Raw genomic sequence first — 56,081 nt, 5'->3', positions numbered from 1 at the left:
TGCTGGGCATACGCACGCTGGTGCCGCCCGACGAGGGCCGCTACGCCGAGATGGCGCGCGAGATGTGGGCCAGCGGCGACTGGATCACCACCCGCCTGAACGGCATCAAGTACTTCGAGAAGCCGCCGCTGCAAACCTGGATGAACGCGCTGTCCTTTGCCGCCTTCGGCCTGGGCGAGTGGCAGGCGCGCCTGTGGACCGGCTTGTGCGGCCTGGGCGGCGTGCTGTTCACCGGCTACGCGGCCGCCCGCGTGTTCGGCCAGCGCGCCGGCTTCTACGCCGCGCTGGCGCTGGGCTCCAGCCTGTTCTGGGTGGCCTGCGGCCAGATCGACTCGCTGGACATGAGCCTGTCGGCCATGATGGCCATCGCCCTGTGCGCCATGTTGATCGCCCAGCGCGACGACGCCACGCCGGCCGAACAGCGCAACTGGATGCTGGTCTGCTGGGCCGGCATGGCGCTGGCGGTGCTGGCCAAGGGCCTGATCGGCCTGGTGCTGCCAGGCGCGGTGCTGGTGCTGTACACCGCGCTGGCGCGGGACCTTGCCATCTGGAAACGCCTGCACCTGGGCAAGGGCCTGCTGCTGTTCTTCGCCGTCGCCACGCCGTGGTTCGTGCTGGTGGCGCTGAAGAACCCGGAGCAGCCGCACTTCTTCTTCATCCACGAGCACTGGGAACGCTTCTTCCTCAAGACCCACCACCGCGAAGGCGCCTGGTACTACTTCCTGATCCTGCTGGTGCCCGGCCTGCTGCCGTGGCTGGGCCTGGTGCCGCAGGCGCTGGCGCACGGGGTGCGGCGCGCGCCGGGCACCTTCCAGCCGCGGCTGCTGCTGGTGATCTGGGCGGTGTTCATCACCTTCTTCTTCAGCTATTCCAGCTCCAAGCTGCCGGGCTACATCCTGCCGGTGTTCCCGGCGCTGGCGATGCTGATCGCCACCTACCTGGAAAACGCCACGCGCCTGCACCGCATGCTCGCCGCCGGCCTGCTGCTGCTGGTGGGCGTGGCCGGCATCGCCGCCATGCCGCTGATGACGCAGATGGCGGTGCGCCATCCGGCCGAGCGCGCCATGCTGGAAGCCCACCAGCCGTGGGTGCTGGCGGCCGCCATCGTGGCTGCCGCCGGCGGCGCGCTGGCGCTGCTGCATGCGCGCCAGCTGCGCCGCGACCTGACCGTGCTGACCCTGGCCATCGCCGGCTTCATCTCGGTGCAGCTGATCCTGACCGGCTTCGAACCCTACGGCAAAATGCGCGCCGGCAAGGACCTGGCGCTGAAGATGCTGCCGGAGCTCAAGGCCGACACGCCCATCTATTCGGTGGCCACCTACGAGCAGTCGATGACCTTCTACCTGCAACGCACGGTCACGCTGGTCAATTACTGGGACGAGTTCACCTTCGGCCTGCAACAGCAGCCCGAGCTGTCGATTCCGACGCTGGACGGCTTTGTCGCCCGCTGGCGCCAGCACACGGCCGACGGCGTCAAGGCGCTGGCCATCCTCAGCGACGAGGCCTACGCCGAACTCAAAGCCAAGGGCGTGGCCATGCGCGTGGTGGCGCAAGACACCCGCCGCATGGTCATTACCAATCTGTAATGAATAAAACCATAAATGAATATTGCAACTTTTAGCTTCATCGTCACCGGCGTGCTGCTCAATGCGGTGGCCCAGCTGCTGCTCAAGGCCGGCGCCCGCAACGTCGGCGAAATCCACCTGACGCTGAACAATCTGTTCAGCGTCGGCTGGCGCGTCGCCACCCAGTTGCCCATTATTGGCGGGCTTACCTGCTACGTGCTGTCGGTGGTGCTGTGGATTATCGCGCTGTCGCGGGTCGACGTGTCGGTGGCTTATCCGATGCTGTCGCTGGGCTATGTGGTGACCGCGGTCGGCGCCTGGTACCTGTTCGGCGAGGCGCTGTCGCTGCAGCGCCTGCTTGCCATTTTTGTCATTCTGGTCGGTGTGGCGTGGCTGGCGCGCACCTGACGAACAATTTAGAATGCCGCCATACGTCTTAAATAAATAATACGAAACCACCTCATGAGCGCTGATTTGCCCTTTCTGCCTTTTTCCAAGCCTACGATAGACGAGGCCACCATTACCGCCGTGGGCGACGTGTTGCGCTCGGGCTGGATCACCAGCGGCCCCAAAGTGGCGGCGTTCGAAGCCGAGATGTCGGCCTACTTCGGCGGCCGCCCGGTGCGCACCTTCAACTCCGGCACCTGCACGATGGAAATCGCGCTGCGCATCGCCGGCATCGGTCCCGGCGATGAAGTCATCACCACGCCGATTTCGTGGGTCGCCACCGCCAACGTCATCATCGAAGTGGGCGCCACGCCGGTGTTCGCCGACATCGATCCGCTCACCCGCAATATCGACCTCGACAAGGTCGAGGCCGCCATCACGCCGCGCACCAAGGCCATCATCCCGGTCTACCTGTCCGGCCTGCCGGTCGACATGGACCGCCTGTACGCCATCGCCGCCAGGCACCATCTGCGCGTGATCGAGGACGCGGCGCAGGCCTTCGGCTCCGAGTGGAAAGGCAAGCGCATCGGCGCCTTTGGCGATTTCGTCTCGTTCAGCTTCCAGGCCAACAAGAACATCACCACCGGCGAGGGCGGCGCGCTGGTGCTGAACAACGAGGCCGAGGCCAAGCTGGCCGAGAAGTACCGCCTGCAGGGCGTGACCCGCAGCGGCGTCGACGGCATCGACGTCGACGTCCTCGGCGGCAAGTACAACATGAGCGACATCATGGCCGCCATCGGCCTGGGCCAGTTTGCCAACATCGAACAGATCACCGCCCACCGCCGCGCGCTGGCCAGGCGCTACTACGAGGCCTTCGGCCCCGACTTCGAGGCGCAGTCCGGCGCGCAACTGCCGCTGCAAGCCTTCGATAGCAGCAACTACCACCTGTTCCAGATCATCCTGCCGGACCACGGCCCGAGCACCCGCGCCGACTTCATGAACGCCATGAAGGACCGCTTCAACATCGGCACCGGCTACCACTACTCGCCGATCCACCTGTTCAGCCTGTACCGCGAGCGCGGCTTCAAGGAAGGCATGTTCCCGGTGGCCGAGAAACTGGGCTACCTGACCGTGACGCTGCCGATGTTCTACGCCATGACCTTTGCCGACGTCGACCGCGCAGTAGCTGCCGTGAAAGCGATCCTGATCAAATGAGCGTCTCGCCGAACCAACCGGAAATCTCCGTCGTCATCCCGATCTACAACGAGCAGGCCGGCCTGGCCGCGCTGTTCGCGCGCCTGTACCCGGCGCTGGACGCGCTCGGCGCCCGCTACGAGATCGTGTTCGTCAACGACGGCAGCCGCGACAACTCGGTGTCCATCCTGGCCGAGCAGTTCCGCAAGCGCCCGGACGTCACCCGCGTGGTGCTGTTCAACGGCAACTACGGCCAGCACATGGCCATCCTGGCCGGCTTCGAGGCGGCGCGCGGCGACATCATGGTGACGCTGGACGCCGACCTGCAAAATCCGCCGGAGGAAATCGGCAACCTGGTGGCCAAGATGCGCGAGGGCTACGACTACGTCGGCTCGATCCGCCGCAAGCGCCAGGACGTGGCGTGGCGCACCTACGCCTCCAAGGCCATGAACCGGCTGCGCGAGCGCATCACCAACATCAAGATCACCGACCAGGGCAATATGCTGCGCGCCTACGGCCGCAACATCGTCGACCTGATGAACCAGTGCGCCGAGGTCAACACCTTCGTGCCGGCGCTGGCCTACCGCTTCGCCCGCAACCCGACCGAAATCGTGGTCGAACACGAGGAGCGCGCGGCCGGCGAATCGAAGTATTCGCTGTACAGCCTGATCCGCCTGAACTTCGACCTGGTCACCGGCTTCTCGCTGGTGCCGCTGCAGTTCTACTCGATGATGGGCATGCTGATGTCGCTGATCTCCGGCCTGCTGGTGGCGGTGCTGGTGGTGCGCCGGCTGTTCCTGGGCGCCGAGGCCGAGGGCGTGTTCACGCTGTTCGCCATCACCTTCTTCTTCATGGGCGTGATCCTGTTCGGCATTGGTTTGCTGGGCGAGTACGTCGGCCGCATCTTCCAGCAGGTGCGGGCGCGGCCGCGCTACGTGGTGCAGACCATTCTGCAGCAAAAGGACGAGAGCCAGCCGGCGCCGCCGCCCGGCGTCGAGAAACGCACCGTGGGCCGCCATCATGACTGAGTTCTCCGCGCGCCAGCGCGCCGTCGTCTTCGGCTACCACAATGTGGGCGTGCGCTGCCTCAAGGTCTTGCTGGCCGGCGGCGTCGACGTCGCGCTGGTGGTCACCCACGAGGATAGCGCCAGCGAAAACATCTGGTTCGAATCGGTGATCTCGCTGTGCCAGGCCGAGGGCATCCCCTACATCACGCCGGCCGACGCCAAGTCGCCCGAACTGCTGGCCCAGGTGCAGGCGCTGAAGCCGGACCTGATGTTCAGCTTCTACTACCGCCACATGCTGCCGGCCGCACTGCTGGCGGTGGCGCCGGCGTTCAACATGCACGGCTCGCTGCTGCCGGAATACCGCGGCCGCGCGCCGGTCAACTGGGCGGTGCTGCACGGCGCCACCGTCACCGGCGCCACGCTGCACGAGATGACCGTCAAGCCGGACGCCGGCGCCATCGTCGCGCAAATGGACGTGCCGATCCTGCCGGACGACACCGCGCACGAGGTGTTCGGCAAGGTCCAGGTGGCGGCCGAGCAGGCGCTGTGGCGCGTGCTGCCGTCGCTGCTGGACGGCACGGCGCCGCGCCTGCCCAACGACCTCAGCAAGGGCGGTTATTTTGGCGGCCGCAAGCCCGAGGACGGCCGCATCGACTGGTTCATGCCGGCCCAGGATGTGTACAACCTGCACCGCGCCGTCGCCCCGCCCTACCCCGGCGCCTTCACCGACATCGACGGCGTGCGCTACGTCATCCAGCGCGCGCGCCTGAATGGCAATTTTGGCAACGTTATTTCGCTCAGTTTGCCACCGGGCTTGACAGTAGTAGATAATTGCATCTTTGGCGTTTGCGGCGATGGCCGCATGCTGACGATTTCCTCCCTGACCGCCGATGGCCAACCCATCACGGCAGAGCAGCTGCAAATTCGCCTGGCCGCGCGCGCATGAAGCGCCGGCAGCTTTGAACATTACCTGGACACACACAACATGAAAAAAGTACTCATTCTCGGCGTTAATGGCTTCATCGGCCATCACCTGTCGAAGCGCATTCTGGAAACCACCGACTGGCACGTCTACGGCATGGACATGAACACCGACCGTATCACCGACCTGCTGGAGAATGAGTCCTTCAAGTCGCGCATGCACTTTTTCGAGGGCGACATCACCATCAACAAGGAATGGGTCGAGTACCACGTCAAGAAGTGCGACGTGATCCTGCCGCTGGTCGCCATCGCCACGCCGTCGACCTACGTCAAGGCGCCGCTGCGCGTGTTCGAACTGGACTTCGAGGCCAACCTGCCGATCGTGCGCTCGGCCGCCAAGTACGGCAAGCACCTGGTGTTCCCGTCGACCTCGGAAGTGTACGGCATGTGCCACGACGAGGAATTCGACCCGGAGAACTCGGAACTGATCTGCGGCCCGATCAACAAGCCGCGCTGGATCTACTCCAACGCCAAGCAGCTGATGGACCGCGTGATCTGGGGCTACGGCATGGAAGGCCTGAACTTCACGCTGTTCCGTCCGTTCAACTGGATCGGCGCCGGCCTGGATTCGATCCACACGCCAAAAGAAGGCTCGTCGCGCGTGGTGACGCAGTTCTTCGGGCACATCGTGCGCGGCGAGAACATCTCGCTGGTCGACGGCGGCCACCAGAAGCGCGCCTTCACCGACATCGACGACGGCATCGACGCGCTGATGAAGATCATCGAAAACAAGAACGGCGCCGCCACCGGCAAGATCTACAACATCGGCAACCCGACCAACAACTTCTCGATCCGCGAACTGGCCGACATGATGCTGAAGCTGGCGCCGCAATACCCCGAGTACGCCGACGGCGCGGCCAAGGTGCAGATCGTCGAGACCACCTCGGGCGCCTACTACGGCGAAGGCTACCAGGACGTCAAGAACCGCGTGCCGAAGATCACCAACACCTGCGAAGAGCTGGACTGGAAGCCGACCACCACCATGGCCGACGCGCTGAAGAAAATCTTCGACGCCTACCGCGGCCAGGTGGCCGAGGCACAGAAGCTGGTGGACTAAGCATTGACTAGCAAACCCCTGATGGTGTTGAAGATCGACGTCGACACCTACCGCGGCACCCGCGAGGGCGTACCCAACCTGGTCCGCACGCTGAAGGCGCACAACGCCGGCGCCACCTTCCTGTTCTCGCTCGGCCCGGACCACACCGGCTGGGCGATGCGGCGCGCGCTGCGGCCGGGTTTCTTCAGCAAGGTGTCGCGCACCTCGGTGGTCGAACACTATGGCTTCAAAACCCTGATGTACGGCGTGCTGCTGCCGGGCCCGGACATCGGCAGGGAATGCGCCGCCGAACTGCGCGCGGTGCGCGACGCCGGCTTCGAATGCGGCATCCACACCTGGGACCACGTGCTGTGGCAGGACAACGTCGCCAAGCGCGACGCCGGCTGGACCACCACCATGATGCGCAAGGCCGCCGCCCGCTACACGCAGGTGTTCGGCGAGGCGCCGCGCACCCATGGCGCCGCCGGCTGGCAGATGAACGACGCCGCCTTCCACGAGCACGACAGCGCCGGTTACGGCTACGCCTCGGACGGCCGCTGCGTGCTGAAGGCAAACGGCCAGCTGGCCCATCCTGCCGACGGCCCGCACCGCCTGTCCGACGGCGCGCAGGTGCTGCAGCACATCCAGATGCCGACCACGCTGCCGACGCTGGACGAAATCCTCGGCTGCGAGATCGATGGCGTGACCATCACGACCGGCAATATCGCCGCCTTCCTGCTCCAGCTGACCGAGGGCGCCACGCGCGACCACGTCTATACTTTGCACGCCGAGCTTGAAGGACAGAAACTCGCCCCCATATTCGAGCAGCTATTGGCAGGATGGCAAGCACAAGGATACCAACTGGCGTCCATGGCCGACTACTATCACAAGATAAAAGACCTGCCGATGCCGGTTTGCCCCATCACCTGGGGCGAGCTGCCGGGACGTTCGGGCCAGCTGATCATTCAGGGCCCGGCGCGCGCCGACTAACCTCTCCAGGAGACGCCTGTGGCTGATGTAGTAACCGATTTCTCCGCGCCGATGACCAGCGGCCAGACCTTCCAGTTGTCCGGCCGTCCGGCGCGCTTTACCGTGCTGTTCTTCTACCCCAAGGACAACACCCCAGGCTGCACCACCGAGAACGTGGCCTTCCGCGACCTGTACCCGCAATTCCAGGCCGCCAATACCGAGATCTACGGCATCAGCCGCGATTCGCTGCGCTCGCACGAAAGCTTCAAGGCCAAGCTTGGCCTGCCGTTCGAACTGATCTCCGACCCGGACGAAAAAGTCTGCGAGCAGTTCGGCGTCATGAAGATGAAGCAAATGTACGGCAAGACGGTGCGCGGCATCGAGCGCAGTACGTTTGTGATTGACGCTACCGGCCAAATAGTGAAAGAATGGAGAGGCGTGAAGGTAGCAGGTCACGTCGATGAAGTGCTGGAATTTGTGGCGCATCAGGCTTGAGTTTTTGGATGCGCGCTCTTCCGGTGTGCTTAACCTGTAGCGAGCGACATCAACATTTTGAGTCATCACTGTAATTCCTACCCTCCTCGGTGGCCAGCCGGCCACCTTGCGGTACTTTCACCGGGCCGGAGTCGCGCCCGTCGGCAGTCTACTTTTCCCTTTTACCCAGCATCCACCCCATCGGGGCGTTTCCCCATGGGCGGATTCCTCCAGATATCTTTCGATTGAGATCCTGATGCCACTGCCAAAAATACCAAGTAAGCCAGCGACTATACTGTTGGCAAAAGATTACCCCCAGGCCACCGGCCGCGTGACGCCCGCCCTCGCGGCGGTGGCGGACATCGCGCCCGCGCCGGCACCAGCGCCGAAGAAAGCGGCGACCGTCAAGGCAGTTCCCGCAGCAAAGAAACCGGCCGTGGCCAAGACCCCGGCCCCGGGCAAATCCAAGGCCGTGGCCGCCGTGCTGAAAGCCGCGCCAGCCGTCCTGCAGGCCGCCGCCGACGCGGTCGAGGCCAAGGGCAAGCCGTCGCCGCGCAACAAGGTCACGCCGATCGTGGCCGAGGCGCCGCATCCGGCCAAGCACAAGACCAACGAGGTGACAATCAAGTCGTCCACCAGCCGCCACGCCGACCAGACCGGCGCCACCAAGATGTTTGTGCTGGACACCAACGTGCTGATGCACGATCCCTCGTCGCTGTTCCGCTTCGAGGAGCACGACGTCTACCTGCCGATGATGACGCTGGAGGAGCTGGACAACCACAAGAAAGGCATGACCGAGGTGGCCCGCAACGCGCGCCAGGTCTCGCGCACGCTGGACGCGCTGGTCTCCAACACCGACGACGACGCCATCGAGAACGGCATCCCGCTGTCCAAGCTGGGCAACAAGGACGCCAAGGGCCGCCTGTACTTCCAGACGCGCCTGCAAACCGCCGAGCTGCCGGTCGGCCTGCCGTCGGGCAAGGCCGACAACCAGATCCTGTCGGTGGTGCGTTCGCTGGAAGCCGAACAGGAAGGCCGCGCCATCGTGCTGGTGTCGAAAGACATCAACATGCGCATCAAGGCGCGCGCGCTGGGCCTGCCGGCGGAAGACTACTTCAACGACCACGTGCTGGAAGACACCGACCTGCTGTACTCGGGCATCGTCCAGCTGCCGGACGATTTCTGGAACAAGCACGGCAAGGACCTGGAATCGTGGCAGGAAAATAAAAACGGCCAGAGCGCGACGTTCTACCGCGTGACCGGGCCGTTCGTGCCGTCGATGCTGGTCAACCAGTTCGTGTTCCTGGAGCCGAAGAATGGCGAGGCGCCGTTCTATGGCCAGGTCAAGCAGATCAACGGCAAGACCGCCGTGCTGCAGACGCTGCGCGATTTCAGCCACAACAAGAACAATGTCTGGGGCGTCACCGCGCGCAACCGCGAGCAGAACTTCGCGCTCAACCTGCTGATGAATCCGGAATGCGACTTCGTCACGCTGCTGGGGCAGGCCGGCACCGGCAAGACCCTGCTGGCCCTGGCCGCCGGCCTGGCGCAGGTGCTGGAAACCAAGCTCTACAACGAAATCATCGTCACCCGCGTGACGGTGCCGGTCGGCGAAGACATCGGTTTCCTGCCGGGCACCGAGGAAGAGAAAATGTCGCCGTGGATGGGTGCGTTTGACGACAACCTGGAAGTGCTCAACAAGTCCGATTCGGACGGCGGCGAATGGGGCCGCGCGGCGACGCAGGACCTGATTCGTTCGCGCATCAAGATCAAGTCGCTGAACTTCATGCGGGGCCGCACCTTCGTCAACAAGTTCCTGATCATCGACGAGGCGCAGAACCTGACGCCGAAGCAGGTCAAGACGCTGGTGACGCGTGCCGGCCCGGGCACCAAGATCATCTGCCTGGGCAACATCGCGCAGATCGACACGCCGTACCTGACCGAAGGTTCGAGCGGCCTGACCTACGTGGTGGACCGCTTCAAGGGCTGGTCGCACAGCGGCCACGTGACGCTGGCACGCGGCGAACGCTCGCGCCTGGCGGACCACGCCAGCGAGGTGCTGTAACGGTATAAATCGTTTAGTTCGGCCCCCTCAGCCCCGCCCGCAGCAATGCCGGCGGGGCTGATTTTTTAGGGCGCGGATGGCACCGTCAAAACCCGCAAACCGCTACGCCAGGGTCTGACCCCGTACGGGGTCAGACCCTTTCGTTTGGGGGGTAAAGCAAGCATCAAACCTTCTTACGCCGACGGGCGACAGCGCCCACCACCCCCAAGCCACCCAACATCAACGCATACGTCTCCGGCTCCGGCACCGGCGCCATCTGCAGCGTACTCGCGTTAAAGCTCTGGAACGCCCCGCCATTGGCCGCATACTGCACCTGCTGGCCGCCATCGCAGCAGCCCTCCAGCCCATAAATGGTCAGCGTATGGTTGCCCGCCGTCAGCGCCTTGTTGTTCACACTGAACACCGACCCCGTGTTGGCATAATCATGCGCCCACCACATATCGTTGGTCCTGAAATCGACCGCCTGCCCATCCAGGAACACCGCGCCGCCGTTGCCGAAGTCAACGCCCGCGCGGAACGAATACGTCCCCGCCGCAGCCAGGCCAAAATTGATGGTCGATTTAAACGCAATATTGGTCGCCCCCGCGCCAAACAGCGACTGGTTCGACACGATGTCGTAGTTGTTCAGCACGGTGGTATGCGACGAATTGGCAACAGCCGCATCCACCACCGCACGGTAATCGTTAGCGCTGACCTGCGCGCCCGCGTTCGAATAGCCGGTCTGGAAAGTGATGACGGCCGCCTCGGCGGTGCCATAAACGAGAGCGACAGCGAGAGCGGCGAGTTTGACGTATTTCATGATGGTCCCTGTAGGTGAAATGGTTAAAAAGCGGCGAAAGCCTAACCAGGTACGGGGATGTGGGACCGTGGCGATGATGTTTCTTTTGTGTATTTTTAAATGCTTAATAGCATGTTTCGAATGTTATCCGAGGCAATGTACGATGTCAATCGCGCAAAAACCACGAACAGCGGGGTGAACACCAGCCTGTAAAAGTGCTTGAAACCGGCGGCATCCTGTATGACACTAGGCATCCAAGTTATTGATTTTGCCCGGATTTCATGCCCTAGCAGAGGTCAGTCATCATGGACATTCCTATCCTGATCCAGAAAACGATAGGCGCCAAAAAATATGGCGTCACGGTGCCGGACATCCCGGGCTGCGTGACCACAGGCGAAACGGTGGACAAAGCCATGAGCAATGCCACCAAGGCCATCTACGGCCATGTCGGCCAGCTGGTCGAAGCCGGCAAATCGTTCGAAATCAAGCCATCGGAACTGGAAACGCTCTCGCAGGAACCGGACTATGCCGGCGGCATCTGGGCCCTGGTCAGCCTCGACCTGGCCCGGCTGGACGACCCGCCGCAGGACTAATTGGCCGGCTTGGGCTGGGCATCCGCCATCGCTTCCGCCAACGATGGCACATGCAGCGCGGCGCGGTCGGCGTCGGTGACGGCGTTGGGGTCAACCGGGTAAAGCGAGCGCACACCATCCTTGGAGACCTGGTACTGGGTGCCGTACCACTGTGGCAGCTTCTTCCACATCAGATAGCGGTCCCAGGAAGCCGCGATCAGCCACTTGGGCGCCGGCTGGCCGGGCTCCAGCCGGGAGGCGATAACGGCAAACGCGTGCGCCAGCTGGAAATCCTTCGGCTTCTCCCCATGCTGGTAAATCATGGCGGCGTGATAGTAATCCTCCGCCGTGCGGATCTCGCCGCGCGCCAGCATCTCGGATACGCGCTGGCGCCGTTGCGCATCGTTGGCGTTGACTACGGTCCAGTCGATCTTGTCCGGCGCGCGGTCCGCCGTATCCGCCTTGTTCATCGTCCTGAGCTCGGCGTTGGACGCCAAATCAGACGCGGCACACACGGCACACGCCATCGCCAACGTAGCGAGCACCATCCTTCTCATCGACCGGTTGACGCCCTGCGCCTTGCCGGCCCATGCGCGGCCGGGAGAAGTCCGGGCCTCCCTCGCCCTTGTGGTTGTAGACCACCTCACGCCGGCCCCCGCAAATGAATCAGGGGATAGGCGCGCCCTTGGCCATCCAGCGCGGAACGGCCGGTGCGGACAAAGCCGATGCGTTCATAGAACGCCGCAGCCTGTCCGTTCTGCTCGTTGACATCGGTGGTCAGCACCGGATGCAGCGTCCACGCATGCGCCACCAGCGCCTGGCCGATCCCTTGTCCATGATGCGCGGGATCGACAAACAACGCCTCCATGTGCGCATCGCTCAGCAGCATGAAGCCAAGCGGCACATCCTGCTCATCGACGGCCAGCCATAGCGGCGCGGACGGCAAAAAGCCGCGCACCTCCTCATCAATGGCCGCACGGTCCGCCGCCGTCAAAAAATCATGCGTCGCATCGACAGCCCTGCGCCAGATGCCCACCACACGCTCCCCATCGCCAACACGCGATGCCCTGATACTGATCATTTCCTGAAACCCCTTCTCCAAAACACACGCACCAGCCACACGGCCAGCGCCAACGCAAACAGCCACGGCAACAGGTAAGCAAGACCAGTCACCAGTCGAGCAATGCCTCTGGCGCCCTGCCGCGCCAGATTACCTTGCCGCCCCGCGTCCAGCTAAGACGTCAGCAAGGCGCAGCGCTTTTCGCAGTCCGCCTCGCTGGCCGCCAACAGCCTCGCGCACATCCCCAGCAGAAATCTGTTCATCGATCATTCCGGCGAGTTAAGGATTTGGCAATCATACAGTAACGCTTGACCTTCCCACGGCAGGAAGGATTAAAGTACGGGTATCGACACTGATTGAGGAGTATGCGATGTACCAGCTTCAAGTAGAAAACATGAGCTGCGGCCACTGCGTGGGCGCCGTCACCAAGGCCGTGCAAGCCATCGACGCCAGCGCCAAAGTGGAAGTCGACCTGGCCACCAAATCGGTCAGGATCGACAGCGCCACGCCGCTGGCCCCACTGAAATCCGCCATCGCCGACGCCGGCTACCCGGTCACCAGCGCCGCCTGATCGCGCGCACAAACGGCGTCCTCCTTGACGCCGTGAATTTAACGGCCCGCAGTAAGCTCTGCGGTCGTTTTGATCTCCACCATCATCCAAAAACCATCCTGGAAGCGCGCATCATCAAGCCACGATTCAATGGTGGATGGTGGAGGCAAAGCGCTGTCACCATCCTCATACATCGTCCAAGCTGCCTCCTGGGCCATCGCAGGCAGATCGATCAGCTCATCAGCTGCGGTGTGCACACCCGGAAAATCGGGAAAACTAGCACCGTAAGCGCTGCCGTCATCTTTCCATACATACAAAGGGTAAAGCATATCCAAACCTCACTTCCGTCTGCGCCGTACCAAATCTTCCGGCAACGCGAGCGCCCGCTACTCCAGCTCCGGATAATGACGGAAGATATCCGTCTCGTTGTTCGCAATCCGCCGCGTCGAGTTGAGGTAGGCTGCGATGTTGGGCCGCTGCGCCACTTTCGCGTGCAGCGCATGCAGGCGCGGATAGGATGGCGCCAGTTTGGCCATCGTCTTGGGGAAGGCGTACATCAGCCCATCGAGCAGCTGGAACAGCGACAGGTCCACGTACGACAGCCGCGATCCCACCGCGTAACCGCCCCGCCCCGGATTGCGCTCCATGATGCCTTCAAAATAATCGAGGAACTTCGGAATCCGCTGCGCGCGGAAATCCTTCGACCGCGCCTTGGCTTCCTTTTTCTGATCCTCGTAGTAGGCGTTGGTGGAAATCGGATGGTGCGTATCATGCGCCTCCGCCACCATATCGGCGATCGTCAGCTGCAGCTGATTGGTCCACAAGCGCCCTTCCTGCGAACGTGGCGCCAGCCCATGCCGCGCGCCGAGAAACTGCAGGATATTGGCGGTCTGCCCGATCAGCAATTCGCCCGCGCGCAGCACCGGCGGCGCGAACGACGGATGATCGACCTTGCCGCCATCCAGGCTGGCCTTCAGTGCCGCCATGCCCCCCTTCCCGCGCGCCACGTCCACATACGGCACGCCGGCTTCCTCCAGCGCCAGCCGCACAAATTCGCCACGGCCCTGCAAGCCGTCCCAGTAATAGAGTTGGTATGGAGTCGTCATGCGGCCATGGTAGCACCGGCACCGCGATGACGGAGCCCGATTCAGCGCGCTTTTTGGCCGCCGCCGCTCTCAATCGGCCAGGCGTTGCAGGATCGGACAGTCGGGACGCTGGTCGCCGTGGCAGCAACTGGCCATGGTCTGCAGCGTGTCGCGCATCTCGGTCAGTTCGGCGATGCGCTGATTGAGTTCGGCCACGTGGCCCATGGCGATGGTCTTGACGTCGGCGCTGGCGCGCTCCTTGTTCTGCCATAGCGACAGCAGGTCGCGGATCTGCTCCAGCGAGAAGCCCAACAAGCGCGCGCGCTTGACGAAGCGCAGCGTGTGCAGGTCGTTGTCGCCGTAGATGCGGTAGCCGGCGTCGCTGCGCTTGCCGGGCGGGATCAGGGCGATGCTTTCGTAGTAACGGATCATTTTGGCCGAGATGCCGGTGGCCGTTGCGGCTTGTCCGATGTTCATGACTGGTTCTCCGGTTTCCAGCGGCGCAGCAGCAGCGCGTTACTGATCACGCTGACCGAGCTGAGGGCCATCGCGCCGCCGGCCACTATGGGGTTGAGCAGGCCGAAGGCAGCCAGCGGGATGCCGATCAGGTTGTAGATAAAGGCCCAGAACAGGTTCTGGCGGATCTTGCCGTAGGTGCGGCGCGAGATCGAGATGGCCGCCGCCACCAGCGCCGGGTCGCCGCGCATCAGCGTGACGCCGGCGGCGTGCATGGCGACGTCGGTGCCGCTGGACATGGCAATGCCGACGTCGGCGGCGGCCAGCGCCGGCGCGTCGTTGATGCCGTCGCCGACCATGGCGATGGTGCCGCCGTCCTGTTTGAGCGCGGCGATGGTGCCGGCTTTATCGGCCGGCAGCATGTTGGCGACGATGCGCCGCACGCCAAGCTGCTGGCCGACGGCGTTGGCGCTGCCCTGGTTGTCGCCGGTCAGGAGCACGGTGTGGATGCCCATGGCGTGGAGTGCGGCGATGGCGGCTTGGGCTTGCGGTTTGAGGCGGTCGCCGAAGGCCAGCAGGCCAAGGAGCTGGCTGTTGCCGGCGTCTGCCAGCCAGGAGATGGTGTGGCCGGATTGCTCCAGCGCTGCGGCGCGCTGCGATAGCGCTTGCAGTGCGATGCCCTGCTCCTGCATCAAGCGCGTGCTGCCCAGCAGCAGCCGCATGCCGTTCACCGTGGCCGAGACGCCGCGGCCGGGCAAGGCGCTGATGTCGGATGCCAGCAGCGGGCCGGCGGCGGGGGACGATGGCGCGGCGATACCGTCGGCTGCAACTGCGGCGGCTTGCTGGACGGCGCGGGCCAGCGCGTGCTCGCTGCCGCGCTGCACGGCGGCGGCCAGTTGCAGCAGGCGCGCGTCGGCGACGCCCGGCGCCGGCACCAGCGCGGCCAGCGATGGCTGCCCCTCGGTCAGGGTGCCGGTTTTGTCGAAGGCCACGGTGGTGATGCGGTGCGCCAGTTCCAGCGCCTCGGCGTCCTTGATCAGGATACCGTAGCGCGCCGCCACGCCAGTGCCGGCCATGATGGCGGCCGGGGTGGCCAGCCCCAGCGCGCACGGACAGGCAATCACCAGCACCGCTACCGCGTTGATGATGGCCCGCTCCACATCGCCGCCGGCCATCCACCAGCCGGCGAAGGTCAGCAGCGCCAGCACCAGCACCACCGGCACGAAGATCGCGCTGACGCGGTCCACCAGGTGCTGCACCGGCGCCTTGGCCGCCTGCGCGTCCTCCACCAGGCGGATGATGCGCGACAGTGTGCTTTCCGCGCCCACCGCCGTCACGCGCACCAGCAGCAGGCCTTCGCCATTGATCGCGCCCCCGGTCACGCGCTCGCCCGCGTGCCGCGCCACCGGCAGGCTCTCGCCGGTGATCAGCGCCTCGTCCACATGGCTGGCGCCTTCGGTCACCACGCCGTCGGCGGCAATGCGTTCCCCGGGACGCGCGACGATGATGTCGCCCACCTTGACCTCGTGAATGGCGACATCCACATCCTCCCCGCCGCGCCGCACGCGCGCCGACTCAGGACGCAGCGTTTGCAGCGCGCGGATGGCCTGCGCGGTCTGGCGCTTGGCGCGCGCCTCCAGCCACTTGCCCAGCAGGACCAGCGTGATGACCACTGCCGACGCTTCAAAATACAGGTGCGGCATGGCGCCCGCCATCAGCAGCTGATAGACACTCAGGCCGTATGCCGCACTGGTGCCCAGCGCCACCAGCAGATCCATATTGCCGCTGCGCGCCTTGGCGGCCAGCCAGCCGGCGCGATAGAAACGCGCGCCGAGCCAGAACTGCACCGGCGTCGCCAGCAGCCATTGCAGCCGGCCGTCCAGCATCCAGTGGACGCCGGCCAGTTCCAGCAGCATGGGCACAATCAGGGGAAGGGAAAACAGCGCCGACAGCGCCACGGCGGCACCGCCGGTGGGCGCCAGCAGCGGCGCCGCAGCCGCGCGGCCAGCTTGCGCGGCTGCGGCTGCGCCTGCGCCTGCGCCCGTGCCCGTGCCTGCGGCCGACGACGACACTGGCGTGGGCGCGCTGCCCGGCTCGGGCGGCGGCAACGAGGCCTGGTAGCCGGCCTTGTCGATGGCTTGCGCCAGCACGGCAAAGTCGACCGGCTCGGCCGATTCGACGCGCGCCATCTCGGTTGCCAGATTGACACTGACTTTGTCGACGCCCGGCACCGCCGCCAGCACCCGCTCCACCCTGCCCACGCAGGAGGCGCAGCTCATGCCGTCAATTTTGATCGCTTGCTGATTCATGGGACACCCGATGCTGTATTTTCATACCTACAGCATCAAGTATCCCACGATTGGAAGGTCAAGGTTTTTTTAGCGGACTTCGCAATCGACCGTATTGGGCTTCGTCGTTGCGCCGCTGTTGCCGGGCTCGCCGATGTTGGTGTTGAAGATAGGCGGCGGCGTGAACTTCAAGCCGGGATTCTGCGGCAGCACGATGGGCGGCACGGTGAAATTGGGTGTAAAGCCAAACTGGCCGGCATTGAACAATTGCGAACCGCCCTGGTTGCTCAGCAAGACTATCCCATCCAGTACCTGGAGGTAGAGGCCTGGCGCCACGCCCTGCGTGCCGCTCGATGGCACTGGCGGCACGGCGCCAAGCGGGACGATGTCGGCGATGAAGGTGGTGCCGCGGATGCCGATGGTGGCGCTGGGCGTCTTCATCGCGAACTTTTCCTTGTTGCGCTTGCCGAGCAGACCGGTTACCGAGCGCAGCCCGCCTTTGACCAGGTTGAAGGAGGCGTTGTCGCCGTCCGGGTTGCCGGCGTCGTAGGCGAAGTTCTCGACCTTGAAGGTGGTCGAGGGCTTCAGCGTGATTTCGCTGTTGTCGATGAATTTGACCATGGCGTAGGTGTTTTTCTCGGTCACCAGGGTGTCGCCGCTTTCCACCTCCGACTTCATGGACAGCACCCGCACGGCGCCATCGGCCTTGCGCGCCATCAGTGGACCGCTCAGCTGCACAATGGTGCCCGCCACCTGCGCGGCCCAGCTCAGGCTGGCCACGCAGAACAACATCAGCGCCAGCCAGGCTTTAATTGCAGTAGAGTTTTGGAGTTGTTTCATTTTTGGTTCCGGTGGTGTCTTTGGTGGTTGCCAGTTTGTCGGCTTTGTCTTCAGGTGTGGACGAGTTGCCGCTGCCGCCCGAGCCGCCTCTGCCCGATTCGCCTTTCTCCACCGCGGTGCTGCTGTTGACGATGGTGATCACCTGGTTGGAGGCTTGCTGCACTGGCTTGTAAGGCTCGGATGCCGACGGCGGCGACAGCACCTGGCACAGCGCCGAGTTCGGCGCGATGGTGCAGATGTCGGCCGACGGTGGCGGCGTTGGCACAGGCGTTGGCGTTGGCGTCGGCGTCGGCGTCGGGGTTGGCGTTGGCGTCGGGGTTGGCGTTGGCGTTGGCGTCGGCGTTGGCGTCGGCGTTGGCGTCGGCGTTGGCGTTGGCGTTGGCGTTGGCGTTGGCGTTGGCGTTGGCGTTGGCGTCGGGGTTGGCGTTGGCGTTGGCGTTGGCGTTGGCGTTGGCGTCGGCGTTGGCGTTGGCGTTGGCGTTGGCGTTGGCGTTGGCGTTGGCGTTGGCGTTGGCGTTGGCGTTGGCGTTGGCGTTGGCGTTGGCGTCGGCGTTGGCGTCGGCGTTGGCGTTGGCGTTGGCGTTGGCGTTGGCGTTGGCGTTGGTGTTGGCGTCGGTGTTGGCGTCGGTGTTGGCGTTGGCGTTGGCGTTGGCGTCGGTGTCGGTGCTGGCACCAGCGTCACCGTCACCGCACCATTCCCGGCCGTCACCGAGCCGGTCGAGGCATAGCTGGTTGCCGTGATGGCCACCTGCCCGCTGGCCGACGACACCACACCGGTACTCCCCACGGTAATCGTATTGCTCGGGTCATAGCCAGTCCCCGCCGCCAGCGTGATGTTGCCGCTGTCCGACGTCACCGCACCATCGATCACCAGCGGACTATGCGTCTGCAGCGTGATCGCGCCACTGGTGGTGGCCACCGTGCTGCCATTGATCACCTTCATGCCGCCGGTATTGTCGATGCTGATCGCGCCGCCATTGCCGCCGCCGGCGTCGATCTGCTTGACGTTATGCACCGTCAGCATCTCGGTATTGTTATTGGTATTGGCGATATAAATCCCGGCATTGCCGCCGCTGCCGGCGGTATTGGTCACGGTCAGCTCGGCCACGCGGGTCACCAGCGGACTGCCGCTGGCGCCCACGCCGCTCTGCGTGTTCAGCGTCAGCGCATTGGCCTTCAGCGTGCCGCCCGTCGCCGAGCCGCTGCCGCGCACCACGCCGCCGCTCAACACGTCGAGTACCACGTTGCCGTTGCTGGTCACGCCATTGACGCCATCCACCTGCGCGATCGCCAGCGTGCCGGTATTGGCAAAACTCAGATTGCCGACCACTGGCTGCGTCACGACAAAGCTGCTGAAGCTGGAAGCGCCACCCGACCCGGTCTGATCCGCCGCCAGATTGGTGACGGTATTGCCCGCGTTGGTCAGCGTGATATTCCCGCTGGTTTTCAGCGCCAGATCGCGCGCGTTGATCGCGCCGGTCTGGGTGATGTCGCCGCTGTGGCCGAGCAGTGCCACCGTGTTGGTCTTGGCATTCAGGCTGCCGGCCAACTGGCCACCGCCGGCAACGATGCCGGCCACCGAAATGGTGCCCAGATTGAGCACACCATCGGTCGAGCCGAATGCCACGGTGGACGCCGCCAGGTGCCAGAAATTGCTGACCGCCATACAAGTGGCGCCACAAGCGCTGCCGCTGCCAACCACCATGCTGTAGCCGTTGCTGTACGGATGGACTGCAGCATAATCCGCATTCAGGTCCGCCGCCAGCGTCAGCGCGTTGGCGCCAATGTCGAAACTGCCCGCCGAGCCGGCGTGATTGACCACCACCGTATTGCCCGACAACGCCACGTTCTGCGCCCGGCCATTCAGCGTGCCGCTGACCGTGATGCCGGTGGCCTCAACGTCGATGTTGCCGGTGGCGGCCGAAGCGAGCGACACATCGCCCAGCGTCAGCGCCTGGCTGTTCTTGAACGACAGCGATCCCACATTGGTCGCGCTCAGCGCCGTGATGGTGTTATCGCCCAGCAGACTGACCGCGCCCGGCGTGGTCACGCTCAGCGACAGCGCATTCAGCACGCCATCGCCGGCCGCCTGCGCAATGGCGCCGGTGCCGGTCAGCACAATGCCGCCGCCACCGCTGATGCTGCCGACGCTGTAGTCGCCATAGCCGTTGTAGCTGAAACTGCCGTTGGCGCTGGCGCCGCTGACACGGGCCGCCAGGTTGGCACCGCTCAGCGCAACGTTGCCGCCGGCGCTGACATTCAGATTGGCGGCGGTGATCACACCGCCGCCGGTCACGTTGGCGCCATTTAGCGTCACGCTCTGCCCGGCCGCGCTCAACGCGCCGCCCACCGCCAGGTCGCCCACGGTGTAGACGGTGATGGTGCCGTCCGGGTTACTGCCGTTCAGCGTGATGGCGCCCAGCGTCACCGTCTGGCCGCTGGTATCGTTCAGCGACAGCGACCCCACGCTGGTGGCGCTGAGCGCGGCGATCTGGTTCGAGGTGCCGTTCAGGCGCACGGCGCCGCCCGCCGTCAGCGACACCGAAGTGGCGTCCAGCGAACCATCCATCCCCTGATCGATGCCGCCAACCGCGTTCAGCGTAACGCCGTCGGTCCAGCCGGTGACGTGGCCGATGCTGATGTCGCCCGCGCTGCTGTAACTGAAGCCCTTGGTGGCGTAGCCGGAGAGGGTGCCGACCACATTGGCGCCGGTCAGCGTGACGCGACCACCCTGCGCATACAGGCTGTCGGCGGTGATGACGCCGGTGCCGATGATATCGTTGACCGCGGTCAGGTTCAGCGATTGCTTGACGCTGAGCGCCTCGTTGACCGCAATCGCGCCGCCGCCGAGATTGAGCTGGCCCACCGTGCTGGTGCTCAGGTCGACCGGGCCGGCCACGGTCAAGGTGCCGGTGTAGTCGGCCTTGGTGCCGATGTCCAGCGTGGCCGCGTTCAGCGTCTTCAGTTCGTCGGTCGTCAGGCTCAACTTGTCGGTCTGCTCGGCGCCGAGGCTGATGCCGGTGGTGGCATCGTAGACGTTGACGGATATGCCCTCGCCGCTGATGCTGCCGCCCAGGCTCATCTTGTTGCCGGTCAGCGCCACCGAACTGGCCTGGATGGTGGCGTTGGCGCCGGTGGTCAGCGTGCCGCTGCCATCGACGCTGACAGCCAGCTGCGTCACGCCGCTCAGCGCGTGGTTCAGCGTAATGTCACCGGCGCTTTCCAGTTGCAGGTGGCTGATGCCGCTCAGCGTGACGTCGCCGCCGCTGCTTATGCTGCCAGAGCCGCTGTCGCCGATCAGCAGCGTGTCGGCGGCCACCTTGTCCAGCGCGGCCTGCGTCAGGTTCAGCGTACCGGTGCCGGTGCCGCCGAAGACGATGCCCCGGCTGGCCGTGAACGGCTTGAACGACACCGTCTTGCCGGCAATGGTGCCGCTGCCGCCATTCAAATTCATGTTATCGGAGACGAAAGACAACACCGGATAGCCGTCGCCGGTGACCACCATGCTGTTGGCGCCGAGCGTGATGTAGCCGCCGGCCACGTTGGCGATGGCGTCCAGGCTGCCGCCGCCGAGATCCACCGCGCCGTTGATGGTGAGGTAGCTACCGCGCAGCGTCAGGTTGCTGCCGGCAGTGTTGATGACATCCGAGCTTCCGAGCGAGGCCAGTGTCACGCCGCCCATGCCGGAGGCGCTGCCGCTGGCGGCGTCGTTGGCGCTCAGCGTGACGGCGCCGTACATGTAGATGGGCGCATTGACCTTGATGTCATTGCCCGCCTGCGCCGTCAGGCCGGCCGTGGTGTCGCTATAAATGGCGGCGCTGAAGGTGATGTCGTGCTTGGCCTGCAGCACCACGTTGGTGCTGGATTCGGAAATCAGATCGGCCCCGATCGACGTGGTGCCGGTCGATGCGCCGGCGCCGAAGGTGGCCGCATCGCCCAACACGCCGCCGCGGCCGCTCACCACTTCGATGTCATACGGGTCGAGCAGCCAGCTGCCGGTCTTGCCCCTGGCCGCGCTGGTGGTCACGCGCGCGCCGGCCACGTCCAGATAATCGCCGGAGGTTTCCACCCTGCCGCCATTGCCGCCCAAGGCGCCGCCGCGCGCCGACAGCGCGCCGTGCATGCGGGTCGCCTGCTGGCTCCACACCACCACGGTGCCGCCGTTGCCGCGCTGCGTGGCGTCGGCGCTGATCACCGCGTCCTTGCCCACGTAGGTGGACTGCGCGTTCGTCACCGCCGCGTTCTTGCCCTGGTAGTCGCCGCCGACCAGCACGCTGCCGCCGCCGGCCGCGCCGCTGGCGTCCACCAGCGCGTTGCCGGTCACGCCCACCTGCTGGCCCAGCAGCAGGATGTCGCCGCCGGTGTTGAGGTTGCTGCCGGTGGCGGTGGTCGTGCTGCCCGCCTCCACCAGCGTGGTGCCGCTGGCCTTGAGCACGATCTTGCCGTTCTCGCCGCGCACCGCGCTATTGGCGTTGATGGCGCCACGCTGGTTGACCAGCGCGCCGTATACACCCACGCGCCCGCCCTGCGCCACGATGCTGCCCAGGTTCAGCGCCTGATCGGCCGGCGCCGACACCACCACCTGCACGTTCGGATCGGCCGAGTCGAACAACTGCACGCTGCGGCCGGCCGCCAGCACCACGTCGCCGTTTGGCGCCGAGATGATGCCGCTGTTTTCCACCGCTGGCGCGATCAGGAAGATCTGCCCGCCGCGGGGCGTGGTGATCGTGCCCTGGTTGACAACCTTGCCAGCCACGTCGCCGGCGGTGAAGTTGTTTTTGCCGGCCAGGAAATCGGCGTTCGAGATAGTCAGGCTGGAGGCCACCAGGCCGTTGACGTCCACGCGCGCGCCGGCGCCGAACAGCACGCCGTTGGGATTGATCAGGAACACCTTGCCGTTCGATTGCAGCGAACCGAGGATCTGGCTCGGGTCGACGCCGGTCACGCGGTTCAGCACCTTGCTGTCGCCGCTCTGCTGGAGAAAGCGGGTGATCTCGCCCGGCGCAATCGAGAAGCTGCGCCAGTCGATGATGGTGTTGGGCGTGTTGGTGATGGTGTACACGCCGCCCTGCTGATTGAACGTCGCCATGCCGTGCACCACGGTCGGCGACACCGGATTGGCCTGGGCCACGTTGAAGGCGGCGGCCACCACCACGGCCAGGGCTTTACGACGCAAGTTAAAACGGGGCTGCGGTTTCATCTTGTTCTCCGGGTCAGTAGGCCAGTCCCAGACGCAGGTGCAGACGATTGGCGTTGGCGCGGGCGGTGGCGCCGGCTTTGGTCACGTGGCCATAATCCAGTTGCAGGTTGACATAGGTGGACAGCACGAAGCGCGCGCCGAGGCCGGCGCTGGCGATGGTGGTGGTGTCCAGGTCGCCCGGCTGCGCCTTGTTGCGGCTGACGTAGGCGGTATCGTAGAAGCCCAGCAGGCGGCAGTTCCAGCCGGTGCGCGTGCACAGATTGGGCGTGTACGCCTCGAGGTTGACGCTAACGCCGGAATCGTTGGAAATCTCGCGCTCGATGAAGCCGCGCACCGAGGTGGCGCCGCCGGCGCCGAACTGCTCGCCCGGAATCAGCGCGTCGCGGGTGTACTGGCCGTTGACGATGGCGCGCAACTGCCACTGGCTTTGCAGCGCGCGCGTGATGCTGCCGCCGAAGCGCAGCAAGGTGTAGTCTGGCTTGGCATACAGCCGCGCCGCCGTGAAGGCGCGCTGGTCGCCATTGCTGCCGCCGGAGATGTTGCGCACCAGCGTGATCTGGCCGCCGACGTCGCCTTGGGCGATCGGCGCGCTGGCCTGATAGCCGAGGCTGAGCGGGCGCACCGTGACGTTGTTGCCCAGTTCGGCCGTCTCGAACAGCACGCTGTTCTTGAAGGCCTTGACGTCCACGCCGTACGACAGCTTCGATTCGATCTCGCCGCGCTTGGCCAGCGCCTGGTTGTAGCGCGCGCCATACACCGCGCCCTTGCCGCTGACCGCCAGGCTGAGCGCGCCAGCGCTGATCACGCCGGAATCGACGTTGGAATAGCTGGCGTAGAAGTCCAGCGAATCGCCCGAGGCGTACAGCGGAATGTGGTAGCCCAGGCCATACACCTTGACGCGGCCGGGTTCCTCGGCCGAGGTGGTGTACTGCAGCGAGGCCAGATGGTCGCGCCCGAACAGGTTGGCGTTTTGCAGGATGACGCCGACGTGGGTCTTGCCGCTGGCTTCGGTGCCGGTGTTGTCGACGTTGCCCATCACCTTCCACGGCGACTCGTCCTTGACGTCCAGCACCGCGTCCACCTCGTCCGGCAGCTCGCTGCTCTGCAGCTTCATGGTCACCTGCTTGGACGGGCTCTCGTTGCCCTGCTTCAGGTTGGCCGACACCGCCTTCAGATCGGGCGAGCGGCCCGGCTGCAACGCCGGCAGGCTGCGGCGGATGTTGGCCTCGTCGAAGTACTGGTTGTTCTTGACCGTCACGCGGCCAATTTTGGTCTCCACCACGCGCAGCGTGACCACGCCGCCGTTCAGCTCCTGTTCCGGCAGTTCGACGGTCACCACGTTGTAGCCGTGCTGGTGGTAGCGCGCCTCCAACGCCTCCAGCGCACGCTGCACGTCGCCGAAGTCGCGCTGCTTGCCGCTGAAGGAGGACAGCACGGCGTCGATCTCCGATTGCGGCAGCAAGGTGTTGCCCTTGACGTCAAAACGGGAAATCTCAAAGCGGACGACGCCGTCGTCCACCGTGTCCGCGCCCCACGCCGACGCCACCGCCACAGCCAGAAGGGAAGCTGCGAGCAGGCGCGTGATTTTATATGTCATGTTGTGGCCCATGGATTAATTGCAGTACATTTTCTTGGTCTGTTCCTTGGCGCTGGCAAGGTCGGTGTTGCTGGTGGCAGCGCGCTTGTCCTCTGGCGTCTTGTTGTCCGGCGCGCTGTTGCCGCCGCTGGCCGTGCTGCCCGACGCCTGGCTGCCGGCGTTGCTGCTGTTGATGATGTTGACCGTCGAATTGATCGCCTGCGCCACCGGCTGGCCGCTCTGGCCCTGCGCTGCTGCTGCGGCGGCCGCGTCGGCGGCGGCCTTGGCGGCGGCGGCGTCGGCGGCGGCCTTGGCGGCGGCGTCGGCGGCGGCTTTGGCGGCCGCATCGGCGGCGGCTTTGGCGGCCGCATCAGCGGCGGCCTGCGCGGCGGCATCGGCCGCAGCCTTGGCGGCCGCGTCGGCGGCGGCCTTGGCGGCAGCGGCGTCGGCGGCGGCCTTGGCAGCGGCGGCATCGGCAGCCGCTTTGGCGGCAGCGTCAGCGGCGGCCTTGGCAGCGGCATCGGCGGCTGCTTTGGCGGCGGCAGCGTCGGCCGCGGCCTTGGCGGCGGCGGCATCGGCGGCCGCCTTGGCAGCTGCCGCGGCCGCTGCGGCAGCGGCGCCATCGTTGACAGTCAGCGCGGTGCCGCCGGCAATCGAGCCGCCCACGGTGCTGATGGAACCGTTGGGCGCGGACAGCGAGACGGCCGCGCCGCTGCTGTTGATCAGCGTGCCGCCGAGGGTGGAAATGCTGCCGCTGGTGGCCACCGCGTTGATACTGCCGCCCGGCTGCACCGTCAGCACGCCGCCCAGCTGGATGTTGGTGCCGGCCGTCAGGCCGATGGAATTGACGGCCAGCAGCTGCGAGCCGCCGTTCAGCGTGATGTCGGTGCTGGCGGACAGCGTGATGTCGCCGCCGGACACCGTGTCGTTGATGGTGACCGGGCTGTGCGCGGTGATCGACACCGAACGGTCGCCGGTAATGCTGCCGGCCGTGTGGATGCCGCCGTGGTTGTCGATGATCACGCTGCCCTGGGTGTTCAACACGCCCAGCGCCAGCTCGCCGCTCGACACCGTGTTGGTCAGCGCGATATCGCCCTGCCCGGCGACCACGGCGGCAAACGCGCCCACGTGGTTGTTGGCGTTGGTCAGCGCGATATCGTGCATGGCGGTGGCGCTGACGCTGTCTGCCACCAGCTGGCCGCCGCTGTTCTGCGTGATGCTGCCGCCCTCGCCGGCGTTCAGCGTCAGGCTCTGCGCGCGGATATTGCCCAGCGCGATGTTGCCGCCGTTGCCGATGGTCACCGCGCCGTTGCTGTCGATGATGCCGCCGCTCTGGCTCAGGCCACCGATCACGATCTCGCTGCCGCTGGCGCCACTCAAGGCGCCGCTGATCAGCGCCGCGTTGCTCGCATACAGGCGGCCCTGCACCGCCAGCGCGCCGCCGTTTTGCGTCAGCGTGCCATACACATTGGACGCCAGGTCGCCCTTGCCGGTCAGCGTCAGCTTGCCGCCGGTCAGCGTCAATGGCGCGCCGCTGGACGTCAGCGTGGCCAGCGTGGTGTTGCCGGCGCTGGCGTCGTAGGTGATCAGGCCGGCGCTGCTGCCGAGCGAGGCCGCCAGCACGTTGGCGCCGTCCGGGGCGATGCCGTCAGCCCAGTTGCTGGCCGCGCTCCACAAGCCGGGGCCGGTGCCGATCCAGGTCGACAGCGGCCGCGCCGTGATGTCGCCGGTGATGTTGGCGGCGATGACATAGTTGCCGGCATCGGCGCCGCCCAGGCTCAGCGGCGTGCCGCCGACCGTGACCAGCTTGGCCACGCCGACGTTCTTGTCGGCGTAGGTGGCGGTGGCGCCCTCGCTGACCAGCGACACCGCGTCGCTGATGCCCTCCGCACCGCTGAGCACGCCGCCCAGCGTGGCGTTGGCAAAGCTGCCGGCGGTGGAGTTGTTGTATTGCTTGCCGGCCAGCGTCAGCGTCAGCGTGGCCGGCGTGATGTCGGCGCTCAGTGATGGCGCGGCGGCCAGCACGTAATTGCCGGCGTCGGCGCCGCCCAGCGTGAGGCCACTGACGGTGACCGTCTTGCCGGTGCCGACATTCTTGTCGGCGAACAGGCCGCTGGCGCCGGTAATACTGACCTGGTCGTTGCCGATCACGCCCTGCAGGGTGCCGCCAGTGACGGTGGCCTTGCGGCCGTAGGTGCCGGAGATGGCGTCGTAGTCGAGGTTGTAGACGCGGCTGGCGGCGCTCAGTCCGGTGATGCTCAGCTGCGCCGGCGTGATGTCGGCGCTCAGCGTCGGCAGCACGTAGTTGCCGGCGTCCGCGCCGCTCAGGGTGAAGCCGCTCAGCGTGACCAGCTTGCCCTCGCCGACGTTCTTGTTGCTGAAGCTGGCCGTGCCGCTGCCGCCCAGCGTCACCACGTCCGAGCCGAAGGCGCTGATGATCGGCGTGCCGCTCAGCGTGGCCACCGTGGTGCCGTCGTAGGTGCGCGAGTTGGCGCTCAGGCCGCTGATCAGCAGCGCGGCCGGCGTGATGCTGCCGCTGCCGCTGACGCCGCCGCTCAGCACATAGTTGCCGTAGTCGTTGTTGGTCAACACCGCATCGACCACCGTCAGCGGCTTGTTGGTGCCGACGTTCTTGTCATTGAAGCTCACCGAGCCGCGCACGCCCAGCGTGTCGCCGGTCACCAGATTGCTGAAGGTGTAGTTGGCCGGCGCTTCCAGGTAGGCCACGCCGTCGTAGGTCTTGGTGGCGCTGACGGTGGCCGTGACGGTGCGCGGCGTGATGGTCAGCTGGGCGCTGCTACCGGTGTAGCTGATGTCGTACTGGGTTGACCACAGGCCGCCCACCGCATAGGTGCCGGCATTGACCGCGCCGTCGAAGCCCAGCGTGCCATTGACGCCGGACTGCGGCACGCCGCTGGCGCTGCCGCTGAACGCGGCCGACTGGCCGTCGTAGACCTTGGTCACGCTGTCGCCGCCGCTCACGTTCACCGTCACCGGCGTCAGGAAGGCTTTCAGCAATGGCGTGGTGTGGCCGCTGTAGATGCGCCAGGCGCTGCCGAAGCCAAAGCCGTCGTAGCTGCTCTGCTGCTGCATCTGTGCCGCGGTCAGGCCGATGCCGCCGGCGGCGTCGGACCAGGTGGCCGTGGTCTGGGCGAAGTAGCCGTTGCTCAGCGTGCCCGACTCGACCGAGCCGACCAGGCCGTAGACATGGTAGAAGCCGCTCCCGCTCACCGTGCCGGTGCTGTACACATTGCTGATGCTGCCGTCGAACAGGTCGCCGGCCAGGCCGCCGATGTTGGCGTGGCTGACGCTGTAGTCATCGGTATTGCCGCTGACATTGCCGCTGGCGTAGGCATTGCTGATGGTGCTGCCATTGGTGTTGCGGCCGACCAGCCCGCCCACATTGCGGCCGCCGTCAACGTTGCCGGTGGCATAGGAGTTGCTCAGCGTACCGCCGTTGTTGTCGCCGATCAGGCCGCCGACGATCTCGCCCGAGCTGTACACGGCGCCGCTGGCGAACGAGGTCGTCACCGAGCCGATGGCGCTGCCGTTCTTGGTGTTGCTGCCTACCAGGCCGCCGGTATAGCCCTGGCCGCCGCCGCGCACCGCCGCGCTGGACGACGACAGGCTGATGGCGCCGGTATTCACGCCAACCAGGCCGCCGATATTGGAGGCATTGTAGCCACCGTCGCCGGTCACCGTGCCGGCGCTGACGGCGTTGCTGATGACGCCGGCGTTATTGCCCACCAGCGCGCCCACATTGCCCACGCCCTCGACATCGCCGCTGACGGTGACGCCGCTGATGCTGGCCGCGGCGTTGCTCACCGAGCCGGCCAGTCCGCCAACATTGCTGTGGCCGGTCACAGTGAGGCCGCTCAGCCTCAGGTTGCTGATGGTGCCAGTCGACACCGCGGAGAACATGCCGACGTTGTCGACGCCCGCGCGGCTGATGTTCAGGCCGGAGATCAGATGGCCGGCGCCGTCAAAGGTGCCGGTATAGGCGCTGCCGCTGGCGATCGGCACAAAGCCGCCGCTCCAGGCGGCGCTGGCGCTGGCATCGATGTCGTTGGCCAGCACATACGCGCTCGATAACAGCTGCGAGGCCACGCCCTGCAAGCCGTAAATGTCGGCCAGCTGGTACGGCGACTGCAGCGTGCCAGTGCCACCCACCGCGCGCAGGAAGCTGCCGCCGCTGAGCTGGAAGTCGCCCGCGCTGAAGCCCGGCAGCGACGCCGCGTTCTGGACCCAACTGCCGCTCTGCAGCTTGAAGGTGCCGCCGACCGAGACGTTGCCGCTGGCGTTGATGGTGCCGCTGGCGTCCAGCGTCAGGCCGCCGGCCGCGACCGTGTTGCCCAGCGTGTAGCTGGTGCCCTGCAGCTTGATGTCGCCGCCGTTCGAGGTCAGCGTGGTCAGCCCGCTGATGGCGTTGCCGCTGTTTTGCAGCGTGATGCTGCCGGCCGACAGCGCGGTCAGACTGGTCACGGCCAGGCCATCGATCGGGCTGGTGGTCTGGACGATGGCGCCGCCGGAAATCATGTTCAGCGCGCCGCCGATGCCGCTGATCGACGCCTTCAGCGCGATATCGCCGTCGGCGTGCAGGTTGAGCGCGTGGTTGCCGGTCCACAGCAAGGGGCTGATCACGTTGATGTTGCCGCTGCCAATGCCGTTGCTGTTGGCCGTGCTGACGGTGACGTCGGTGGTCGCCAGCGCCGACTGCAACACGCCGGTCAGCAGCAGCGAATCCTGCACGTGGCCGCTTTCGAGGAACAGGCCGCCGTTGGAGGTCAGGGTATTACAGCACAGCATACCGAAGCCGGTGGCGGTGGACAGGCTGTCGGCGATATAGACGTCGCTCGGGTCCAGCAGCAGCGAACCGTTGGCGCCCTTGGGCGCGCGCGTATCGACCGTGCCGCGCATGTCGAGATAATGGCCGGAGGTTTCCACCTGGCCGCCATGGCCGCCCTGCGCGCCGCCGCGCGCGGAAATCGCGCCCAGCATCTGCGTCGCCTGGTCGCTCCACACCACCACCTTGCCGCCGTTGCCGCTGTCGGTAGCGTCGGCGCGCAGCAGCGCATCCTTGCCGACATAAGCCTGCTGGGCGTTCATCACCGCCGCGTTCTTGCCCTGGTAGTCGCCGCCGACCAGCACGCTGCCGCCGCCGGCCGCGCCGCTGGCGTCCACCAGCGCGTTGCCGGTCACGCCCACCTGCTGTCCCAGCAGCAGGATGTCGCCGCCGGTGTTGAGGTTGCTGCCAGTGGCGGTGGTCGTGCTGCCCGCCTCCACCAGCGTGGTGCCGCTGGCCTTGAGCACGATCTTGCCGTTCTCGCCGCGCACCGCGCTATTGGCGTTGATGGCGCCGCGCTGGTTGACCAGCGCGCCGTACACGCCCACGCGCCCGCCCTGCGCCACGATGCTGCCCAGGTTCAGCGCCTGGTCGGCCGGCGAGGACACCACCACCTGCACATTCGGATCCCTGGAGTCGAACAGCTGCACGCTGTGACCGGCCGCCAGCACCACGTCGCCATTCGGCGCGGAAATGATGCCGCTGTTTTCCACCGCCGGCGCGATCAGGAAGATCTGGCCGCCGCTGGGCGTGGTGATCGTGCCCTGGTTGGCAACCTTTCCAGCCACGTCGCCGGCGGTGAAGTTGTTTTTGCCGGCCAGGAAATCCGCGTTCGAGATAGTCAGGCTGGAAGCCACCAGGCCGTTGACGTCCACGCGCGCGCCGGCGCCGAACAGCACGCCGTTGGGATTGATCAGGAATACCTTGCCGTTCGATTGCAGCGAGCCGAGGATCTGGCTCGGGTCCTGCCCAATCACGCGGTTCAACACCTTGCTGTCGCTGCTTTGCTGGATGAAGCGGGTAATCTCGTCGGCGCCGATGGAGAAGCCCTGCCAGTTGATGATGGCGTTGGGCGTGTTGGTGATGGTGAAGGTCTTGCCTTGCTGGTTGAAGGTGGCCTGTCCCGCCACCACCGTCGGATTGACGGGCGCGGCGTGCGCGCCGGCATAGCAGGCAGCCACCAGGACGGCAAGGGCTTTACGGCGCAGGTTGTAGGGACGATAGGCTTGCATAACGACATCCTCGGACTGGGGCGGACTTCAACGTGCCGCCGTGCTCGATTCGTCGTCGCGGACGGCGGACTCTACCTGATTGTTATTGGGGGTGCTCGGGCTGGGTGTGGGCTGAAAATCTAGCCGTCAGGAAATTTTTTATTGAAGTGTAAACTGCCTTGGCTCAGCCCGCTATGAAATTTTGTTTTTTATTACTTTTTATTTACTATTTTGTCTCGAACGTGGTAACACCGTCCCAGTTCTGGCCCGGCGGATGGGCGCGGTAGTAGGCGATGCGCTCGGTGTACAAGCGGTACAGGCCGCGCTCCGGCGACAGCGCTTGCAGTTCCGCCAACATTGCCTCGGCCTCGTCCCAGCGTTGCGCGCGCACGGCGGCCAGCGCGTCGTGCCAGCGCTGCAGTTCGGCGCGGGTGGCGCCGTCCACGTCCTGGTCCAGCGCCACCGGCTCGAAGATGGCCACCGGCTCGTTCTTGCCCTTGACCCGCACCAGGTCCAGCTCGCGGTAGCAGAATTCCGGCGCCGCCGCGCGCGTCGCCTCGCCCACCGCGATGCCGACGCCGTACACCTTGGTGATGCCCTCCAGCCGCGAACCGAGGTTGACGGCGTCGCCCATCACCGTGTACGCGCGGCGGATGTTGGAGCCCATGTCGCCCACGTGCATCAGGCCGGAATTGAGGCCGATGCCGATCTTCAGTTCCGGCCAGCCGCGCGCGAGGAAGTCGTCGTTGAGCCGGCGCGCGCTGGCCTGCATCAGCAGCGAGGTGGCCACCGCGCGGCTGGCGTGGTCGTCGAACGCCACCGGCGCGCCCCAGAAGGCCATGACGGCGTCGCCGATGTACTTGTCCAGCGTGCCCTGGTGGGCGCTGCGGATGTCCTCCGACATCGCCGTCAGGTACAGGTTGATGTACTCGCGCAGCTGCTTCGGCGTCAGCCCCTCGGAGATGGTGGTGAAGCCGCGCACGTCGACGAACATCACGGTCAGCTCGCGGCTTTCGCCGTCCATGTTGTAGGCCGCCGGATTTTCGGCCATCTGCGCCACCAGCTCCGGCGCCACGTATTCGCCAAAGCGCGACACCAGCGCCGCGCCCTTGCGCACCTCGAAGAAATAGCCCCACACCACGTTCAGCACGAACACGCTGACGATGACGATGACCAGCATGGCCAGGTTGAAAATCAGGTCCAGCTCGCGGTACAGGTAGTAGTTGGCGCCAAAGGCGGCCGCCAGCGCCAGCGCGCCGGCCAGCGTGGCGCGCAACGGCGACAGCGCGGCCAGGCCAAAACTCAGCGCCAGGCCCAGCAGCAAGATGGTCAGCGCCTCGGCCGGCCACGCCCAGTCGGGCCGCAGCTTGAAGCTGTTGTCGAGGATGGAGCGGATAATATTGGCGTGGATTTCCACGCCCGGATATTCGGGGTTGACCGGCGTGGCGCGCAGGTCGACCAGGCCGGGCGCGGTGGTGCCGATCAGCACGGCCGTGCCCTTGAGCACGTCCGCCGGCGCGCGGCCCGTCAGCACGTCGGCCGCCGACACGTAGCGGAACGACCCGCCATGCGGGCCGCCGGGGCCGTGGTACTGGATCACCGTGCTCATCCCTTCGCCCACCGGGATCGGACGCTGCTTGCGCCCCGGCAGCAGCATGGTCAGGTAATCGTAGCCGCCGCTGTCACGCTGCAGCTGCGATAACTGGTCGGCGGTGTCGGTCAGCAGCGGCTTGACCGCCAGCGCATCCAGGTACAGCGAGGCGGTGGCCAGCGCCAGCGACGGATAGTAGTTGTCGCCCACCTGCTGGATCAGGTAAGCGGTGCGGACGATGCCGTCCGGATCGGTGACCACCGAGAAGCTGCCGGCGCCAGCGGCGGCCTGTGTCAGCACCGGCACATTGGCCTCGAAGCCGGGGGCGTTGTAGGCGGTCAGTTCGCGCCCGTTCAGATCGGCCTCGGAAAACAGCGGCTTGGGCAGCGCGCCCTTGATCTGGTCGGGCGACAGGTTGAAGCCGAGGATCACCGGCTTGTCCTTCAGCGCGGCGGCGAACACGCCGTCGTAGTCCATCACCGGTTTCAGTTCTGCCAGCCGCTGGCGCAGCGCCGGCACGTCCTTCAGCGCGGTGTTGGACAGCTTTTCCAGCACGTTGTAGCCGGACGAGGTGTCCGGCTCGGGGAAGGAAATATCGTAGCCGACTGCCTTCACCTGGTAGCGGTCGGTCAGCTGCGAAATCAGGCTGGCCTGGACGTTGCGGCTCCACGGGAAGCGGCCGAACTCGGTCAGCGACTTGCCGTCGATGTCGACGATGACGATGCGCTTGTCCAGCACCGGCCGCTCCAGCTTCATGCGCTCGCCGGCCCACAGGTTGTCCAGCCGCGCCACGGTATCGTTGCTGAACCAGTCCAGCGTGTAGAACACGCCGGCCAGCGTGATGAGGATGCCCAGCAGCCAGCGCGGGCCATACTTGAGCAGCGACCTGGTAAATGTACGCACGCGCGGTCCTTACGGCGTGTAGCCGGGAATCTGCGACTCGTCGATCTGATCGATCTGTTTCTCGTCCATGTTCTTGTGGGCGAACTCCAGGTAGATCTTGTTGCGGATGAAGATGTCGAACAGGTCCGGGTCGATGTGGCCGTTGAGCGAGAAGTGGCCGAGGATGCGCAGCGATTCGGACAGCATCTTGCCCTTCTTGTACGGCCGGTCCTTGGCCGTCAGCGCCTCGAAGATGTCGGCGATCGCCATCACCCGCGCCTGCACCGACATCTGGTCCTTGGTCAGCCCGCGCGGATAGCCCTTGCCGTCCATGCGCTCGTGGTGGCCGCCGGCGTACTCGGGCACGTTCTTCAGGTGCTTGGGCCACGGCAGCGCTTCCAGCATCCTGATGGTCATCGAGATGTGGTTGTTGATCTCCTTGCGCTCCGGCTCGGTGAGCGTGCCGAACTTGATGGTCAGGTTGAGCAGCTCGTCGTCGCTGAGGAAAGCCTGCTCGCTGCCGTCCGGGCCGATCCAGCGGCGCTGGCCGATCTGGCGCACCCGCTCCTGGTCCTCCGGCCGCATGCCCTCGCCGCCAACGTTGGCGCCGCGCAGGAAGTCGCGCTCCTCGCGCAGCGCGGCCTGCTGTTGCGCCAGTTCCGCATCGATGGCGGCGTGGTCGGCGCCGGCCTCCAGCTTGCGCTTGAGCGCGGCGATTTCGGCGTCGCGCAGCAGCACTTCGAAGCGGGTGTCGACCATGGCGATGCGGTCGAAGATGGTTTCCAGCTTGGTGGCCTTGTCGACCACGTGCACCGGCGTGGTGATCTTGCCGCAGTCGTGCAGCAGGCCGGCCAGCCACAGCTCCTTGCGGTCGGCGTCGGTCATGCGGAACGCCGCCAGCGGGCCGCTGTCGGTGTTGTGCACCGCCTCGGCCAGCATCATGGTCAGCTCCGGCACGAACTGGCAGTGGCGGCCGGTGTACGGCGATTTCTCGTCGATGCCGATGTTGATCAGGTTGACCAGCGACTCCAGCAGCTCTTCCAACTGGGCGATCAGGCGCTGGTGGGTCAGCGCCACCGCCGCCTGCGCCGCCAGCGCCTCGATGAAGCGCTGGTCGGTCTGGGTGAAGGCGCGGATCTCGCCGGTGTCGGTGTCCTTGGAGTTGATCAGTTGCAGCACGCCCACCAGCTCGCCCTCGTGGTCGCTCATCGGCACCGTCAGGAACGATTGCGAGTGGTAGTTGCGCATCTGGTCGAACTTGACCATGCCGGAGAAGTTGAACACGTCGGCCTTGTACACGTCCTCGATGTTGACCGACAGGCCGAAGTGCGCGGCGTAGGCGGCCACGGCCGACAGATTCTTGTCGCCGTCGTCGTTGTACAGCGGCACGCTGCCGGCGGTCACCGGCTGGCCGCTGGAGCCGCCCTGGTGGATCTGCAGCGTGTCGTTGATGAGGATGTGGAAATTCAGCTGCCGCTTGTCCTCGCTCGGGCGGTACAGCGTGCCGCCGTCGGCGTTGGTCATGCGCTTGGCGACCATCAGTATGCGTTCCAGCAACGAGTCGGTATCGTGACTGCTGCCCAGCCGGACGCTGAGTTCGGTCAGCTGGTCCAGGCGCTCGGCGATTTGCGTTTGATTCAACTCTTGCATGGTTGTTTTTTAGATACCTGATGGGAAGGTGGCTGCGGCCGCACAACTTGCAAGCTCAAGGTGCAAGTGTATCTCTAGTGCAAGCTGTTGTACATCGTGAAATGGTGCAATGCGACGATTTTGCATCGCCGTGTTCCCTGTCGCTGAAAAAAAAAGCTATCATCGCCTGTAGGCAATGCGGCAACACACCTATAAGCAAGAACAAAAAAGCACACCAGGGATTTGCGTATGAAATTCAAATTTTGGGGAGTCCGTGGTTCCATCCCCTCCCCCGGACCGCGCACCGCGCGCTACGGCGGCAACACCACTTGTATCGAAGTACGCACCGACGACAACACCCTGATCATCCTGGATGGCGGCACCGGCCTGTTCTCGCTGGCGCAGTCGCTGATCCAGCAAACAGCCCGCCCTATCCACGCCAACATTTTTATTACCCATAGTCACTGGGACCACATCCACGGCCTGCCCTTCTTCACGCCGCTGTTCATCCGCGACAGCCGCGTGCGGCTGCATGGCGTGACCGATCCCGACACCGGCAACGGCATCGAGCACGTGATGGGAGTGCAGTTGCAGAACAGTTATTTCCCGGTCAGCGAAACGCAGATGGACGCCACCATCGAATACCAGACCTTGCAAGTGGACCAGCCGATCCAGGTGGGCGACGCCACCGTCAGCAACGTGGTGATGAACCATCCGGTGACCGATCTGGGCTACCGCGTGGAATGCAATGGCCGCTCGCTGTTCTTCACCGGCGACCACGAGCCGCATTACAACATCCATCCGCCGGGTCATCCCGAGCACGCGGCCTACGCGGCGTGGATGGCCGAGCGCAACGCCGCCATCGACGCCACCGTGCGCGGCGTCGATGCGCTGATCGTCGATTGTTCGTACACGCGGGAAGAGTATCCGGCCAAGCAGGGCTGGGGCCATGGGACGTTTGATTCGGCGCTGGCGCTGGCCTTGCGCACCGGCGCCAAGGCGCTGTACTGCACCCACCACGAACCAACGCGCGGCGACGATGAGCTGGAGGCGGTGTTTGCCGAGGTCATGGCGCGCCACGCGCCGCTGCTGGGCGAGCTGAAGGTGTTGCTGGCCTACGAGGGCATGGAGATCGAACTAGCCTAGGCGTGGCGCCAGCCACGGCATGGCGAAGCGGCGCTGGGGAATGACCGACATCAGCAGCGTGCGCGCGCTTTGCATCAGCGAGCCGCGCGGCTTGCGGCGGCGGTCGGCCAGCGCGCGCAGCCGCGCCAGCCCGGCCTTGACGTTGAACGAGCGGCCGGCCAGCATGGCGTTGACCAACTGGGTGGCCATGGCCAGCGCCGGCGCGGCGGCGCTCTGTGCGCTGTACGGCAGCACCAGGCGGTAGCGGCCCGGCATGCGCGGCACCACGCCGACGAAACCGACAGTCACTTCATTCAGCGCCAGCCGGCGCAATTCGATGGCGGTCTGCTGCACCAGTTCCACCACCGGCGGCACGGTGTCGGCGCGCTTGCCGACCAGGCCGCGCAGGCGGCGCAGGCCCGGCAAGGCGGCGTACAGGCGTTCTTGCAATTTCTCGGTGGCCTCCTCGTTGAGCGGTTCCAGTTCCAGGATGCTCAACAGGCAGGGTTGGGTGGAGTAACGGTTATCGCTCTCCAGATAGCGTTGATCGATGATTTTCATGACACGTATTGTGCCGGGCGCGGCGCGCGCACGGTAGCAGCATCCGCCGCAGCCGCTTGTAAGACCAGACTGACATCACGGCCGGGTGGCGAAAGCAGCGTCCAATCCGGCAAGGAAAGTTTCCACAGCGTCAGTATAAGGACCTGGCTGGCCAAGCGTGGCGTTGATCTCCAGGTGGCTCAGGTTCTGCGGCAGCACCTGCACCCGCACGCCCAGCGTGTGCGCCTGCGCCGCGTAGGCGTCGGCCTGGGCACAGGCATCCTGCCGGCGCGAGGAACAGACCGCCAGCAGCGGCGCCGCGCCGGGCCGCAGCCGCGCCACCGGCGAAAGCTTGCGCCAGTCCTCGGCGTCGCCGCCGAAGGCGCGGTCGTACAGCGGAAAATGGCGGCGCGCCATCAGGGCCGGCAGGTCCATGGCCGCGCTGTCCAGCGCCACCGCGCCCAGCCACGGCGTGACGCCCGCTGGCGGCGGCGCCGAGGCCAGCAACGCCACCAGGTGCGCGCCGGCCGAATGCCCCATCAGCACGAATTTGCCGCGGTCGCCGCCCCAGCTGGCGGCCTGGGCCTGGGCCGCCGCCAGCGCGGCCGCCACGTCGGCCGCCTGCGTGGCGACGCTGGCGCCGGGCAGCAGGCGGTAATTGACCGACACCACGATGATGCCGCGCGCGGTCCAGCGCCCCACCTTGTTCTGCACCACCCGCGCGTTGGCCTTGTCGCCGCTGCGCCAGGCGCCGCCGTGCACCATGAAGATCACCGGCGCCTGCGCGGCATTGCGCGGCAGGTAGACGTCGTAGCGCTGCCGGGCGTCGGCGCCGTAGGGCTGGTCGGCCAGCAGGCGCGCGCCGGCCGGTAGCGCGAACGGCGCGCTGGCGCCGCCCTCGTCCATTTCAAGCCGCAACTGGGCGGACGCCGGCGCGGACAGCGCCAATAGCAACATCAGCAACAGCAGGGCCGGTGCGCGGCGGCCGCTCATGCCAGTTGCTTTTCAAAACAAACGGCCAGCGGGTTGCCGATGTACTTACCGTAGTTGGCGATGCGCTGGTAGCCGCGCGCCTCGTAGAAATCCACGGCGCGGCGGTTGACCAGCCGCGTTTCCAGCCAGATCGCCTGATAGCCGAGCGCCAGCGCCTCGTCCTCCAGATAGCGCAGCACCGCGCTGCCGACGCCCTGGGTGCCATGGCGCGCGTACATGCGCTTGATCTCGGCCACGCCCGGCTGCAGCGGGCGGAAGGCGCCGCAGCCCAGCGCCGCGCCGCTCGCGCTGCGGGCGACAACGAAGCAGGCCATCGGGCCGCGCACGTCGTCGACGTCGAACGAGGTCCGGCCGCTGTCGCCGGTGATGGCTTCCAGCGCGGTCGACAATTCCGCCATCAGCAGAGCGGATTCGGGCGCGGCCGGATCTTCTTCAATCAGGAGGATGGGGTTCATGGTGCGGTCATTATTGCACAGTGCAGATCACCAGCTCCGGATCGGCGTTGATGCGCAGCGGAATGCCGCTGCAGCCTACCCCACGGCTGACGATCAGGTCGCCATTGTCGCGCACCGGGAAACGGCCGTAGTAGAACGGCCGCGACAGCGGCCCCTGCGGCATCACCACCGGCGTGCCATCCGGCAGCGCGATCTGCCCGCCGTGCGTGTGGCCGGCGAAGCCGACATCGTAGCGCTGGCCGTCCAGCACCAGCAGGCCGTCCGGCGCATGCATCAGCAGCACGCGGGTGGCGGCGCCGGTGGCGAAGGTGGCGGCGGCGTCCGGCGCGCCGGTCCACGGATCGTCCATGCCGCAGATGGCGACGCGGTCGAACGGCGCCGGCAGCGTGACGGCGCGGTTGACCAGCACCTGCACGCCCGCCTGGCTGAACATGTGCGTCAACGCCATATCATCGGTGGACAGGTCGTGGTTGCCGAACACCGCGAATTTGCCCAGCGGCGGCTGGCAGGCCGCCAGCCGCTGGCACAGGGCCTGCGCATAGCGCGCCGGGCCGGAGACATAGTCGCCGCCCAGCAGCAGCACGTGCGGCCGCTCGATGGCCAGTTGCGCCAGCAGATCGTCGAAGATGCCGGCGTGGGTGGGCGGGCCGGCGTGAAAATCGGAAGCGAAGGCGATGGTCAGCGGCTGCGCCAGACGCTGGGCGGGCGGCAGCGTCACGCTATGGCGGGTGACGCCCAGCCGGCCGTGCAGCCCGAGCCGGTAACTCAGCGCCGCCACGCGGCCGCCCAGCAGGACGGCATTCAGCAACGCTTCCGTGGTGTGGCGGCGGCGGGAAAAGCGTTTGTTGCGCGGAGCGGACATGGGCGGGCCAGAAAACGGAAAACCCGGCATGATAGCCTAACTGGCGCGCCGTGCGCGCGGTTCGGTTCAGAACACCATGAAGCGGCCGCCGGGAGCGAGGCCGGCGGCCAGCAGCGAGGCGGCGCCGCGCACGCCGGTCACGCCGTCGCGCAGGTCTGCGGGCTGCATGCCCTGCGCCGCCAGCGCGTGCGGGCAGGCGTAGAGCTGCACGTCCAGCGCCAGCAGGTCGGCAATGGCGGTCTGCCACGCCGCGTCGCCATGGCCGCGCCGCAGCAGCGCCACGGCGGCGGCGCTGACGGCGTGGACTTCCACCGCCACGTCCATCGCGGCGGCGGTGGCGGCGTAGCGCAGCGCGGCCGCCGCCTCCGGCGCGCTGGCCGCGCGCTCCAGCAGGATCACCAGCCGTGGGACGGCGCCGACATCAGACGCCATGGCGCTCTCGCAGAATGCGCGCCGCTTGCGCCAGCACCGCCAGCTTGGCTTCGGCCACGGCGGCGGAGTTGAGCGGGTTGTCGGCAAAGGTGGCGAAGCCGCAGTCGGGCGTCAGCAGCACACGCTCGGCGCCGAACAGCTGGATCGCGTGCTCGGCGTGCGCCACCACGTGCTCCACCGTTTCCACGTGCGCGTGCTTCTGGTTGCAGGCGCCGACGCCGATGCGGATATCGTCCGGCAGCGAGGTCAGGATCTCCATCTCGCCGGCGCGCGGCGTGCACAGCTCCAGGAACAGCGTGCCGACCTTCATCTGGCCCAGCGTGTCGACCAGCGGCTGGTAGTTGCCGCTCAGGGCCTTGGTCTCGTCGGCGGTCCAGTTGCCGCGGCACATGTGCAGCGCGATGCGCTCGCGCGGGAAGCCGGCCACCACGGCATTGACCAGGTCGCGTGCGAACGCCAGCTCGGTGGCGCTGTCGCCCTTCTCCGACAAGGCGCCGCACATGAAGCTGCGCTGGTTGGCCGGGCCGCTGAACACCACTTCCGACAGCACCGGCTCGTCCAGTTGCACCAGCGCCGTGCCGGCCGCCAGCAGGCAGGCGATTTCCTCGCGCAGCACGCGCACGATGTCGCGCGCCAGGTCTTCGCGGTTGTCGTAGGCGCGGTCGGAGATGCACTCCATCCACATGGTGCGCGTCAGCAGATACGGGCCGGGCAGCGCCACCTTGATTGGCGCCTGCGTCAGCGCCCTGGCGTAATCCACCTCGTGCACGGCGATGCCCTTGCCGCGGCCGAGCGGGCCGAACACCGCCGGGTGGCGCACGTCGCCGGCCGGCACGTCCAGCGCGCGCAGCTCGCGTTCGAATTCCTCGGGATCGTCGACCAGCGGCAGCAGGTCGGTCAGCGGGATCAGCTGGCAGTTGTCCAGGCGCGAGGCGACAAAGCTGGAGTAACTGTCGCGCCGCTGTTCGCCATCGCTGACCACATCGGCGCCGGCGCGCAACTGGGCGTTGATAGCCAGGCTGACCGCGTCGTCGGCGGTGGCGTGGAAGGCCGCGTCGTCGAGCCGCCCTTCCATGTGCTCGTGCACCGCCTGCAGCATCCAGCGCGGGCGCGGCCAACTGCCGATGCCCATCACCGACAGCGGCCGGATCGACGGCGCCGGCGCGGCCGCCGGGAACACCGTCATCGGCTTCACCGCCACCAGGTCGATGCCGCCGCGCTGCTGCGCCGCGTGCACCGGCGCCGCGCGGCGCTCGGACAGCTTGCCCTTGCAGACCAGGAAGCTGCGCTGCCTGCCCTCCTTGAGGAAGGACACCAGCTCGTTGCCGGTCATGCGGCACCAGGCCGGCAAGTCTTCGTCGACCGAGATTTCGGTGGACTGGATTTCCAGCAGGCCGCCGCGCTCCAGCGGATCGATATGGCGGCGGATCAGCAACAGCAGGCCGTTGCCGCAATCAAGGTCGCCGCCGTCGAAGCTGACGTCGGGCTGGTGCGGGTGATTGAAAGTCATCATATTCTCCAGGTGTTTCAGGCGGCGATGGCGCCGCCGTACAGTTGCCGCAGCGCGTCGTCGCCGCAGTCGCCGGCCGCCACGTCCAGCACGATGCGGCCGCCGCTCAGGCCCACCACGCGGTCGGCGAAACGGCGCGCCAGTTCCGGCTGGTGCAGGCTGCAAATCACGGCGATACCGCCCTCGCCTTCGTGGCAGATGTCGGACAGCAGCGCCATGATGCCGGCGCCGGTGTGCGGGTCGAGGCTGGCCACCGGCTCGTCGGCGATGATCAGGTCCGGCTGCTGCGCCAGCGCGCGGGCGATGGCCACGCGCTGCTGCTGGCCGCCCGACAAGGCATCGGCGCGCTGGTTGGCATACGCCAGCAGGCCGACGCGCTCCAGGCACTCCAGCGCCAATTGCATATCTGCGCGGCCGAAGCGGCGCAGCCAGCCGCGCCACGCCGGCACATGGCCGAGCCGCCCGGCCAGCACATTATCCAGCGCGGACAGGCGGCTCACCAGATTAAACTGCTGGAACACCACGGCGATCCTGCGCCGCTGGCGGCCGCGCAGCCGCGCCACGTCGTCGCCATGCAGCAGCGCCGTGCCCTGGTCCAGCGACGCCAGGCCGGACAGGCAACGGAACAGCGTGGTCTTGCCGGCGCCGCTGGCGCCCAGCACTGCCAGCATCTCGCCGCGCGCGACGCGGAAGCTGGCATCGTCCAGCGCCAGCTTGCCGTCGTAGCTCTTGCGCGCGCCGCGCACTTCAAACAGCGTCATACCAGTTTCTTTCTCAGCCAGCCGCTGATCTGGTCCAGCAGCGTCACCACGATCAGGATCAGCGCGATGATGGTGAACAGGCGCGAGAAGTCCAGCAGGTCCATGCTGTTCTTCAGTTCCAGGCCGATGCCGCCGGCGCCAACCACGCCCAGCACGGTCGACGCACGCACATTGAACTCCCACCAGAACAAGGTGGTGGACAGCAGCACCGGCAGCAAGTCCGGCAGCAGCGCGTAGACGATGGCTGTCATGCGACCGGCGCCGGTACTGCGCACCGCTTCCAGCGGACCGGTGCCGGCGTTTTCGATATGGTCGGCGAACAGCTTGGCGGCGCTGCCCCAGGTGTGCAGCGCGATGCCCAGCACGCCAGCGAACGGCCCCAGCCCCACCGCTGCCACGAACAGCAGCGCGAACACGAACGAGTCGATGCCGCGCAAGGCGTTCAGCAGCCAGCGCGCCGGGTAGTACAGGCTCGGGAACGGCGTGATGTTGCGGCTGGCCAGCACCGCCATCGGCAGCGCCAGCAACGCGGCGGCGGTGGTGCCGAGCAGCGCCATCGCCATCGTCTCGCCCATGCGCTCGGCGAACAGCGGCAGCTCCGACAGGGTCAGCGGCCAGGCCTGCGCCAGCCAGTGGCCCAGCTTGGGCAGGCCATCCGCCAGTTTGATCAGGTCGACCTGCGCGAACCGCCAGCACAGGCCGTAGACGGCGGCCACCATCACGATGATGACCGCCAGCCGCAGCCGGCGCCACGGACTGGCGCGCACGACCAGCTGGCGCGCCAGCGCGGCCTGCACCGCGCCGTGGGCAGTCTGCGGCGTGTTCACGCTCAGCCTTTCTTCAGCTTGCCGAGCGTGAGGCCGGCTTTTTCGATCGACGCGTAGTCCGCATGGCTGGCGGCGACGAAACCGGTGTAGTGGTTCGGCAGCAGCGTCTTGGCCTGCTCCACCGTGATCGAGGTCAGGATCTTCTGGATCTGCGCGATCAGCGCCGGCGACGTGCCCTTCGGCACGGCGATGGCGTCGTTCGGCAGCGGGTCCGAGGTCCACAGGATCTTGTTGGCATTCGGCTTGACCTTGCCCGACTCGATCATGGCGTTGCGGTTGCGGTCGAAGTCGGTGGCCATGTCGGCCTGGCCCGCCTGCACCGCCATCTCGTTGGCGGCGTGGGTCGCGCCCTCGCTGTACTTCCAGTAGGTCTTGGGATCGATCTTCCACACTTCCTTGGCGTACCAGCTGGGGATCAGCCAGCCCGAGGTGGAGCCGATGTCGGCGAAGGAGATGCTCAGGCCCTTGGTATCGTCGGGGAACTTGCTGACCTTGAGGTCCGGCTTGCCGATGATGATGGCGTGGTAGACCGGCTTCTCGTCGTACTTGACGGTGGCCAGCGCGGTGCAGCCGGTGCTGTTGTTGGCGATGATGTAGCCCCATGGCCCCATCCACGCCAGGTCCAGCTGGCCCGAGCCCATGGCCACGGCCATGCCGGCCCAGTCCGTGGTGGCGTGCAGTTCATAGTCGACGCCGAGCTCCTTCGCCAGATGGGCGAAGAAGGCGTTGTAGGCTTTCCTGGTGTCCTCGGCGGTCGGCAGCAGCGGGCCGACGCCGAAGCGCAGCTTGCGTTTGGCCTGCGCGAATACCGGCGCGGCGCCGCTCAGCGCCACGGCGCCGGCGGCGAGCGCGCCGGCTTTAATGAGTTGACGGCGTTTGGGTGCGGTCATGATGATCCTTGTCGGTTAGTAGCTGACGCTCGGGCATTCGCTGGTGGTCATGAACTCGACCAGCTTGGCGCCGCCCACCACGGCCGCGCCGGCCACCAGCTTGTTCTCGTCCAGCGCGCGCTTCTTGAAGCATGGCGAGCAGACGAACATGCGGCCGCCGTTGGCGGCAAAGTTGTCCATCAGCTCCTTCAGCGGCGCGAAGCCCTCTTCGTGGACGGCGTCGGCCACGCCCTGCTGCGACAGGCGCACGGCTTCGGTGGACAGGAACACGATCACTTCCTTGTCGGAGGCGACGGCAGCGTTGGCGACCACGAAGGCGACGGTGGCCTTGTCGGTGTTATCGAGGCCGCTGGTGAGGTTGACGAGGAATTTGCCGGACATGATGACTCCTTGGTTAGGTACAGCGGGGGTGAATCAGGACTTGGCGCGGATCCAGTAGGTCTGGGTGTCCAGGTCCTGGGCGATAAGCTGGTGGCCGGTCATGCCGCACCAGGCCGGCAGATCGGCAGGCGCGCCGGGATCGAGGGCGATGATCTTGAACACCTGTCCCGGCGCCGCGCGCACGCGGCGGCGCAACTCCAGCACCAGTTCGCCGCAGGCGAGGTCGCCGGCGTTCCATTCCTGATCATGCGGGTGAGCGGCCATAGAGATAAATGCAAAGATGAAGATTTTGCTAGTTTATGTTATTGCCTTGAGTTCAGGCAACATCCACCAGCAACTCGGGGCGCAGCGCACGCAGGCGGACTTCGGTGAAATAGCCGCCGCCCTCGGTGTAGCGCAGGTAGAGGCGGCCGCACTGCACGCAGCGCACCACCTCGCTGCGGTTGGCCGGATAGTAGCGCGGCGCGATGGGCGCGTCGTCGCTTTGCAACTGCGTGCCGGCGGCGTGGTACTCCTTGAACGTGGGCTCGTCATAAGGATCTTCCACCAGCGAGCCGGCTTCCTGGAACTGGCCTGGCTCCAGCGGCGACGCCGGCGGCAACGGCCGCCAGGCCAGCAGGCGCGCGTCGTGACAGCCGCAGGCTTGCGTCACCGCGGCGGACTGCTCCGCCATGTGCTTCAGGGTTGCGAAATCGATGGCCATGCTCTTTTCACCATAACAGACAAATGGTCACTATACCCTGAAGCGCGCCAGTTCACCGATGCGACCTATCGCACCGACACATCCGCTGCCGCCGCGCTAACGTAACGGCGTGAGCAGCATCAATTCTTTATTTCTTAAGGGATAGAAAATGGACCGTTTTAAAGGCAAGACCGTGCTGGTTACTGGCGCCGCTTCCGGCATGGGGTTGGCGGCCACCCGCCGTTTCATCCAGGAAGGCGCGAATGTCACGATGCTCGATATCGACGAAGCCAAGCTCAACAAGGCGGCCGCGGACTTTCCGCCGGACCGCGTCCTGGTGCGCGCCGGCGACACCGCGCACAAGGACACGGCGCGCGGCGCCGTGGCAGCCACCGTCGAGCGCTTTGGCCGGCTGGACATCCTGATCAACAACGCCGGCATCGCCAGCGAGGGCGACATCATGCAGACCAGCGAGGAAGACTTCGAGCGTGTCATGGCCGTCAACGTCGCGGGTTACTTCCACATGGCCAAGGCGGCCATGCCGGAGTTGGTCAAGGCGCGCGGTTCGATCGTGATGACGTCCTCGGTGTCGGGACTGGGCGGCGATTGGGAAATGTTCGCGTACAACACGTCGAAGGGTGCCGTCAGCAATATGGTGCGGGCGATGGCGCTGGACGCGGCCAAGCATGGCGTGCGCGTCAACGCGGTCAATCCGAGCTTCACAAACACCGGCATGACCCAGGACATGCTTGCTGACGCCGACCTTGTGGCCAAGTTCGAGGAACGCATGCCGCTCGGCGCGCCGGAAGACGCCGACGGCGTCGCCGCCGCGATGGCATTCCTGGCGAGCGACGACGCGCGCCTCATCACCGGCGTGAACTTGCCGGTCGATGCCGGGCTGATGGCGTCCAACGGCCAGCCGGCGCAGTAAGCCGCATTAAAAAAGGGAGCCGCGGCTCCCTTTTTTTACATGATGTGGTGTCCGACCCACCAGGCCAGCGCGGCCACGAAGGCCGAGGCGGGGATGGTGAAGATCCAGGCCCAGACGATGTTGCCGGCCACGCCCCAGCGCACCGCCGACATCTTCTGCGCCGAACCGACGCCGACAATCGCGCCGGTAATCGTATGGGTGGTCGACACCGGCACGCCGAAGTGCGAGGCGATCAGCAGCGTCACCGCGCCGCCGCTCTCGGCGCAGAAGCCGCCCACCGGTTTCAGCTTGGTGATCTTCTGGCCCATGGTCTTGACGATGCGCCAGCCACCAAACAGCGTGCCGAACGAGATCGCGCCGTAGCACGAGACGATCACCCACAGCGGCGGCTCGGCGCCGCCGGCCGGCACCTGGCCGACCGCGATCAGCAGCATCCAGATGATGCCGATGGTCTTTTGCGCATCGTTGCCGCCGTGGCCCAGGCTGTACGACGCGGCCGACACCAGCTGCAGCCGGCGGAACCACTTGTCGACCCGGCGCGGCGTCGAGCGCACGAAGATCCACGACACGATCAGCATGATGATCGAGCCGAACACAAAGCCCATCAGCGGCGAGATGATGATCCACTGCACGGTCTTCCACAGGCCGCCGCCGACCAGCGCGCCGGTGCCGGACTTGGCCACGGCCGCGCCCACCAGGCCGCCGATCAGCGCGTGCGACGACGACGACGGAATGCCGTAGTACCAGGTGAACAGGTTCCACACGATGGCGCCGACCAGCGCCCCGAAGATCACGTACTGGTCGACGATGCCGGGATCGATGGTGCCCTTGCCCACCGTGCCGGCCACGTGCAGGCCAACCACGAAGATCGCCACGAAGTTGAACAGCGCGGCCATGGCCACCGCCGTCTGCGGCTTCAGCACGCCGGTCGAGACCACGGTGGCGATGGCGTTGGCGGCGTCGTGGAAGCCGTTCATGAAGTCGAAGATCAGCGCCAGCCCGATCAGCAGGATCAGCACGTACAGACTGATTTGAATGGTATGCATGTTGTTGTTCTTATGCGTTTTCGACGATGATGCCTTCGATGATGTTGGCCACATCCTCGCAACGGTCGGTCACGGTTTCCAGGATCTCGTAGATGGCCTTCATCTTGATCAGGTTGCGCACGTCCGGCTCGTCGCGGAACAGCTTGGACATGGCGGCGCGCATCACGTGGTCGGCGTCCGACTCCAGGCGGTCGATCTCCTCGCACACCGAGACGATCTGGCGCGCGTTGTCCATGTTGTGCAGCATGCTGACCGCTTCCTTGACCTTCTCGGCGCAGGCCAGCACCAGCTCGGCCAGGCGCTTGGCTTCCGGCGTCACCGAGTGCAGGTCGTACAGCGACACGGTCTGGGCGGCGTCCTCCAGCAGGTCGAGGATGTCGTCCTGGCGGGTGATCAGCTTGTGGATGTCGTCGCGGTCGATCGGCGTGATGAAGGTCTTGTGCAGCAGGTCGACGGTCTGGTAGGTGATCTTGTCGGCCTGCTTCTCGATGCTCTCGATGGCGTGCACGCGGTTTTCCAGGTCGTCGAAATTGGACATCAGGCCCACCATTTCTTTCGCGCCTTTGACGCACAGCTCGGCGTGCTGATTAAACAGGTCAAAGAATTTGCCCTCGGTGGGCATCAAACGTCCAAACATATTTTTCTCCGTTTTATTACTACTGCAGATCGCCGGCACGGCGGATGACATGCCGGCGCAAGGGTTAGTCGCCCTGATAGATAGACAGGTTACCGACGTAATTGCCAAACTTGGTATAGGCGCCGATCCAGGTCAGGCGTACCGCGCCGATCGGACCGTTACGCTGCTTGCCGATGATGATCTCGGCGGTGCCCTTATCCGGCGAGTCCGGGTTGTAGACCTCGTCGCGATACAGGAAGATGATGACGTCCGCGTCCTGCTCGATGGCGCCCGATTCGCGCAGGTCGGACATGACCGGGCGTTTGTTGGGGCGTTGCTCCAGCGAGCGGTTCAGCTGCGACAGCGCGATCACCGGGCAGCCCAGCTCCTTGGCCAGGCCCTTCAGCGAGCGCGAGATCTCCGAGATCTCGGAGGCGCGGTTGTCGCCCGGCTTGGACCCCTGCATCAGCTGCAGGTAGTCGACGATGATCAGGCCCAGCTTGCCGCACTGGCGCGCCAGGCGGCGCGCGCGGGCGCGCATCTCGATCGGGTTCAGCGCCGGGGTTTCGTCGATGAACACCTGGGCGTCGTTCATCTTCTGGATGGCGTGCGTCAGGCGCGGCCAGTCCTCGTCGTTCAGGCGGCCGGTGCGCAGGCGGTGCTGGTCGAGCTGGCCGACCGAGCCCAGCATACGCATCGCCAGCTGGGCGCCGCCCATCTCCATCGAGAAGATGGCGACCGGCAGGCCGGCCTCGATGGCGACGTTTTCGCCGATGTTGACCGAGAACGCGGTCTTGCCCATCGACGGGCGGCCGGCGACGATCACCAGGTCGCCCGGCTGCAGGCCCGAGGTCATGCGGTCGAGGTCGATGAAGCCGGTCGGCACGCCGGTGATTTCCGACTGGTTCTCGCGCGAGTACAGCTCGTCGATGCGCTCGACCACCTGGGTCAGCAGCGGTTGCACCGCCAGCCAGCCGGCGGCGCCGCGCGCGCCCTGCTCGGCGATGGCGAAGATGCGCGACTCGGCCTCGTCGAGGATTTCCTTGGTTTCCTTGCCCTGCGGGCTGAACGCCTGGCCCGAGATGTCGTCGGCCACGGTGATCAGCTGGCGCAGCACCGAGCGGTCGCGCACGATCTCGGCGTAGCGGCGGATGTTGGCCGCCGACGGCGTGTTCTGCGCCATCGCGTTCAGGTAGGTCAGGCCGCCGACGTCGTCGGCCTTGCCCAGCTGGGTCAGGTTCTCGAACACGGTGATCACGTCGGCCGGCTTGGAGCCGTTGATCATCTTAACAATTTGTTCAAAGATGATGCGGTGATCGTAGCGGTAAAAGTCTTCCGGCTGCATCATGTCGGCGATGCGGTCGAACGCGGCATTGTCGCGCAGCAGGCCGCCGATGACGGACTGTTCTGCTTCGATGGAATGCGGCGGGACGCGGAGCGAATCGACTTGCGGATCGGAGGGGGCGTTCATGGCGCGAATTATACCTGCTTGTGCCGTACTACAAAATTATGACGAGAAAAAAGCCGGGGCGCAGCCCGGCTTTTTTCAAGGGTGTTGCAAACCAGACAGGCGTTGCCGCCCGGTCCAGTCTTAGGCGGCTTCGCCTACCACGGCAACGGTCACTTCCGCCAGCACGTCGGTGTGCAGCGAGACGGTGACTGGGAACTCGCCCACGGTCTTCAGCGGACCGGTTGGCAGACGCACAGCGGCTTTTTCCACTGCGAAGCCGGCCTTGGTCAGCGCTTCAGCGATGTCGAAGTTGGTGACCGAACCGAACAGACGGCCGTCCACGCCGGCTTTCTGCGACACGGTCACGGTCATGCCGTTCAGCTTTTCGCCCTGGGCTTGGGCGGCGGCCAGCTTGGCGGCAGCGGCTTTTTCCAGTTCAGCGCGCTTGGCTTCGAATTCCGCGATCGCCGAGGTGGTGGCGCGACGGGCCATCTTTTGCGGGATCAGGAAGTTACGTGCGTAGCCGTCCTTGACTTTAACGACTTCACCCAGGTTGCCCAGGTTGACAACTTTTTCCAACAGAATGATTTGCATAGTTCTTCTCCAGTTACTCTGCCGCGATTAGGCGTTGTGCAGATCGGTGTACGGCAGCAGGGCCAGGTAACGCGCGCGCTTGATCGCGGTGTCAACTTGACGCTGGTAGTGGGCTTTGGTGCCGGTCAGACGTGCTGGCATGATTTTGCCGTTTTCCTGGATGAAGTCCTTCAGGGTGTCTACGTCTTTGTAGTCTACCTGCTCAACGCCAGCGGCGGTGAAGCGGCAGAACTTCTTGCGCTTGAACAGTGGGTTTTGTTGCTTGCGCTTTTCTTTCAGCTTGAGCTTGTTTTTGTCGAACTTTTTACCGAATGCCATGTGAGGCTCCTGTATCTAAATTGAGCTGTCTGCGACAGCACTAAAATCAATGATGTGAAACACCAGGCTTTTGCTATTGCGGCTTTTCTTGCTGAGGAAACCGGCGAACTGGTACAGGCCACCCAGCGGCGCCTGACTGAACCGGCCTGAAATCTCGCCCGCGGCAATCGCGGACACTTCAAACTCGGTCAACCGGGCGATGCCCGCCTCCATCTGCTGCGACCGGTGCTGGAGTACAGCGTTGACGATCGGCATGCCGGCTGGGGTATAGCGGATCGCTTCCCGCTCGGCGATGAGGGCGATGAACTGGAGCTGGTTCAGCGCGGTTCCTTCTCAGAACAATTAAGCAGCGGCTGGAGCGGCTGGGGCTTCGGCGCGATGCGATTTCGCTGCATCTTCGCGTTGTACCGACTTCATCATCGGCGAAGGCGCGGTTTCCGCTTTCTTCATCTTGACGGTCAGGTGACGCAGCACGGCATCATTGAATTTGAATGCGGTTTCCAGCTCGACCAGGGTCTCGTTGTCGCATTCGATGTTCAGGCAGATGTAGTGTGCCTTGGCCAGTTTCTGGATCGAGTAAGCCATTTGGCGACGGCCCCAGTCTTCCACGCGGTGGACGGCGCCGCCGCGGGTCGTTACGGTGGTTTTGTAACGTTCGATCATGGCGGGCACTTGCTCGCTCTGGTCCGGGTGGACGATAAATACGATTTCGTAGTGACGCATGTAAACTCCCTTAAGGACTTGTGAAAATAGCCCACCCTGGCGTCAAGACAGGTGTGGGAAGAGGTAAGCCCGCGACTATAGCAGCTTTTCAAGCGAAACGCCAGCTTGACGTGGCCGGTGTTACAGTGCGGCTTCCTTGCCGTTATAACAGGATTGCCCATGAAGCCATATTTCACCCTGCCGCTGGCGCTGCTGGCGGCCGTGCCGGCGCTGGCCGCCGACTACCCGGCCATCAAGACCAAGGCCTACAGCACGCCGCAGTGGCTGTTCGCGCTGCGCACCGACACCCAGACGCTGGCGCGGCTGACGCCGGTGCTTGATCCCAGCTTCGACTTCACGCTCGGCCCGCGCGAGGAAGAGCGCCAGTTCGACGGCTACCGCCACCTCGGCGACCTGACGCTGAAGCTGCGCCTGCCCGGCGGCGAGTGGCAGACCTATTCCTCGTTTGCCGCGCGCCGGCCGGTGCGGGTGCTGCCGGCGGTGCGGGTGCTGGCCGCCGCCGACCTCACGCCGTCGCTGGGCGACGTGCCGCTGACGGTCGAGCGGCGCTGGCTCAACGACAAGGGCATCCTGGTGCTGCGCTACACGCTGGTCAACCACGGCACGCAGCCGGTCGAGGTGGCCGAGGCCGGCATGCCGATGGTGTTCGCGCCGGACAGCACGGTGCGGCCGCGCCCCGGCGACCAAGGCCTGGTCGAGGTGGCCCGGCCGCACGGCCAGCGGCCTACGCTGCGCGTCCAGCCGGACGGCAAGACGCCGCTGAACAGTTGGCAGCCGCCGACCGAGCAGCGCGCCGCCAACGAAGACCACGCCAGCTGGGTCACCGGCGGCTTCACGCTGCCAGCGGGCGCACGGCGCAACATCGGCCTGCGCTTCGTCGCGCGCTAAACACCGGGGTCAGTGCCGACATTCGGACATTTCGCGACTGAAATGTCCGAATGTCGGCACTGACCCCGATTCGCTGACCCCGATTCGGCCCCCGATTCGCGCGAAGACCACGCCAGCTGGGTCACCGGCGGCTTCACGCTGGCGCCCGGCGCGCGGCGCGACTTCGGCCTGCGCTTCGTCGCCCGGCCGCAGGGTGCCAGGCTGCAGGGCGGGCTGCAGCAACTTTTTTCATTTTATTTCGCTGAAAGCAAGAATTTCCCTTGCATTAGCGGTCATACTGTACAAAAATACAGACTGTCTATATCCACAGGCTACCGACCACAATGCTCAAGCTCACCGCACGCCAGGAACAAATCCTGAATCTGATCAAGGACGCGATTGAAAACACCGGTTTCCCGCCGACCCGCGCCGAGATCGCCAATGAACTGGGCTTCAAGTCCGCCAACGCCGCCGAGGAACACCTGCAGGCGCTGGCCCGCAAGGGCGCGATCGAAATCGCCGCCGGCACCTCGCGCGGCATCCGCCTGCTGGGCGTGCACGCCGAACCGGCGGCGCCCAAGGTGCCGGCCGCGCTGATGATGTCGCTGCCGCTGATCGGCCGCGTGGCCGCCGGCTCGCCCATCCTGGCGCAGGAAAATCTGGAAACCAGCTACAGCGTCGACCCGGCCATGTTTGCCGCCAAGCCGGACTACCTGCTGAAGGTGCGCGGCGAATCGATGCGCGACGCCGGCATCATGGACGGCGACCTGCTGGCCGTGAAGAAAGTGGACAGCGCCAAGAACGGCCAGATCGTCGTCGCCCGCATCGGCAACGACGTCACCGTCAAGCGCTACCGCAAGACCGGCGGCACCATCGAACTGCTGCCGGAAAACCCGGACTTCAAGGTCATCACCGTCGACCCGGAAGCGGACGAATTCGCGCTGGAAGGCCTGGCAGTCGGCCTGATGCGCACCTGGCACTAAAGTAAACAAGCCCGCGCTCGCGGGCTTTATTTTTTAGCGGCCGTTGCTGAGCAGCGGCGCCGTGCGGCCCACGCCGTTGTCCCGGTTCTGCGCGTTAAAGCGCTCGATTTCCAGACGGCGCTGCTCCAGATCCGACGCGGTCTTGGCGTTGGCGCTGATGACGTGGCTATTGGTTTTTTCCTGCCACGCATCCTGTGCCTTCATGAAGGCATCCGCTTCGACCTTGGCGTCGGCTGCCGCGGTGGCGTAGGCCTTGTCCATGCGCCCGACAGCGGCGGCAATTTCCTCATCCGTCATCAGATTCTGCAGGTCGGCGGGAATTGCTTTGCCTACCGGCAGCAAGGTGGTCAGGTTGTTGACGAAGCCCTTGTAGCAATTTTGCCAGGCGTCGATACTGGCAGCGGTCTTCTTGATATCTTCGGAGGTGGTCGACACATCGGGAATCACCGGCTTGACGCAGTTGAACTTGCTCAGGCGGATGTCGGCACCATCGTAGGCGCGGGTGTAGTAATCGATCTTGGCCTGGTTGGCGGCGCGCTGCGGCGTCAGCTGCAAGGCCTGCCTGGCCTCGGTCACGCCGGCGTCGGCGGCCTTGCGAAACAACTCATCGGCTTTGGCGGTATCGACCGGCGTGCCCTCGCCGTACCAGTACAACTCCCCCAGGTGAAACTGCGCGACGGCGTTGCCGCTCGCGGCCAGCTTGGTATAGATCGGCAGCGCGCGCGCATAGTCCTTGGCAGCCACAAACTGGTCGGCATCGGTCAGTTCATCCGCGACAGCGCCGCCACACAACAATACAAAACTCAGGCCCAGCAATTGACTTGCCTTCATGTTCAGCTCTCCCCTTGCGAATTATTAAATAGGCAAAATCGAGTGTACAACAAGTCGATCACGATCGCATCAGTTTTGGTCAGCAACCCTCCAGGGCGGTGCAGAAATCGTCCAGCAGATCGTCGGTGTCTTCGATGCCGACCGAGACGCGGATCAGCGATTCGGCGATGCCCATCGAGGCGCGGCGTTCCGGGCCCATCTCGTAAAAGATGGTGTGGGCCACCGGGATGATCAGCGTGCGGTTGTCGCCCAGGTTGGACGCCGGCACCGCCAGCTTCAGGCGGTTGAGGAAGTCGAAGCAGTCCAGACCGTCCTTCAATTCAAAGCTCAGCAGCGAGCCGTGGGCGCGGAACAGTTCCGCGCTGATGGCGTGCTGCGGATGCGACGTCAGGCCCGGATAATAGACCGCGGCCACCCGCTCATCCTTTTCCAGCAACCCGGCCAGCGCCAGCGCGTTGGCGGTGGTGCGCTGCATGCGCAGCGCCAGCGTTTCGGCGCCGACCGCGATGTGGTGGGCGGCGTCCGGCGCCAGCGAGGCACCGAAGTCGCGCAAGCCCTTGGCGCGGATCTGCGCCAGGCCCCATTGCAGCGGCGCGGCCTTCTTGTAGTTCTCGTAGATGTTGGCGAAGCGGGTCCAGTCGTAGGCGCCGGTGTCGGTCAGGCTGCCGCCAAGCGCGTTGCCGTGGCCGCCAATCGACTTGGTCAGCGCGTTGACCACCAGGCCGGCATGCACCGTCTTCGGCTGGAACAGGTAGGGCGTGGTCATGGTGTTGTCCACCACGTACAGGATGCCGCGCGCCTTGCACAGCTCGCCAATGCGCTTGAGGTCCGCGACCTGGGTGCGCGGGTTGGCGATGGTTTCGACGAACACCACGCGGGTGTTGTCGGTGATCGCCGCCTCGACGTTGGCGACGTCGGTGGCGTCGACGAAGGACACGCCGATGCCCTGGCTCATGGCGGTCTGCCACAGGCTGTTGGTGTTACCGAACAGGAAGGACGACGACACCACGTGGTCGCCGGCGCGCAGCAGCGCCTGCACCACGGCGCCGATCGCGCCCATGCCGGTGGCGAAGCAGATGGTGCCGACGCCCTGCTCCATCTTGGTGACTTTTTCTTCCAGCGCGGAGATGGTGGGATTGCCCTGGCGGCCGTAGCGGAAGCCGGGCTCCTTGCCCTGGAACACCGAGGCCAGCTGGCGCGCGTCGGCGTAGCCGAAGGCAACCGAGGTATGGATCGGCTTGTGCAGCGAGCCGTGCTCGATGCCCTTCTGGCGGTCGCCGTGCAGGATGGTGGTGGTGAAACCGTAGTGCTTCTTGTCGTTCATGATAGCGGGGTGAAAGCGGGTAAAGAGTTAGCTTATCGAACGGTGCGCGGTGTTGCGGCCCGCTACCCCGCACGGCGGCAAGCAGGGGTCTGACCCCGTACGGGGTCAGACCCCACGTCCGGGGGTTGCGTTACAGCTGAATCAGGCTTCGGTGGCGGCCAGGTTCAGGTTCAGCTGGGTGCGCGCGGCATCTTCCGGCACCTTGGCCTTGCTCGGATTGTGACGCTCGTATTCCAGTTTATCCAGATACTCCTTGGTCACGTCGCCGGTCACGTACACGCCGTCGAAGCACGACGCCTCGAAGTTTTTCAGCGCCGGATTGACATCCGAAATCGCCCGCTTCAGCGCATCGATATCCTGGTACACCAGCGCGTCGGCGGTGATCTCGCGGCACACCTCTTCCACCGTGCGGCCATGCGCGATCAGCTCGTCGCGGGTCGGCATGTCGATGCCGTACACGTTCGGGTAAATCACCGGCGGCGCGGCCGACGCGAAAATCACCTTGGTGGCGCCGGAATCGCGCGCCATCTGCACGATCTCGCGGCTGGTGGTGCCGCGCACGATGGAGTCATCCACCAGCAGCACCACCTTGCCCTTGAATTCATCCGGAATCGCGTTCAGCTTCTGGCGCACCGATTTCTTGCGCGCCGCCTGGCCCGGCATGATGAAGGTGCGGCCGATGTAGCGGTTCTTGATGAAGCCTTCGCGGTACTCGACGTTCAGCGCCAGCGCCAGCTGGATCGCCGCCGGACGCGACGAATCCGGAATCGGCATCACCACGTCGATCTTCATATCCTTCAGCTCGCGCTTGATCTTCTCGGCCAGGTACTCGCCCATCTTCAGACGGGTGGCGTACACCGAGGCGCCGTCGATCACCGAATCCGGACGGGCCAGGTAGACATACTCGAACACGCAAGGATTCAGCGACGGATTGTCGGCGCACTGGCGCGAGTGCAGCTGCTTGTCGGCGTCGATGAACACCGCCTCGCCCGGCGCGATGTCGCGCACGAAGCGGAAGCCCATGCCTTCCAGCGCCACCGATTCCGAGGCGATCAGGTACTCGGTGCCCTCGGCCGTCTCATTGATGCCCAGGCACAGCGGACGGATGCCGAACGGGTCGCGGAACGCCAGCAGGCCCACGCCGGCGATCTGCGCCACCGCCGCGTAGCCGCCGCGCACGCGGCGGTGCAGCACGGCCACCGCCTTGAAGATCGCGTCCGGATCCAGCATCAGGCCGGTGGTGGCTTTCTGCAGCTCGTGCGCCAGCACGTTCAGCAGCACTTCCGAGTCGGAATCGGTGTTGATGTGGCGGCGGTCGTTCTTGAACATTTCCTGCTTCAGCTGTTCCCAGTTGGTCAGGTTGCCGTTGTGCGCCAGCGTGATGCCGAACGGCGCGTTGACGTAGAACGGCTGCGCCTCTTCCTCGCTCGACGAGCCGGCGGTCGGGTAGCGGCAGTGGCCGATACCGGAATTGCCCTGCAGCGTACGCATATTACGGGTACGGAACACGTCGCGCACCAGGCCGTTGGCCTTGTGCATGGCGAACATGCTGCTGTGATTGGTCGCGATACCCGCCGCATCCTGGCCGCGGTGCTGCAACAGCAACAAGGCGTCATACAGCATTTGGTTGACAGGTTGATGGGAAACGACGCCGACAATGCCACACATGATGGTGCTCCTGGACTGGTACTACAGATTTAAAGAATTCAAAAATTCACGTGCTGCGCCAGCGCAGCCGGAAGATACGGCTTGATCGTGCGTACGCCCTGTTCGGCGTAGGGACTGGTGACCGCATGCCTCCAAAAATCCTGCTTCGGCAACGAGGTCATCCCACATAAGATGACGGCTGCCAACACAATTACAAGGCCGCGCGCGACGCCAAACGCGGCGCCCAGCACGCGGTCGATGAAACTCAGGCCGCCCGCGTCAAGCAAGGCATCCAGCGCCAGCGACAACAGGCTCATTAAAATCCGCGCGCCGATAAACAGTGCGATAAAGGCAACGATCAGCCGCAGCGCCTCGCCCGGCACCGCCTCCGGCAGCAGCAGCGCCAGCGGCGCGGCGTAGGCATTGGCCAGCACGAAGGCCACAATCCAGCTCAGCAGCGACAGCACTTCCTTCACCAGCCCGCGCACCATGCCGATGATGACCGACGTGACCAGCACGAAGATCACCAGGTAGTCGAAAATCGTCACGTCGCGTACGGGCTCAGACGGTTTCCAGGCGGCCGTCCAGGCCCATGCTGCTCAGCTTGGCCCTGACCTTCTCCGCCTCTTCCTTGCTGCTGAACGGCCCCACGCGCACGCGGGTGATGCCGGACGGCGTTTTCTGCGTGAACGAGCTGATGCCGGCGTTTTTCAGCCGCGCGCGCAATTCGTCCACCTTGGCCTGATCGCTCAGCGCCACCACCTGCAGCACGTATTTCTGGCCGCCGTCAGCGGCCGGCGCCGCGCTCTTGCCTTCCAGGATGGCCAGCGCGCGCGCGTCTTCCGGCTTGGCCGGCGCGGCGGCCGGCTTGGCCTCGGCGGCTTTGGCAGCCTTGGCCTCGGCCAGCTTGCGCTCGGTGTCCTGCTTGTCCGCCTTCTGCCGGGCTTCGGCCTTGGCCTCGGCCTGCTTGCGTTCCTGCTCGGCCTTGTCGGCGTCCAGGCGGGCTTTCAGCTCGCGCTCGGCCTTGGCGTCGGCCAGCGCCTTGGCTTGCGCT

General features: G+C 65.6%; 52 protein-coding genes (2 of these 52 cut by a window edge). 15 read left to right on the top strand and 37 right to left on the bottom strand.

Translation table 11 applies throughout. The annotated features are described in order from the left end of the window. The 9 genes from FHW58_RS00525 to FHW58_RS00485 form a co-directional block, all read left to right on the top strand. Window positions 1-1,586 carry the 3' portion of a glycosyltransferase family 39 protein gene (locus tag FHW58_RS00525; protein WP_179671147.1) on the top strand. The gene continues 73 nt to the left of window position 1, outside the view, so only the last 1,586 of its 1,659 coding nucleotides appear in the window; its start codon lies beyond the left edge, outside the window; the stop codon is at window positions 1,584-1,586. A gap of 15 nt (window positions 1,587-1,601) precedes the next feature. After that, window positions 1,602-1,973 carry an SMR family transporter gene (locus tag FHW58_RS00520; RefSeq protein WP_179671146.1) on the top strand — a complete coding sequence of 124 codons (372 nt, stop codon included), beginning with the start codon at window positions 1,602-1,604 and terminating at the stop codon, window positions 1,971-1,973. Between the two features lie 54 nt (window positions 1,974-2,027). Continuing rightward, a complete protein-coding gene (locus FHW58_RS00515) occupies window positions 2,028-3,167 on the top strand; it encodes a DegT/DnrJ/EryC1/StrS aminotransferase family protein (RefSeq protein ID WP_179671145.1) in 1,140 nt (379 codons plus the stop codon). Then, the gene (locus tag FHW58_RS00510; RefSeq protein ID WP_179671144.1) at window positions 3,164-4,174 is read left to right on the top strand and encodes a glycosyltransferase; all 1,011 of its coding nucleotides are present in this window, start codon (window positions 3,164-3,166) and stop codon (window positions 4,172-4,174) included. Before FHW58_RS00515 ends, FHW58_RS00510 begins: the two co-directional genes overlap by 4 nt. Further along, entirely contained in the window at window positions 4,167-5,099 is a 933-nt protein-coding gene (locus FHW58_RS00505) for a formyltransferase (protein ID WP_179671143.1), read from the top strand. Before FHW58_RS00510 ends, FHW58_RS00505 begins: the two co-directional genes overlap by 8 nt. A gap of 39 nt (window positions 5,100-5,138) precedes the next feature. Then, window positions 5,139-6,191, top strand: coding sequence for a bifunctional UDP-4-keto-pentose/UDP-xylose synthase (locus FHW58_RS00500; protein WP_179671142.1), 1,053 nt, complete (start codon window positions 5,139-5,141; stop codon window positions 6,189-6,191). 21 nt (window positions 6,192-6,212) lie between these two features. Then, a complete protein-coding gene (locus FHW58_RS00495) occupies window positions 6,213-7,160 on the top strand; it encodes a polysaccharide deacetylase family protein (RefSeq protein WP_179673221.1) in 948 nt (315 codons plus the stop codon). A gap of 18 nt (window positions 7,161-7,178) precedes the next feature. Beyond that, the gene (locus FHW58_RS00490; protein ID WP_179671141.1) at window positions 7,179-7,634 is read left to right on the top strand and encodes a peroxiredoxin; all 456 of its coding nucleotides are present in this window, start codon (window positions 7,179-7,181) and stop codon (window positions 7,632-7,634) included. 235 nt (window positions 7,635-7,869) lie between these two features. Beyond that, entirely contained in the window at window positions 7,870-9,678 is a 1,809-nt protein-coding gene (locus tag FHW58_RS00485) for a PhoH family protein (protein ID WP_179671140.1), read from the top strand. Window positions 9,679-9,841: 163 nt separating this feature from the next. Here FHW58_RS00485 and FHW58_RS00480 read toward each other — a convergent pair whose 3' ends face one another. Further along, window positions 9,842-10,477: a CCXG family PEP-CTERM protein gene (locus FHW58_RS00480; protein ID WP_179671139.1), complete on the bottom strand. Its 636-nt coding sequence runs from the start codon at window positions 10,475-10,477 to the stop codon at window positions 9,842-9,844. 284 nt (window positions 10,478-10,761) lie between these two features. Between FHW58_RS00480 and FHW58_RS00475 the strand changes: the two genes are divergently transcribed. Continuing rightward, the gene (locus FHW58_RS00475; protein WP_179671138.1) at window positions 10,762-11,049 is read left to right on the top strand and encodes a type II toxin-antitoxin system HicB family antitoxin; all 288 of its coding nucleotides are present in this window, start codon (window positions 10,762-10,764) and stop codon (window positions 11,047-11,049) included. On the opposite strand, the gene FHW58_RS00470 is transcribed toward FHW58_RS00475, so the two are convergent. Together FHW58_RS00470 and FHW58_RS00465 are read right to left on the bottom strand one after the other, a co-directional pair. Then, window positions 11,046-11,498: a hypothetical protein gene (locus FHW58_RS00470; RefSeq protein ID WP_179671137.1), complete on the bottom strand. Its 453-nt coding sequence runs from the start codon at window positions 11,496-11,498 to the stop codon at window positions 11,046-11,048. The genes FHW58_RS00475 and FHW58_RS00470 overlap by 4 nt on opposite strands. 173 nt (window positions 11,499-11,671) lie before the next feature. Continuing rightward, window positions 11,672-12,109: an acetyltransferase gene (locus FHW58_RS00465; RefSeq protein ID WP_179671136.1), complete on the bottom strand. Its 438-nt coding sequence runs from the start codon at window positions 12,107-12,109 to the stop codon at window positions 11,672-11,674. Window positions 12,110-12,458: 349 nt separating this feature from the next. On the opposite strand from FHW58_RS00465, the gene FHW58_RS00460 reads away from it, so the two are divergent. After that, on the top strand, window positions 12,459-12,659 hold the full coding sequence (locus FHW58_RS00460; protein WP_179671135.1) for a heavy-metal-associated domain-containing protein: 201 nt from the start codon (window positions 12,459-12,461) through the stop codon (window positions 12,657-12,659). Between the two features lie 38 nt (window positions 12,660-12,697). Here the strand turns inward: FHW58_RS00460 and FHW58_RS00455 are convergent, their stop codons facing one another. The 10 genes from FHW58_RS00455 to FHW58_RS00410 all read right to left on the bottom strand — a co-directional run bounded on the left by FHW58_RS00455 (window position 12,698) and on the right by FHW58_RS00410 (window position 34,260). After that, window positions 12,698-12,967, bottom strand: coding sequence for a type II toxin-antitoxin system HicB family antitoxin (locus FHW58_RS00455; RefSeq protein ID WP_179673220.1), 270 nt, complete (start codon window positions 12,965-12,967; stop codon window positions 12,698-12,700). Between the two features lie 57 nt (window positions 12,968-13,024). Next, entirely contained in the window at window positions 13,025-13,744 is a 720-nt protein-coding gene (locus FHW58_RS00450) for a glutathione S-transferase (protein WP_179671134.1), read from the bottom strand. A gap of 69 nt (window positions 13,745-13,813) precedes the next feature. Beyond that, window positions 13,814-14,200 carry a Cu(I)-responsive transcriptional regulator gene (gene cueR, locus FHW58_RS00445; protein ID WP_179671133.1) on the bottom strand — a complete coding sequence of 129 codons (387 nt, stop codon included), beginning with the start codon at window positions 14,198-14,200 and terminating at the stop codon, window positions 13,814-13,816. Beyond that, window positions 14,197-16,488, bottom strand: a complete 2,292-nt coding sequence (locus tag FHW58_RS00440) for a cation-translocating P-type ATPase (protein ID WP_229265002.1) — start codon at window positions 16,486-16,488, stop codon at window positions 14,197-14,199. The genes cueR and FHW58_RS00440 overlap by 4 nt, the downstream gene beginning before the upstream one ends. Window positions 16,489-16,557: 69 nt before the next feature. Beyond that, complete coding sequence (locus FHW58_RS00435; protein WP_179671132.1) at window positions 16,558-17,307, bottom strand: FecR domain-containing protein; 750 nt, start codon at window positions 17,305-17,307, stop codon at window positions 16,558-16,560. Next, window positions 17,276-22,507 carry a filamentous hemagglutinin N-terminal domain-containing protein gene (locus FHW58_RS27370; RefSeq protein WP_229265001.1) on the bottom strand — a complete coding sequence of 1,744 codons (5,232 nt, stop codon included), beginning with the start codon at window positions 22,505-22,507 and terminating at the stop codon, window positions 17,276-17,278. The genes FHW58_RS00435 and FHW58_RS27370 overlap by 32 nt, the downstream gene beginning before the upstream one ends. 13 nt (window positions 22,508-22,520) lie before the next feature. Further along, window positions 22,521-24,104 carry a ShlB/FhaC/HecB family hemolysin secretion/activation protein gene (locus tag FHW58_RS00425; RefSeq protein ID WP_179671131.1) on the bottom strand — a complete coding sequence of 528 codons (1,584 nt, stop codon included), beginning with the start codon at window positions 24,102-24,104 and terminating at the stop codon, window positions 22,521-22,523. A 15-nt stretch (window positions 24,105-24,119) separates the two neighbouring features. Continuing rightward, complete coding sequence (locus tag FHW58_RS00420; RefSeq protein ID WP_179671130.1) at window positions 24,120-30,158, bottom strand: YDG domain-containing protein; 6,039 nt, start codon at window positions 30,156-30,158, stop codon at window positions 24,120-24,122. 205 nt (window positions 30,159-30,363) lie between these two features. Next, entirely contained in the window at window positions 30,364-32,631 is a 2,268-nt protein-coding gene (locus FHW58_RS00415; protein WP_179671129.1) for an adenylate/guanylate cyclase domain-containing protein, read from the bottom strand. Window positions 32,632-32,640: 9 nt separating this feature from the next. Beyond that, window positions 32,641-34,260 (bottom strand): HD family phosphohydrolase, encoded by a 1,620-nt coding sequence (locus FHW58_RS00410; protein WP_179671128.1) that lies wholly within the window; start codon window positions 34,258-34,260, stop codon window positions 32,641-32,643. A gap of 228 nt (window positions 34,261-34,488) precedes the next feature. On the opposite strand from FHW58_RS00410, the gene FHW58_RS00405 reads away from it, so the two are divergent. Then, window positions 34,489-35,385, top strand: coding sequence for an MBL fold metallo-hydrolase (locus tag FHW58_RS00405; RefSeq protein WP_179671127.1), 897 nt, complete (start codon window positions 34,489-34,491; stop codon window positions 35,383-35,385). Here FHW58_RS00405 and FHW58_RS00400 read toward each other — a convergent pair. From FHW58_RS00400 to FHW58_RS00345, 12 genes are all read right to left on the bottom strand, one after another. Next, window positions 35,377-35,925 carry a hypothetical protein gene (locus FHW58_RS00400; protein WP_179671126.1) on the bottom strand — a complete coding sequence of 183 codons (549 nt, stop codon included), beginning with the start codon at window positions 35,923-35,925 and terminating at the stop codon, window positions 35,377-35,379. The two genes, FHW58_RS00405 and FHW58_RS00400, sit on opposite strands and share 9 nt — an antisense overlap. Before the next feature lie 75 nt (window positions 35,926-36,000). Beyond that, the gene (locus FHW58_RS00395; RefSeq protein ID WP_179671125.1) at window positions 36,001-36,897 is read right to left on the bottom strand and encodes an alpha/beta hydrolase; all 897 of its coding nucleotides are present in this window, start codon (window positions 36,895-36,897) and stop codon (window positions 36,001-36,003) included. After that, the gene (locus tag FHW58_RS00390; protein WP_179671124.1) at window positions 36,894-37,352 is read right to left on the bottom strand and encodes a GNAT family N-acetyltransferase; all 459 of its coding nucleotides are present in this window, start codon (window positions 37,350-37,352) and stop codon (window positions 36,894-36,896) included. Before FHW58_RS00390 ends, FHW58_RS00395 begins: the two co-directional genes overlap by 4 nt. A 10-nt stretch (window positions 37,353-37,362) precedes the next feature. Next, a complete protein-coding gene (locus tag FHW58_RS00385; protein WP_179671123.1) occupies window positions 37,363-38,214 on the bottom strand; it encodes a metallophosphoesterase in 852 nt (283 codons plus the stop codon). 66 nt (window positions 38,215-38,280) lie between these two features. After that, complete coding sequence (locus FHW58_RS00380) at window positions 38,281-38,646, bottom strand: DsrE family protein (RefSeq protein ID WP_179671122.1); 366 nt, start codon at window positions 38,644-38,646, stop codon at window positions 38,281-38,283. Beyond that, window positions 38,636-40,156: a 5-methyltetrahydropteroyltriglutamate--homocysteine methyltransferase gene (locus FHW58_RS00375; RefSeq protein ID WP_229265000.1), complete on the bottom strand. Its 1,521-nt coding sequence runs from the start codon at window positions 40,154-40,156 to the stop codon at window positions 38,636-38,638. The genes FHW58_RS00380 and FHW58_RS00375 overlap by 11 nt, the downstream gene beginning before the upstream one ends. Window positions 40,157-40,173: 17 nt before the next feature. Then, on the bottom strand, window positions 40,174-40,917 hold the full coding sequence (gene phnC / locus FHW58_RS00370) for a phosphonate ABC transporter ATP-binding protein (protein ID WP_179671120.1): 744 nt from the start codon (window positions 40,915-40,917) through the stop codon (window positions 40,174-40,176). After that, entirely contained in the window at window positions 40,914-41,744 is an 831-nt protein-coding gene (gene phnE, locus FHW58_RS00365) for a phosphonate ABC transporter, permease protein PhnE (protein WP_373996614.1), read from the bottom strand. Before phnE ends, phnC begins: the two co-directional genes overlap by 4 nt. A 2-nt stretch (window positions 41,745-41,746) precedes the next feature. Then, window positions 41,747-42,634 (bottom strand): phosphate/phosphite/phosphonate ABC transporter substrate-binding protein, encoded by an 888-nt coding sequence (locus tag FHW58_RS00360; protein WP_179671119.1) that lies wholly within the window; start codon window positions 42,632-42,634, stop codon window positions 41,747-41,749. A 15-nt stretch (window positions 42,635-42,649) separates the two neighbouring features. After that, the gene (locus tag FHW58_RS00355; RefSeq protein ID WP_179671118.1) at window positions 42,650-43,015 is read right to left on the bottom strand and encodes a DsrE family protein; all 366 of its coding nucleotides are present in this window, start codon (window positions 43,013-43,015) and stop codon (window positions 42,650-42,652) included. Window positions 43,016-43,048: 33 nt separating this feature from the next. Continuing rightward, window positions 43,049-43,279, bottom strand: a complete 231-nt coding sequence (locus tag FHW58_RS00350) for a sulfurtransferase TusA family protein (protein WP_179671117.1) — start codon at window positions 43,277-43,279, stop codon at window positions 43,049-43,051. Window positions 43,280-43,331: 52 nt separating this feature from the next. Continuing rightward, window positions 43,332-43,718: a hypothetical protein gene (locus FHW58_RS00345; RefSeq protein ID WP_179671116.1), complete on the bottom strand. Its 387-nt coding sequence runs from the start codon at window positions 43,716-43,718 to the stop codon at window positions 43,332-43,334. A gap of 148 nt (window positions 43,719-43,866) precedes the next feature. Between FHW58_RS00345 and FHW58_RS00340 the strand changes: the two genes are divergently transcribed. Then, window positions 43,867-44,628: an SDR family NAD(P)-dependent oxidoreductase gene (locus FHW58_RS00340; RefSeq protein ID WP_179671115.1), complete on the top strand. Its 762-nt coding sequence runs from the start codon at window positions 43,867-43,869 to the stop codon at window positions 44,626-44,628. Between the two features lie 35 nt (window positions 44,629-44,663). On the opposite strand, the gene FHW58_RS00335 is transcribed toward FHW58_RS00340, so the two are convergent. The 7 genes from FHW58_RS00335 to rpsF form a co-directional block, all read right to left on the bottom strand. Then, window positions 44,664-45,674 (bottom strand): inorganic phosphate transporter, encoded by a 1,011-nt coding sequence (locus FHW58_RS00335; protein WP_179671114.1) that lies wholly within the window; start codon window positions 45,672-45,674, stop codon window positions 44,664-44,666. 10 nt (window positions 45,675-45,684) lie between these two features. Then, on the bottom strand, window positions 45,685-46,311 hold the full coding sequence (locus tag FHW58_RS00330) for a DUF47 domain-containing protein (RefSeq protein ID WP_179671113.1): 627 nt from the start codon (window positions 46,309-46,311) through the stop codon (window positions 45,685-45,687). Window positions 46,312-46,375: 64 nt separating this feature from the next. Continuing rightward, entirely contained in the window at window positions 46,376-47,761 is a 1,386-nt protein-coding gene (locus FHW58_RS00325; RefSeq protein WP_179671112.1) for a replicative DNA helicase, read from the bottom strand. Window positions 47,762-47,881: 120 nt separating this feature from the next. Next, window positions 47,882-48,334 carry a 50S ribosomal protein L9 gene (gene rplI, locus FHW58_RS00320; protein WP_161053513.1) on the bottom strand — a complete coding sequence of 151 codons (453 nt, stop codon included), beginning with the start codon at window positions 48,332-48,334 and terminating at the stop codon, window positions 47,882-47,884. A 27-nt stretch (window positions 48,335-48,361) separates the two neighbouring features. After that, window positions 48,362-48,652, bottom strand: coding sequence for a 30S ribosomal protein S18 (rpsR, locus tag FHW58_RS00315; protein ID WP_072781043.1), 291 nt, complete (start codon window positions 48,650-48,652; stop codon window positions 48,362-48,364). 15 nt (window positions 48,653-48,667) lie between these two features. Continuing rightward, complete coding sequence (priB, locus tag FHW58_RS00310) at window positions 48,668-48,973, bottom strand: primosomal replication protein N (RefSeq protein ID WP_179673217.1); 306 nt, start codon at window positions 48,971-48,973, stop codon at window positions 48,668-48,670. 21 nt (window positions 48,974-48,994) lie between these two features. Then, window positions 48,995-49,375: a 30S ribosomal protein S6 gene (gene rpsF / locus FHW58_RS00305; protein ID WP_179671111.1), complete on the bottom strand. Its 381-nt coding sequence runs from the start codon at window positions 49,373-49,375 to the stop codon at window positions 48,995-48,997. A 159-nt stretch (window positions 49,376-49,534) separates the two neighbouring features. Here rpsF and FHW58_RS00300 point away from each other — a divergent pair, with 159 nt between their 5' ends. Both FHW58_RS00300 and lexA read left to right on the top strand, forming a co-directional pair. Then, the gene (locus tag FHW58_RS00300; protein WP_179671110.1) at window positions 49,535-50,263 is read left to right on the top strand and encodes a DUF5695 domain-containing protein; all 729 of its coding nucleotides are present in this window, start codon (window positions 49,535-49,537) and stop codon (window positions 50,261-50,263) included. 323 nt (window positions 50,264-50,586) lie between these two features. After that, the gene (lexA, locus tag FHW58_RS00295) at window positions 50,587-51,225 is read left to right on the top strand and encodes a transcriptional repressor LexA (RefSeq protein WP_179671109.1); all 639 of its coding nucleotides are present in this window, start codon (window positions 50,587-50,589) and stop codon (window positions 51,223-51,225) included. A gap of 33 nt (window positions 51,226-51,258) precedes the next feature. Here lexA and FHW58_RS00290 read toward each other — a convergent pair whose 3' ends face one another. From FHW58_RS00290 to FHW58_RS00270, 5 genes are all read right to left on the bottom strand, one after another. Then, window positions 51,259-52,056, bottom strand: a complete 798-nt coding sequence (locus tag FHW58_RS00290) for a tetratricopeptide repeat protein (RefSeq protein WP_179671108.1) — start codon at window positions 52,054-52,056, stop codon at window positions 51,259-51,261. Between the two features lie 79 nt (window positions 52,057-52,135). Next, window positions 52,136-53,380, bottom strand: coding sequence for a cystathionine gamma-synthase family protein (locus FHW58_RS00285; protein ID WP_179671107.1), 1,245 nt, complete (start codon window positions 53,378-53,380; stop codon window positions 52,136-52,138). 141 nt (window positions 53,381-53,521) lie between these two features. After that, complete coding sequence (gene purF, locus FHW58_RS00280) at window positions 53,522-55,048, bottom strand: amidophosphoribosyltransferase (RefSeq protein ID WP_179671106.1); 1,527 nt, start codon at window positions 55,046-55,048, stop codon at window positions 53,522-53,524. A gap of 38 nt (window positions 55,049-55,086) precedes the next feature. Next, window positions 55,087-55,575, bottom strand: a complete 489-nt coding sequence (locus tag FHW58_RS00275) for a CvpA family protein (RefSeq protein WP_179671105.1) — start codon at window positions 55,573-55,575, stop codon at window positions 55,087-55,089. A gap of 13 nt (window positions 55,576-55,588) precedes the next feature. Then, window positions 55,589-56,081, bottom strand: the 3' end of a protein-coding gene (locus FHW58_RS00270; RefSeq protein WP_179671104.1) for an SPOR domain-containing protein. The gene runs 536 nt beyond the window's last position; 493 of the gene's 1,029 nt are visible here — the last part of the coding sequence; its start codon lies off the right edge, out of view; its stop codon occupies window positions 55,589-55,591.

Origin of the sequence: Duganella sp. 1224 (assembly GCF_013408245.1) — a bacterium.
Classification (GTDB): domain Bacteria; phylum Pseudomonadota; class Gammaproteobacteria; order Burkholderiales; family Burkholderiaceae_D; genus Rugamonas.
This window is presented reverse-complemented; position numbering and strand designations above follow the sequence as displayed.

Excerpts from the sequence above, each read along its gene's own strand:
- FHW58_RS00520 (WP_179671146.1), top strand. The coding sequence starts at position 1,602 with ATGAATATTGCAACTTTTAGCTTCATCGTCACCGGCGTGCTGCTCAAT.
- FHW58_RS00515 (WP_179671145.1), top strand. The coding sequence starts at position 2,028 with ATGAGCGCTGATTTGCCCTTTCTGCCTTTTTCCAAGCCTACGATAGAC.
- FHW58_RS00510 (WP_179671144.1), top strand. The coding sequence starts at position 3,164 with ATGAGCGTCTCGCCGAACCAACCGGAAATCTCCGTCGTCATCCCGATC.
- FHW58_RS00505 (WP_179671143.1), top strand. The coding sequence starts at position 4,167 with ATGACTGAGTTCTCCGCGCGCCAGCGCGCCGTCGTCTTCGGCTACCAC.
- FHW58_RS00500 (WP_179671142.1), top strand. The coding sequence starts at position 5,139 with ATGAAAAAAGTACTCATTCTCGGCGTTAATGGCTTCATCGGCCATCAC.
- FHW58_RS00495 (WP_179673221.1), top strand. The coding sequence starts at position 6,213 with ATGGTGTTGAAGATCGACGTCGACACCTACCGCGGCACCCGCGAGGGC.
- FHW58_RS00485 (WP_179671140.1), top strand. The coding sequence starts at position 7,870 with ATGCCACTGCCAAAAATACCAAGTAAGCCAGCGACTATACTGTTGGCA.
- FHW58_RS00480 (WP_179671139.1), bottom strand. The coding sequence starts at position 10,477 with ATGAAATACGTCAAACTCGCCGCTCTCGCTGTCGCTCTCGTTTATGGC.
- FHW58_RS00475 (WP_179671138.1), top strand. The coding sequence starts at position 10,762 with ATGGACATTCCTATCCTGATCCAGAAAACGATAGGCGCCAAAAAATAT.
- FHW58_RS00470 (WP_179671137.1), bottom strand. The coding sequence starts at position 11,498 with ATGAACAAGGCGGATACGGCGGACCGCGCGCCGGACAAGATCGACTGG.
- FHW58_RS00465 (WP_179671136.1), bottom strand. The coding sequence starts at position 12,109 with ATGATCAGTATCAGGGCATCGCGTGTTGGCGATGGGGAGCGTGTGGTG.
- FHW58_RS00460 (WP_179671135.1), top strand. The coding sequence starts at position 12,459 with ATGTACCAGCTTCAAGTAGAAAACATGAGCTGCGGCCACTGCGTGGGC.
- FHW58_RS00455 (WP_179673220.1), bottom strand. The coding sequence starts at position 12,967 with ATGCTTTACCCTTTGTATGTATGGAAAGATGACGGCAGCGCTTACGGT.
- FHW58_RS00450 (WP_179671134.1), bottom strand. The coding sequence starts at position 13,744 with ATGACGACTCCATACCAACTCTATTACTGGGACGGCTTGCAGGGCCGT.
- cueR (WP_179671133.1), bottom strand. The coding sequence starts at position 14,200 with ATGAACATCGGACAAGCCGCAACGGCCACCGGCATCTCGGCCAAAATG.
- FHW58_RS00440 (WP_229265002.1), bottom strand. The coding sequence starts at position 16,488 with ATGAATCAGCAAGCGATCAAAATTGACGGCATGAGCTGCGCCTCCTGC.
- FHW58_RS00435 (WP_179671132.1), bottom strand. The coding sequence starts at position 17,307 with ATGAAACAACTCCAAAACTCTACTGCAATTAAAGCCTGGCTGGCGCTG.
- FHW58_RS27370 (WP_229265001.1), bottom strand. The coding sequence starts at position 22,507 with ATGAAACCGCAGCCCCGTTTTAACTTGCGTCGTAAAGCCCTGGCCGTG.
- FHW58_RS00425 (WP_179671131.1), bottom strand. The coding sequence starts at position 24,104 with ATGACATATAAAATCACGCGCCTGCTCGCAGCTTCCCTTCTGGCTGTG.
- FHW58_RS00420 (WP_179671130.1), bottom strand. The coding sequence starts at position 30,158 with ATGCAAGCCTATCGTCCCTACAACCTGCGCCGTAAAGCCCTTGCCGTC.
- FHW58_RS00410 (WP_179671128.1), bottom strand. The coding sequence starts at position 34,260 with ATGCAAGAGTTGAATCAAACGCAAATCGCCGAGCGCCTGGACCAGCTG.
- FHW58_RS00405 (WP_179671127.1), top strand. The coding sequence starts at position 34,489 with ATGAAATTCAAATTTTGGGGAGTCCGTGGTTCCATCCCCTCCCCCGGA.
- FHW58_RS00400 (WP_179671126.1), bottom strand. The coding sequence starts at position 35,925 with ATGAAAATCATCGATCAACGCTATCTGGAGAGCGATAACCGTTACTCC.
- FHW58_RS00395 (WP_179671125.1), bottom strand. The coding sequence starts at position 36,897 with ATGAGCGGCCGCCGCGCACCGGCCCTGCTGTTGCTGATGTTGCTATTG.
- FHW58_RS00390 (WP_179671124.1), bottom strand. The coding sequence starts at position 37,352 with ATGAACCCCATCCTCCTGATTGAAGAAGATCCGGCCGCGCCCGAATCC.
- FHW58_RS00385 (WP_179671123.1), bottom strand. The coding sequence starts at position 38,214 with ATGTCCGCTCCGCGCAACAAACGCTTTTCCCGCCGCCGCCACACCACG.
- FHW58_RS00380 (WP_179671122.1), bottom strand. The coding sequence starts at position 38,646 with ATGGCGTCTGATGTCGGCGCCGTCCCACGGCTGGTGATCCTGCTGGAG.
- FHW58_RS00375 (WP_229265000.1), bottom strand. The coding sequence starts at position 40,156 with ATGACTTTCAATCACCCGCACCAGCCCGACGTCAGCTTCGACGGCGGC.
- phnC (WP_179671120.1), bottom strand. The coding sequence starts at position 40,917 with ATGACGCTGTTTGAAGTGCGCGGCGCGCGCAAGAGCTACGACGGCAAG.
- FHW58_RS00360 (WP_179671119.1), bottom strand. The coding sequence starts at position 42,634 with ATGACCGCACCCAAACGCCGTCAACTCATTAAAGCCGGCGCGCTCGCC.
- FHW58_RS00355 (WP_179671118.1), bottom strand. The coding sequence starts at position 43,015 with ATGTCCGGCAAATTCCTCGTCAACCTCACCAGCGGCCTCGATAACACC.
- FHW58_RS00350 (WP_179671117.1), bottom strand. The coding sequence starts at position 43,279 with ATGGCCGCTCACCCGCATGATCAGGAATGGAACGCCGGCGACCTCGCC.
- FHW58_RS00345 (WP_179671116.1), bottom strand. The coding sequence starts at position 43,718 with ATGGCCATCGATTTCGCAACCCTGAAGCACATGGCGGAGCAGTCCGCC.
- FHW58_RS00340 (WP_179671115.1), top strand. The coding sequence starts at position 43,867 with ATGGACCGTTTTAAAGGCAAGACCGTGCTGGTTACTGGCGCCGCTTCC.
- FHW58_RS00335 (WP_179671114.1), bottom strand. The coding sequence starts at position 45,674 with ATGCATACCATTCAAATCAGTCTGTACGTGCTGATCCTGCTGATCGGG.
- FHW58_RS00330 (WP_179671113.1), bottom strand. The coding sequence starts at position 46,311 with ATGTTTGGACGTTTGATGCCCACCGAGGGCAAATTCTTTGACCTGTTT.
- FHW58_RS00325 (WP_179671112.1), bottom strand. The coding sequence starts at position 47,761 with ATGAACGCCCCCTCCGATCCGCAAGTCGATTCGCTCCGCGTCCCGCCG.
- rplI (WP_161053513.1), bottom strand. The coding sequence starts at position 48,334 with ATGCAAATCATTCTGTTGGAAAAAGTTGTCAACCTGGGCAACCTGGGT.
- rpsR (WP_072781043.1), bottom strand. The coding sequence starts at position 48,652 with ATGGCATTCGGTAAAAAGTTCGACAAAAACAAGCTCAAGCTGAAAGAA.
- rpsF (WP_179671111.1), bottom strand. The coding sequence starts at position 49,375 with ATGCGTCACTACGAAATCGTATTTATCGTCCACCCGGACCAGAGCGAG.
- FHW58_RS00300 (WP_179671110.1), top strand. The coding sequence starts at position 49,535 with ATGAAGCCATATTTCACCCTGCCGCTGGCGCTGCTGGCGGCCGTGCCG.
- lexA (WP_179671109.1), top strand. The coding sequence starts at position 50,587 with ATGCTCAAGCTCACCGCACGCCAGGAACAAATCCTGAATCTGATCAAG.
- FHW58_RS00290 (WP_179671108.1), bottom strand. The coding sequence starts at position 52,056 with ATGAAGGCAAGTCAATTGCTGGGCCTGAGTTTTGTATTGTTGTGTGGC.
- FHW58_RS00285 (WP_179671107.1), bottom strand. The coding sequence starts at position 53,380 with ATGAACGACAAGAAGCACTACGGTTTCACCACCACCATCCTGCACGGC.
- purF (WP_179671106.1), bottom strand. The coding sequence starts at position 55,048 with ATGTGTGGCATTGTCGGCGTCGTTTCCCATCAACCTGTCAACCAAATG.